This window comes from Lactococcus sp. LG1074 (assembly GCF_017309525.1).
Classification (GTDB): domain Bacteria; phylum Bacillota; class Bacilli; order Lactobacillales; family Streptococcaceae; genus Lactococcus; species Lactococcus petauri.
Genome location: NZ_CP071293.1, coordinates 1 through 57,671 on the forward strand (window position 1 = coordinate 1; position 57,671 = coordinate 57,671).

At 38.5% G+C, this 57,671-nt stretch carries 45 protein-coding genes, 8 tRNA genes and 1 rRNA gene (1 of these 54 running past the window's edge); 35 read left to right on the forward strand and 19 right to left on the reverse strand.

Features of this window, described 5'->3' with window-relative positions; all coding sequences use genetic code 11:
• The 26 genes from dnaA to recO all read left to right on the forward strand — a co-directional run bounded on the left by dnaA (position 1) and on the right by recO (position 25,432).
• On the forward strand, positions 1 to 1,359 hold the full coding sequence (dnaA, locus tag J0J36_RS00005; protein WP_206886730.1) for a chromosomal replication initiator protein DnaA: 1,359 nt from the start codon (positions 1 to 3) through the stop codon (positions 1,357 to 1,359).
• Between the two features lie 163 nt (positions 1,360 to 1,522).
• Positions 1,523 to 2,665: a DNA polymerase III subunit beta gene (dnaN, locus tag J0J36_RS00010; protein WP_153924277.1), complete on the forward strand. Its 1,143-nt coding sequence runs from the start codon at positions 1,523 to 1,525 to the stop codon at positions 2,663 to 2,665.
• Between the two features lie 43 nt (positions 2,666 to 2,708).
• On the forward strand, positions 2,709 to 6,032 hold the full coding sequence (gene rexB / locus J0J36_RS00015; protein WP_153924280.1) for an ATP-dependent nuclease subunit B: 3,324 nt from the start codon (positions 2,709 to 2,711) through the stop codon (positions 6,030 to 6,032).
• Positions 6,025 to 9,588 (forward strand): helicase-exonuclease AddAB subunit AddA, encoded by a 3,564-nt coding sequence (gene addA / locus J0J36_RS00020; RefSeq protein WP_046401206.1) that lies wholly within the window; start codon positions 6,025 to 6,027, stop codon positions 9,586 to 9,588. Before rexB ends, addA begins: the two co-directional genes overlap by 8 nt.
• 1 nt (position 9,589) lies before the next feature.
• Complete coding sequence (locus J0J36_RS00025; protein ID WP_153924282.1) at positions 9,590 to 9,793, forward strand: DUF951 domain-containing protein; 204 nt, start codon at positions 9,590 to 9,592, stop codon at positions 9,791 to 9,793.
• Between the two features lie 115 nt (positions 9,794 to 9,908).
• The gene (gene ychF, locus J0J36_RS00030; RefSeq protein ID WP_153924285.1) at positions 9,909 to 11,024 is read left to right on the forward strand and encodes a redox-regulated ATPase YchF; all 1,116 of its coding nucleotides are present in this window, start codon (positions 9,909 to 9,911) and stop codon (positions 11,022 to 11,024) included.
• A 108-nt stretch (positions 11,025 to 11,132) separates the two neighbouring features.
• Positions 11,133 to 11,705, forward strand: coding sequence for an aminoacyl-tRNA hydrolase (gene pth, locus J0J36_RS00035; RefSeq protein ID WP_019292458.1), 573 nt, complete (start codon positions 11,133 to 11,135; stop codon positions 11,703 to 11,705).
• On the forward strand, positions 11,702 to 15,187 hold the full coding sequence (gene mfd, locus J0J36_RS00040; RefSeq protein WP_153924288.1) for a transcription-repair coupling factor: 3,486 nt from the start codon (positions 11,702 to 11,704) through the stop codon (positions 15,185 to 15,187). The genes pth and mfd overlap by 4 nt, the downstream gene beginning before the upstream one ends.
• A gap of 119 nt (positions 15,188 to 15,306) precedes the next feature.
• Positions 15,307 to 15,579, forward strand: coding sequence for an RNA-binding S4 domain-containing protein (locus J0J36_RS00045; protein ID WP_017370095.1), 273 nt, complete (start codon positions 15,307 to 15,309; stop codon positions 15,577 to 15,579).
• Positions 15,580 to 15,606: 27 nt separating this feature from the next.
• Positions 15,607 to 15,978, forward strand: coding sequence for a septum formation initiator family protein (locus tag J0J36_RS00050; protein ID WP_019292436.1), 372 nt, complete (start codon positions 15,607 to 15,609; stop codon positions 15,976 to 15,978).
• The gene (locus tag J0J36_RS00055; RefSeq protein ID WP_019292435.1) at positions 15,975 to 16,256 is read left to right on the forward strand and encodes a S1 RNA-binding domain-containing protein; all 282 of its coding nucleotides are present in this window, start codon (positions 15,975 to 15,977) and stop codon (positions 16,254 to 16,256) included. Before J0J36_RS00050 ends, J0J36_RS00055 begins: the two co-directional genes overlap by 4 nt.
• Positions 16,253 to 17,689, forward strand: a complete 1,437-nt coding sequence (locus J0J36_RS00060) for a 4-hydroxyphenylacetate 3-hydroxylase N-terminal domain-containing protein (RefSeq protein ID WP_153924291.1) — start codon at positions 16,253 to 16,255, stop codon at positions 17,687 to 17,689. The genes J0J36_RS00055 and J0J36_RS00060 overlap by 4 nt, the downstream gene beginning before the upstream one ends.
• Positions 17,670 to 18,971 (forward strand): serine hydrolase, encoded by a 1,302-nt coding sequence (locus J0J36_RS00065; RefSeq protein WP_019292433.1) that lies wholly within the window; start codon positions 17,670 to 17,672, stop codon positions 18,969 to 18,971. Before J0J36_RS00060 ends, J0J36_RS00065 begins: the two co-directional genes overlap by 20 nt.
• Positions 18,968 to 20,221, forward strand: a complete 1,254-nt coding sequence (tilS, locus tag J0J36_RS00070; protein ID WP_019292432.1) for a tRNA lysidine(34) synthetase TilS — start codon at positions 18,968 to 18,970, stop codon at positions 20,219 to 20,221. Before J0J36_RS00065 ends, tilS begins: the two co-directional genes overlap by 4 nt.
• Positions 20,214 to 20,753, forward strand: a complete 540-nt coding sequence (hpt, locus tag J0J36_RS00075) for a hypoxanthine phosphoribosyltransferase (protein WP_003133579.1) — start codon at positions 20,214 to 20,216, stop codon at positions 20,751 to 20,753. The genes tilS and hpt overlap by 8 nt, the downstream gene beginning before the upstream one ends.
• A 112-nt stretch (positions 20,754 to 20,865) precedes the next feature.
• A complete protein-coding gene (gene ftsH / locus J0J36_RS00080) occupies positions 20,866 to 22,911 on the forward strand; it encodes an ATP-dependent zinc metalloprotease FtsH (protein WP_003133580.1) in 2,046 nt (681 codons plus the stop codon).
• 225 nt (positions 22,912 to 23,136) lie between these two features.
• Positions 23,137 to 23,208: transfer RNA gene (locus J0J36_RS00085), tRNA-Glu, on the forward strand.
• A 5-nt stretch (positions 23,209 to 23,213) separates the two neighbouring features.
• Positions 23,214 to 23,303, forward strand: a tRNA-Ser gene (locus tag J0J36_RS00090).
• A 9-nt stretch (positions 23,304 to 23,312) separates the two neighbouring features.
• Positions 23,313 to 23,386 (forward strand) — tRNA-Met (locus J0J36_RS00095).
• A 22-nt stretch (positions 23,387 to 23,408) separates the two neighbouring features.
• A tRNA-Phe gene (locus J0J36_RS00100) sits at positions 23,409 to 23,481 on the forward strand.
• A gap of 3 nt (positions 23,482 to 23,484) precedes the next feature.
• Positions 23,485 to 23,555, forward strand: a tRNA-Gly gene (locus tag J0J36_RS00105).
• A gap of 39 nt (positions 23,556 to 23,594) precedes the next feature.
• Positions 23,595 to 23,668: transfer RNA gene (locus J0J36_RS00110), tRNA-Ile, on the forward strand.
• Between the two features lie 2 nt (positions 23,669 to 23,670).
• Positions 23,671 to 23,786 (forward strand): 5S ribosomal RNA (gene rrf / locus J0J36_RS00115).
• A 2-nt stretch (positions 23,787 to 23,788) separates the two neighbouring features.
• Positions 23,789 to 23,862, forward strand: a tRNA-Asn gene (locus tag J0J36_RS00120).
• A 552-nt stretch (positions 23,863 to 24,414) separates the two neighbouring features.
• Positions 24,415 to 24,487, forward strand: a tRNA-Lys gene (locus J0J36_RS00125).
• A gap of 186 nt (positions 24,488 to 24,673) precedes the next feature.
• Complete coding sequence (gene recO / locus J0J36_RS00130; RefSeq protein WP_019292795.1) at positions 24,674 to 25,432, forward strand: DNA repair protein RecO; 759 nt, start codon at positions 24,674 to 24,676, stop codon at positions 25,430 to 25,432.
• A 34-nt stretch (positions 25,433 to 25,466) separates the two neighbouring features.
• Here the strand turns inward: recO and lpdA are convergent, their stop codons facing one another.
• The 8 genes from lpdA to trpS form a co-directional block, all read right to left on the reverse strand.
• Positions 25,467 to 26,888, reverse strand: coding sequence for a dihydrolipoyl dehydrogenase (lpdA, locus tag J0J36_RS00135; RefSeq protein ID WP_019292153.1), 1,422 nt, complete (start codon positions 26,886 to 26,888; stop codon positions 25,467 to 25,469).
• Positions 26,889 to 26,911: 23 nt separating this feature from the next.
• Positions 26,912 to 28,483: a 2-oxo acid dehydrogenase subunit E2 gene (locus tag J0J36_RS00140; RefSeq protein WP_019292152.1), complete on the reverse strand. Its 1,572-nt coding sequence runs from the start codon at positions 28,481 to 28,483 to the stop codon at positions 26,912 to 26,914.
• The gene (locus tag J0J36_RS00145; RefSeq protein ID WP_003133589.1) at positions 28,476 to 29,456 is read right to left on the reverse strand and encodes an alpha-ketoacid dehydrogenase subunit beta; all 981 of its coding nucleotides are present in this window, start codon (positions 29,454 to 29,456) and stop codon (positions 28,476 to 28,478) included. Before J0J36_RS00145 ends, J0J36_RS00140 begins: the two co-directional genes overlap by 8 nt.
• Before the next feature lie 2 nt (positions 29,457 to 29,458).
• The gene (locus tag J0J36_RS00150) at positions 29,459 to 30,583 is read right to left on the reverse strand and encodes a thiamine pyrophosphate-dependent dehydrogenase E1 component subunit alpha (RefSeq protein ID WP_153924294.1); all 1,125 of its coding nucleotides are present in this window, start codon (positions 30,581 to 30,583) and stop codon (positions 29,459 to 29,461) included.
• 31 nt (positions 30,584 to 30,614) lie between these two features.
• Positions 30,615 to 31,610 carry a lipoate--protein ligase gene (locus J0J36_RS00155; protein WP_019292151.1) on the reverse strand — a complete coding sequence of 332 codons (996 nt, stop codon included), beginning with the start codon at positions 31,608 to 31,610 and terminating at the stop codon, positions 30,615 to 30,617.
• 204 nt (positions 31,611 to 31,814) lie between these two features.
• Positions 31,815 to 32,585: a glycerophosphodiester phosphodiesterase gene (locus J0J36_RS00160; protein ID WP_019292150.1), complete on the reverse strand. Its 771-nt coding sequence runs from the start codon at positions 32,583 to 32,585 to the stop codon at positions 31,815 to 31,817.
• 11 nt (positions 32,586 to 32,596) lie between these two features.
• A complete protein-coding gene (locus tag J0J36_RS00165; protein WP_019292149.1) occupies positions 32,597 to 33,235 on the reverse strand; it encodes an HD domain-containing protein in 639 nt (212 codons plus the stop codon).
• Between the two features lie 17 nt (positions 33,236 to 33,252).
• Positions 33,253 to 34,284, reverse strand: coding sequence for a tryptophan--tRNA ligase (trpS, locus tag J0J36_RS00170; protein ID WP_019292148.1), 1,032 nt, complete (start codon positions 34,282 to 34,284; stop codon positions 33,253 to 33,255).
• 418 nt (positions 34,285 to 34,702) lie between these two features.
• Between trpS and J0J36_RS00175 the strand changes: the two genes are divergently transcribed.
• Both J0J36_RS00175 and mgtA read left to right on the forward strand, forming a co-directional pair.
• Positions 34,703 to 35,143, forward strand: coding sequence for an OsmC family protein (locus J0J36_RS00175; protein WP_019292147.1), 441 nt, complete (start codon positions 34,703 to 34,705; stop codon positions 35,141 to 35,143).
• A gap of 356 nt (positions 35,144 to 35,499) precedes the next feature.
• The gene (mgtA, locus tag J0J36_RS00180; RefSeq protein ID WP_165719000.1) at positions 35,500 to 38,097 is read left to right on the forward strand and encodes a magnesium-translocating P-type ATPase; all 2,598 of its coding nucleotides are present in this window, start codon (positions 35,500 to 35,502) and stop codon (positions 38,095 to 38,097) included.
• Between the two features lie 35 nt (positions 38,098 to 38,132).
• On the opposite strand, the gene plsX is transcribed toward mgtA, so the two are convergent.
• The 3 genes from plsX to J0J36_RS00195 all read right to left on the reverse strand — a co-directional run bounded on the left by plsX (position 38,133) and on the right by J0J36_RS00195 (position 41,753).
• On the reverse strand, positions 38,133 to 39,125 hold the full coding sequence (plsX, locus tag J0J36_RS00185; RefSeq protein WP_019292103.1) for a phosphate acyltransferase PlsX: 993 nt from the start codon (positions 39,123 to 39,125) through the stop codon (positions 38,133 to 38,135).
• Positions 39,126 to 39,239: 114 nt separating this feature from the next.
• A complete protein-coding gene (locus J0J36_RS00190; protein ID WP_019292104.1) occupies positions 39,240 to 40,049 on the reverse strand; it encodes a Cof-type HAD-IIB family hydrolase in 810 nt (269 codons plus the stop codon).
• A gap of 75 nt (positions 40,050 to 40,124) precedes the next feature.
• Positions 40,125 to 41,753, reverse strand: coding sequence for an ATP-binding cassette domain-containing protein (locus J0J36_RS00195; RefSeq protein ID WP_014024105.1), 1,629 nt, complete (start codon positions 41,751 to 41,753; stop codon positions 40,125 to 40,127).
• Between the two features lie 283 nt (positions 41,754 to 42,036).
• Between J0J36_RS00195 and J0J36_RS00200 the strand changes: the two genes are divergently transcribed.
• Positions 42,037 to 42,522: a YkgJ family cysteine cluster protein gene (locus J0J36_RS00200; protein WP_019292105.1), complete on the forward strand. Its 486-nt coding sequence runs from the start codon at positions 42,037 to 42,039 to the stop codon at positions 42,520 to 42,522.
• Positions 42,523 to 42,540: 18 nt separating this feature from the next.
• Here J0J36_RS00200 and J0J36_RS00205 read toward each other — a convergent pair whose 3' ends face one another.
• The 4 genes from J0J36_RS00205 to J0J36_RS00220 form a co-directional block, all read right to left on the reverse strand.
• On the reverse strand, positions 42,541 to 43,278 hold the full coding sequence (locus J0J36_RS00205) for a MerR family transcriptional regulator (RefSeq protein ID WP_153924300.1): 738 nt from the start codon (positions 43,276 to 43,278) through the stop codon (positions 42,541 to 42,543).
• Between the two features lie 101 nt (positions 43,279 to 43,379).
• Positions 43,380 to 46,076, reverse strand: a complete 2,697-nt coding sequence (locus J0J36_RS00210; RefSeq protein ID WP_153924303.1) for a YhgE/Pip domain-containing protein — start codon at positions 46,074 to 46,076, stop codon at positions 43,380 to 43,382.
• Positions 46,077 to 46,122: 46 nt separating this feature from the next.
• The gene (locus J0J36_RS00215) at positions 46,123 to 46,653 is read right to left on the reverse strand and encodes a TetR/AcrR family transcriptional regulator (protein ID WP_003133604.1); all 531 of its coding nucleotides are present in this window, start codon (positions 46,651 to 46,653) and stop codon (positions 46,123 to 46,125) included.
• Between the two features lie 227 nt (positions 46,654 to 46,880).
• On the reverse strand, positions 46,881 to 47,774 hold the full coding sequence (locus J0J36_RS00220; protein ID WP_153924306.1) for a choloylglycine hydrolase family protein: 894 nt from the start codon (positions 47,772 to 47,774) through the stop codon (positions 46,881 to 46,883).
• A 235-nt stretch (positions 47,775 to 48,009) separates the two neighbouring features.
• Between J0J36_RS00220 and J0J36_RS00225 the strand changes: the two genes are divergently transcribed.
• Positions 48,010 to 49,230, forward strand: a complete 1,221-nt coding sequence (locus J0J36_RS00225; RefSeq protein ID WP_019293224.1) for an MFS transporter — start codon at positions 48,010 to 48,012, stop codon at positions 49,228 to 49,230.
• 140 nt (positions 49,231 to 49,370) lie between these two features.
• Here the strand turns inward: J0J36_RS00225 and rpmG are convergent, their stop codons facing one another.
• Entirely contained in the window at positions 49,371 to 49,520 is a 150-nt protein-coding gene (rpmG, locus tag J0J36_RS00230) for a 50S ribosomal protein L33 (RefSeq protein WP_003135293.1), read from the reverse strand.
• A gap of 30 nt (positions 49,521 to 49,550) precedes the next feature.
• Positions 49,551 to 49,724 (reverse strand): 50S ribosomal protein L32, encoded by a 174-nt coding sequence (rpmF, locus tag J0J36_RS00235; protein ID WP_003135292.1) that lies wholly within the window; start codon positions 49,722 to 49,724, stop codon positions 49,551 to 49,553.
• Positions 49,725 to 50,099: 375 nt separating this feature from the next.
• Here rpmF and J0J36_RS00240 point away from each other — a divergent pair, with 375 nt between their 5' ends.
• A complete protein-coding gene (locus J0J36_RS00240) occupies positions 50,100 to 51,893 on the forward strand; it encodes a heavy metal translocating P-type ATPase (RefSeq protein WP_019291934.1) in 1,794 nt (597 codons plus the stop codon).
• Positions 51,894 to 51,903: 10 nt separating this feature from the next.
• Here the strand turns inward: J0J36_RS00240 and J0J36_RS00245 are convergent, their stop codons facing one another.
• On the reverse strand, positions 51,904 to 53,172 hold the full coding sequence (locus J0J36_RS00245) for a replication-associated recombination protein A (protein WP_017368676.1): 1,269 nt from the start codon (positions 53,170 to 53,172) through the stop codon (positions 51,904 to 51,906).
• Between the two features lie 22 nt (positions 53,173 to 53,194).
• Positions 53,195 to 53,668 (reverse strand): GNAT family N-acetyltransferase, encoded by a 474-nt coding sequence (locus J0J36_RS00250; protein ID WP_019291933.1) that lies wholly within the window; start codon positions 53,666 to 53,668, stop codon positions 53,195 to 53,197.
• A 137-nt stretch (positions 53,669 to 53,805) separates the two neighbouring features.
• Here J0J36_RS00250 and J0J36_RS00255 point away from each other — a divergent pair, with 137 nt between their 5' ends.
• From J0J36_RS00255 to J0J36_RS00270, 4 genes are all read left to right on the forward strand, one after another.
• Positions 53,806 to 54,270, forward strand: coding sequence for a DUF3013 family protein (locus J0J36_RS00255; RefSeq protein ID WP_019291932.1), 465 nt, complete (start codon positions 53,806 to 53,808; stop codon positions 54,268 to 54,270).
• Between the two features lie 24 nt (positions 54,271 to 54,294).
• Positions 54,295 to 55,248, forward strand: a complete 954-nt coding sequence (gene prmA, locus J0J36_RS00260) for a 50S ribosomal protein L11 methyltransferase (protein ID WP_017368679.1) — start codon at positions 54,295 to 54,297, stop codon at positions 55,246 to 55,248.
• Between the two features lie 2 nt (positions 55,249 to 55,250).
• A complete protein-coding gene (locus J0J36_RS00265; RefSeq protein WP_019291931.1) occupies positions 55,251 to 56,006 on the forward strand; it encodes a 16S rRNA (uracil(1498)-N(3))-methyltransferase in 756 nt (251 codons plus the stop codon).
• A gap of 124 nt (positions 56,007 to 56,130) precedes the next feature.
• Positions 56,131 to 57,671 carry the 5' portion of a bifunctional (p)ppGpp synthetase/guanosine-3',5'-bis(diphosphate) 3'-pyrophosphohydrolase gene (locus tag J0J36_RS00270; protein WP_019291930.1) on the forward strand. 685 nt of this gene lie beyond the right edge of the window, so the window shows 1,541 of its 2,226 coding nt (coding positions 1-1,541); the start codon lies at positions 56,131 to 56,133; the stop codon falls past the right edge of the window.

Sequence of the window (57,671 nt, forward strand, 5' to 3'; positions counted from 1 at the left end):
ATGGCTCTCCAAAAAGAAAAAAAAGAATTTTGGACGAGAGTAAAAGAATTAGCGAAAAAAAATATCAAGCCGCAGTCTTATGATTTCTTCATTGAGCCTGCCAAACTGTTAGAAATTGAAAATGATGTAGCAACCATTATCGTGGGTGCGAAGTTTCATAAAGATTTTTGGCGGAGTCAGGAAGGACTAATCAGTACAGCTGGGTTTGAAATTTTTGATCGACCAATTCGTTTCAATTTACTTTCAGAAGAAGAAGTTTCAGAAAAAATTGAACAAGAAACCAATGAACAAGATGGATTTGATGAAGCACCTGCTCTAGCAACTCCGGACTTCACGCGCTTAAATCCAAAGTACATTTTTGATAACTACATCCAAGGTGAAGGTAATAAATGGGCAAAAGCTGCTGCTTTTGCTGTTGCCGATAAACCAGGGGATGTTTATAATCCTCTCTTCATTTATGGAGGTTCTGGACTTGGCAAGACACATTTGATGCATGCGATTGGCAACGAAATCTTGAAAGATAATCCGCATTCTAAGGTTAAATATGTATCTGCAGAAACTTTTGTCAATGACTATGTCAATGCAACACGTAAAGGACAGATGGCAAAATTTGAAGAAACATATCGAAACTTAGATATACTTCTTCTTGATGACGTCCAGTTCTTTAGTGATAAAGAAGGTACCCAAAACGAGTTTTTCAATACTTTTAATACTCTTCATGATCGTGGTGCTCAAATCGTTCTCACTTCGGACCGTATACCACAAGAACTCAATAAACTTGAGGAGCGTTTAGTGACTCGTTTTTCATGGGGATTAACGACAGACATCACAGCACCTGACTATGAAACACGTATGGCCATTCTCCAGACAAAGTCTGAGAGCAGTAATTTAGAATTCCCTCAAGAAACTCTTAGTTATATCGCTGGCCAAATTGACTCAAATGTCCGTGAACTTGAAGGTGCACTTAATCGTGTAGAGTTTGTTGCGAAAACAAACAACCAAACGGTAGTCAATATTGATACCGCCAGTGAAGCTCTGCGTTCTCTTAAAAGTAATACGCAGCAACCTTTGTCAAATTTGACAGTCAAAAAAATACAAGATGAGGTTGCAAAATACTATCATGTGTCAACAGCTGATCTTATTGGGCCTAAACGACCAAAAGAAATTGCATTTCCAAGACAAATTGCAATGTATTTGATTCGTGAATTGTTGGCACTCAGTCTTCCAGCTATTGGCAATGAGTTTGGTGGACGCGATCATACTACTGTCATGTATGCGCACAAGCAAATAACAGAAAAAATGAAAAATGACATCGATGTTCAAAAAGACATTGACGCCATCAAGCGACTGTTTCAATAAAAAGTGACCTGTGGAAAACTTCAAAAGATTTCCTTGAGTTATCCTCTACTTATACACAGTGGAAAACTTATAAAAGTTCATGTTTTCGCGCTTATCCCCATACTCACAAGACCTACTACTATTACTAATATATTTATATAAATAAATAAAGAAAAGGACTATCATGATAAAATTTTCAATTAACAAAGTAGCTTTTCAAAATGCACTAAAAATTACTAAACAAGCGATTGGTTCAAAAGTTACTATTCCTGCTTTAACCAAATTAAAAATTACAGTCAGTGCAGAAGGAATTACACTAACAGGATCCAATGGTCAAATTTCGATTGAGAACTTTTTACCTGCCAGTGATAAAGATGCTGGAATGAATATCTTTGGTACTGGTAGTATCTTATTGGAAGCTTCATTCTTTGAAAGTGTAGTTAGTCAAATGCCAGAACTTACTTTAGAATTTGAAGAATTAGAACAAAAACAAGTACTACTCACTTCTGGAAAGTCAGAAATTACTTTAAAAGGACAGGATGCCGAAATTTATCCACGTATTCAAGAAATTTCACAAGAAAATCCTCTTAAAATTAATGTTGGTTTTTTGAAAGAAATTTTTACAGAAACAGTATTTGCTGTAAGTACGCAAGAAAGTCGTCCTATTTTTACTGGGGTACATTTGGTCTTATCAGATAAGAAAAATCTCAAAGCTGTTGCGACTGACTCACATCGTATGAGCCAACGCTTGCTTGCTCTTGAGAATGACGGTTCTGATTTTGATGTCGTTCTTCCTAGTAAGTCTATCCAAAGTTTCAAAAATGTATTTACTAATGATGAGGAAGATTTGGATATTTCCTTGGCGAATAATCAAATTCTCTTCCGTAATGAGCGTATCAGTTACTACAGTCGTCTAATTGAAGGTACTTACCCTGATACGAATCGTTTAATACCTAATGAAGCTGATTATAGCTTAAATCTCGTCTTTGATGTGGCTGCTTTACGTCGTACAATGGAACGTGCACGTCTCTTATCAAATGCAACAGCAAATGGTACCGTTAAACTTACTGTTTCAGGAGATTCAGTAATTACAACAGCCAATTCACCTGAAGTTGGTAGTGTTCATGAAGAGTTGACTGCAATTGAAAAAATCGGTGAGGATATTGCAATCAGCTTTAACCCACAATATCTGATTGATGCGCTTCGTGTTATAAAAGAACCGGAAGTTCGTATTCGTTTCATTTCAAACGTTCGTCCTTTTACACTTCTTCCTAAAAATGATACAGACAGTTTCGTACAGCTTATTACACCTGTCAGAACAAACTAAAAAATGTTAGAATAGACTTAACGAAAGTGAGGTCTATTTTTTTATGGAAATCATTTATACTGAAATTACACAAGATATAACTCAATTTCTTTTGGAGCGTGCTCAACAGGCATTGAAAGAAGAGAAAAAAGTTTATTATATTGTTCCATCTTCAATATCTTTTGAAAAAGAAAAGGAAATTTTAGAGCGTATTTCATCAGGTGCAGATACAGCCGTTTTTGACCTCTTAGTTACACGTTTTAAGCAACTTCCTTATTATTTTGATCGTAAAGAAAAAAATACAGATGAAAAAGTCGAACTCAGTCAGTCTGGACTGAGTATGCTTTTTCGTAAAGTTTTGAAGTCTTTTTCTAAAGAAGAATTGCCACTCTATTATAGTTTGCAAAGTTCACCAGCTTTTCTTGAAATGTTGGTGAATTTGCGTGCAGAATTAGTTACTGCAAATTTAACCTGTGAAGAATTACCCGAAAGTCCCAAAAATATGGAGTTATCAGCAATTTTAGCACGTTTCGAAGATGAATTAAATCTTTCTTATGCTAATTTTTCAGAGTTTCAACATTTTATACAAAGTATAAATGAGGGCAAATTTAATCAGGTGTTACATGAGGCGGTAATCATTATTGATGGCTATACGCGGTTTACTGCTGAAGAGGAAAGTTTTATTTCTGCCCTTCATTCCGCAGGTTCAGAAATCATCATTGGGACCTATGCTCGTTCATCAGACTATAAGTTGACAGATTTTTCTTTGTCGGTTTACACGAATGCTCTAGAGATGATTCAACGTTTTCGCAATAAGTTTTCTGCTCAAATCTCTTCTGTTTCGAATACAAAACCAGATAAAGTATATGATAAGTTGACACGTTTGATTGAACTGGAAACTAATTTTATTCAAGAAAGAGAAAATATTGAGCTAGAGTCTAAAGATAAAGAACATTTTGAAATCTGGGAAGCAGAAAACCAGATGGCAGAAATCGAAGCCGTTGCTAAAGAAATTCGTCAAAAGATAGCTCAAGGCGCTTTATTTAAAGACTTTACGGTATTGGTTGGTAATGTGGAAGCTTACGCAATACCAGTTCAAGAAATCTTTGATTTGTATGAGATTCCTTTTTTCTATGCTCAGGAAGAAGCAATGAGTCAGCATCCCTTGATAATTTTCTTAGAAAGTCTTTATGCAATAAAAAAGAACAATTACCGTACGAATGATGTGGTCAATCTCCTTAAAAGCAAAGTTTACAGTGGTGTAAACTTTAGCCAAGATGCCTTAGATTACTTTGAATACTATGTGAACAAGTATAAAATTCGAGGCAGAAAGAAATTTGCCACTGCTTTTGAAGAAAGTGAATTTTTAGAATTAGAGCAGGTTGAAACTTTAAGAGAAGAGATGCTTGGTGAATCCTCAGCTCTTCAAAAGTTTTTGACAGGTAGTTCAGAAAAAACGGGAGCCAAGTGGCTTGAACAATTTCAACATTTTATCCAAAATGGCAATGTTCTTGAGAATATGAATCTACTTTATAATCAAGCTGAAGCTGAAGAAAATCATGTCTTGGCAGATAAATACGAACAGGTTTGGAAATTACTGCTTTCTAATTTGAAGGAATTTCAGGCCGTTTTTGCTGAGCAAAAGATGAAAGTGCTCGAATTTCTTGAGTTAATCTTAGCTGGGTTGAAAGGTGCGAAATATCGCCAAATTCCTGCAAATGTTGATGTTGTCAATGTAAAAGACTATGAACTGGTGGAAGCAAGAACCAATAAGTATATCTATGCTATTGGTCTGACAATGGCTAACTTTCCCAAAATCAAGAAAAATTCTAGCTTACTTTCGGATGAAGAACGTGCGATTATTAATCAAAATGTATCTCATGATGATTTTCGTTTTATTGAGCAATTAAATGTGACAAACTCTAGTAAGAATACCTTTACAAGTGTCTCTTTGGTCAATTCAGCAACAGAAAAGCTCGTACTTTCGACACCTCAAATTTATGCGAATGCGCAAGATGATAGCTCGGCATTATTGCAGTTATTTATTGAACATACAAAAGCAGGAGAAAGTGTTAAACGTGAAGTCTCTTCAGTTAATCTTCTGGAAACTGTAACGCATATAGGGAATACACGTTCTCTCATTACAAATATTGGGAAAATTGAACATCTACTTGCTCAAGAGGAAATCGATGGGGTAGAGGATAAACGTAGTTTTTGGTCCAGTTTATTCCGTATTCTTCTTAAAGAAAATCCGGATTTTCAACGTTTGATTTATAATCTTGATCAAGATATAGCCCCTGTATCCTTGGATCCTGAGACTGTAAAAGAAATTTACAAGGATAAAATCCATGCTTCTGTGAGTAGTTTTGAACGTTTTTATAATTGCGAGTACCAGTACTTTTTAGAACAGACCTTAGGATTAGAAAGTTTTGAAAATATAGATTTGAATTCAAAAGTCGTTGGTAATTTCTTTCATGAAGTTTTTGAAAAGCTCCTAGATAATCCTAACTTGACCAGCGAAAATTTCGATGATCACTTGGAAAGTGTTTTACGTGATGTTGACACTTCCTATGCCCGCTATTTCACCCAAGATGCAACAGCACAATTTACATGGACAAATCTTGGAGAAATCGTCAAGGAAACTGCAGTTGTTTTGAAAAAAGGCTTGGAAAATGCTCAGATGAAGACTTTAGCAACCGAGAGTGCTTTTGGTTTACCACAAAGTGAATTGGGTAATTTTTCTATAGACAATATTAATTTACGTGGAAGGATTGATAGAATTGATCAATTTTTTGATGATAGTATTGGTGCTATTGATTATAAATCTAGTCAGCATAAATTTGATCTTGCGTCAGCTTATGATGGAACAAGTTTACAGTTTCTTACTTATTTAGATGTCCTCAAGCAAATGAATGCTGATCAAAAGCTTTGGGGCGCTCTTTACCTGCAGTTAAAAAACGAAAGCATCAACCTTTCTGATGTAGATTATTTAGGAGAAATAGCTGCCTTATTAGCTAAAAAAATGCGCTATGAAGGTCTTATTCTGGAAGAGTATAAGGATAAAGTAAATCAGGAAATTGACGTTGTTAACATTAATCGAAATAATGTCTATAGTCAAGAGGAGTTTGAAGGCCTTATCAAGCTCAACGAAAGTCATTATGCTCGTGCGGGAGAACGACTGCGTGAGGGAGAGATAGCGATTAACCCAGTCATGACTAAAGAAGGTATCGATAAATCTGGTAATGTACACGGATGTCGCTATTGTCCTTTAAAATCAATCTGTCGCTTTGAAGCAAGCAGGCATATGAATGATTATGCCCGTGAAGTCGGTCAAAAAAGTCGCAAAGAGATTCTTGAAGAGTTGAAAGGAGGTCCAGTAAATGACTGAAGTAAAATTGACACCCGAACAGGAAGAAGCAATACATAGCCAAGGACATAATATACTCGTTTCAGCAAGTGCTGGATCAGGAAAGACTTTTGTCATGGCGAACCGGATTGTTGAAAAAATAAAAAATGGCATTGATATTGAGAGCTTGTTTATTTCAACCTTTACTAAAAAAGCGGCAGCAGAATTACGCATGCGTTTAGAAAAAGATCTAAAGAAAGCAAGTTATAAATCTCAAGATAGTATCGAAAAACAAAGGATTAAACTGGCATTACAAAAACTACCTCATGCAGACATTGGTACAATGGATAGCTTTACACAGAAATTGTTACGAGAAAATTTTAATCGTGTAGATATTGATCCAAACTTTAGAATTCTAGCAGATCAGACAGAGAGTGATCTCTTGAAGCAAGAAGTCTTTGATGATCTGGTCGAGCAATATCTTTCAGAACAATCAGAAATCAAAGAGATAGCAAAAATAGATAAAAAGACCTTTGAAAAGCTGGTAAAAAATTTTTCAAGAGATCGGAATATTAAAGGCTTCCAGAGCGTGGTTTACACGGTTTACAACTTTGCTTCAGCAACAGAAAGTCCTGAAAATTGGTTAAAAAATGAATTTCTTAAAGGATTTGATTTTTATCAAAAATTCTCTGATTTACCCGAATCATTTTCACAAGATGTAGTCTTACAACTCGAAACCTTTATTTTAGATTTACAGAAATCTCTGACGGAAAAAAATCTTACGGGGAAAACTTTAGAAAAAGCACAGATCGTAGTGGATAATCAAGAACATCTTCTTTCTAGTTTAGCTCGGAGAGATTATCTTCAATTTACGGAAATTTTTAGATCTCTTGACTTTTCGCGCTGGTCATTAAAGAAAGATGAAATTTTAGCAGAAAGTTTTAAGTCTGTGATAGGAACCAAGACTGCTCCAGGTCTTGTGAGAGATTTTTTAGAAAAAATAAAACATTTGTCAACGATTGAAAAATATCAACCTGAAGCAAAAGTTTTGGCTGAAACCCTTCAAAAATTTGTTCTATATTTTTATAATGTCTATCTGGAGCGAAAACGTTCGGAAAATGCATTTGAATATTCGGATATTGCCCATTTTGCAATTAAAATATTAGAAGAAAATCCAGATGTCGCAACGGCTTATCGTAATAAATATAGTGAAATCATGATTGACGAGTATCAAGATACCAGTCATGTCCAAGAAGCGATGCTACGGTTGCTGAGTAAAAATGGTGACGGCTCTGATAATCTTTTTATGGTTGGTGATATTAAGCAATCGATATATGGTTTTCGTTTGGCCGATCCTAGTCTTTTTCTCAAGAAATACATGGCCTATGCTGATGAAACGAATCCTAATCAACTGATTCGTCTCAAAGAAAATTTTCGTTCACGCGGTGAAGTTCTTTCCTTCACAAATGAGGTATTTAAACATTTGATGGACGAAGAAGTGGGAGAAATGATCTACGGTAAAGAAGAGGAATTGGTCCAAGGGAATCTTATGGACTATCCGGAGAAGTTAGAAGATAACTTTTACCCTGAGCTCCTTCTTTATGAAGAAGATACTTTAGAAGATGAGTCAGAACAAATGAGTGATGGAGAAATAAAAGTTGTTGCTCAACAAATTAAGGAGCTGATAGCATCTGACGAGAACTTAGAATATAAAGATATCGCTCTTTTGGTACGTTCCAAATCTCAAAATAATAAAATTGAAGATATCTTAAAAGCTTACGATATTCCAGTCGTTTTGGATGAGGGGCGCGTTGACTTTTTAAAATCTCTTGAAGTAACCTTAATTTTGGATATCTTGCGTGCTATAGATAATCCGCTCTATGATATTCCTTTAGTGGCGACCTTACGCTCACCAATGTTTAACTTTACAGAGGATGATCTTACAAGGATTAGTTTGAATGCTGGTTCTGATACCCGGTTTTGGCAGAAGTTGCAGCTTAGTGATGGAGAGCTGATAGACAAATCCCTTAAAACAAAGATTGATACCTTTTTGGAGAGGTTTACAGGGTGGCGTAAACTTGTAAATGAAGTCACTATCCATGAACTTCTATGGAAGATTTACACAGAAACTTTTTATCTGGACTATGTTGGAGCGCTACCAAATGGTGAGATGCGTCAAGCCAATCTTCATGCTCTTTCAGTAAGGGCTGAATCCTATGAAAGTTCGGGCTATAAAGGTCTTTTCCGATTCATCAAGATGATTGATAAATTTATGGAACAAAACAACGACCTTGCTTCTGTGAATATTAAGTTGCCACAAAATGCGGTAAGAGTAATGACTTTTCATAAGTCCAAAGGGTTAGAGTTTGATGTTGTCTTTCTCATGAATTTACAAACTAAGTTCAACCAGAAAGATCTAAGAGATTCGGTGATACTTACTCGGGAAAATGGCTTAGGAATGAAATATACTGCTGATTTAAAAAATGAGTCAGCTGTAGAGACCGATTTCCCCTATGCTTTGGTTAAAATGGAAACCTTACCGTATCTCGTCAATAAGGATTTGAAGCGAAATGCAATGCTTTCAGAAGAAATGCGTGTTCTTTATGTCGCCTTTACAAGAGCGAAGAAAAAACTCTATATGGTCGGTAAAATCAAACCAAAAGATCTGGAAAAATATGTGGAAACGAAATTAGAAAAAGGCATTTTACCTCTTAAATATCGTCAAGCTGCGAATGGCTACCAACATTGGTTGTTAGCTCTTCAAAAAGCACATAAGTTACCGATGAATTTTAAAGTAATCAAGGCTGCTGATTTACAAGGAGTTGATAAAAAGTTTACAGTTTATCCTGACTTTAAAAAATTAGCAGAAGACGCGAAAAAATTTGATAAAATAATGGACAGCTTATCCGATGTAAAACAAGCGCGTGCTATATTAGATTATCAATATCCAAAGGTAGCAGCAACGAAGCTTTCAAGCATTCAAACTCCCAGTCAAGTAAAAAAAAGAAGTTATGAAAAGCAATTAGAGTTGGGAAATGTTTTACCATCAAGTGAGTATGAACGTGTAAAACAGTTGGAGATGTTGGATTTTGGTCAACATAAAATTACAGCTGCCGAAATAGGTTCTGCTACCCATAGTTTTATGCAATATGCAGATTTTTCACGACCAAACTTATTCGACTTCCAACAAACCTTGGATCAGATGGACCTTCTGGATGAAGTGAAAAACAAAATTGATTTACCCAAAATTCTGACTTTATTTGACACAGATTTTGGTAAAGTCCTGGTTGATAACGTGGAGCGTACAACCAAGGAAGCACCTTTTTCTATGTTGAAAACAGATGAAGTTGCACAAGAACAATATATTGTTCGAGGAATATGTGATGGCTTTATAAAATTTGAAGATAAGATTATCTTGTTTGACTATAAAACGGATTATTTTCGCAATCAAGCGCAGATTGCAGAAATCAAGAAAAATTATGAAGTTCAGATGGAACTCTATGCAGATGCTTTAAGGAAGGCCTATCATGTCAACCAAGTTGACAAGTATTTGATTTTATTAGGTGGACCTCAAAAAGTCGTCGTAGAAAGGTTGTAAAATGTTAGACTATCAATTAGGATCAATTGTTGAAATGAAGAAACCACATGCTTGTACAATCAAATCAACGGGAAAAAAAGCAAACAGTTGGGAAATAATTCGAATGGGTGCAGATATCAAAATTCGATGTAAGAATTGTGATCATGTCGTTATGATGAACCGTAATGATTTCAATAAAAAAATAAAAAAAGTTGTGACAATGTAGTCACAACTTTTTGTTTGGGCTTTTAAAAACCTTGATAGAATATGCTTTTTTGTCTTTTTTCATGATTTACGGTATAATTGGATGACTATAAAATTTGACGGAGAAATGAATAAATATGGCTTTAACAGCAGGTATTGTCGGCCTTCCTAATGTCGGAAAATCTACTCTTTTTAATGCAATTACAAAAGCGGGTGCTGAAGCAGCAAACTATCCTTTTGCAACCATCGAGCCTAATGTAGGTATGGTTGAAGTTCCCGATGAACGCTTGACTAAAATCACAGAATTAATCAAACCTAAAAAGACTGTTCCTACAACTTTTGAATTTACAGATATTGCAGGTATTGTAAAAGGTGCCTCTAAAGGTGAAGGTTTGGGTAATAAGTTCCTTGCGAATATTCGCGAGGTTGATGCAATCGTACACGTGGTTCGTGCTTTTGATGATGAAAACGTGATGCGCGAAAATAACCGTGAGGATTCTTTTGTTGATCCATTGGCAGATATTGAAACAATTAATTTAGAGTTGATTTTGGCCGATTTAGAATCCGTAAACAAACGCTATGCGCGGGTTGAAAAAGTCGCACGTACGGTTAAGGATAAAGATGCGGTAGCAGAATTCAACGTTTTGTCTAAAATCAAGCCAGTTTTGGAAGATGGAAAATCTGCGCGAACATTAGAATTTGATGAAGAAGATCAAAAAGTTGTCAAACAGCTATTCCTACTTACTACAAAACCTGTCCTGTATGTCGCTAATGTAGGTGAAGATGAAGTAAGTGCACCAGATGACATTGAATATGTGAAACAAATTCGTGAATTTGCAGCGACTGAAAATGCAGAGGTTGTTGTTATTTCAGCACGTGCTGAAGAAGAAATTGCCGAACTTGATGATGAGGACAAAGTAGAGTTTCTTGAAGCACTCGGTTTAGAAGAATCTGGTGTTGATAAATTGACAAAAGCAGCTTATCACTTACTTGGACTTGCCACATATTTTACAGCTGGCGAAAAAGAAGTGCGTGCTTGGACCTTTAAGCGAGGCATGAAAGCTCCTCAATTGGCAGGAGTCATTCATAGTGACTTTGAAAAAGGATTTATTCGTGCTGTAACTATGTCTTATGATGATTTGATGAAATATGGTAGTGAAAAGGCTGTTAAAGAAGCAGGACGTTTACGTGAAGAGGGTAAAGAATATGTGGGACAAGATGGCGATATCATGGAATTCCGCTTTAACGTGTAAGATAATTCCCCAAGCGTTTAAGTCTATGAGCCAAAAAGTTTTACAATAACTAAAAAGAGCTGATTTGTATGAATCAGCCTTTTGCTATTTTTGGGAAAGAGGAGAAAAATGACAAAAATGATTGTAGGGCTAGGAAATCCTGGCGACAAGTATGAGCAAACCAAACATAATATGGGCTTTATGGCTGTTGATTTACTTGCAAAAGACTATGGTGTAAACTTTAGCATGGAAAAAACCTTTATGGCTGAAGTTGCTTCCACTTTCGTTAATGGTGAAAAAGTTTTTCTAGTAAAACCGCAAACCTTCATGAATGAATCAGGACGTGCCATCCAACCTTTGTTGACTTACTATAATCTGGATCCAGCAGATTTGACGGTTATTGTTGACGATATGGACTCGGCTGTTGGACGCGTGAGACTGCGTCAAAAAGGTTCTTCAGGTGGTCAACGCGGAATAAAATCAACAATCACTCATCTAGGAACAGAGCAGTTCAACCGAGTAAAAATTGGGATTGGACGTCCAGAACATGGAAAAACAGTAGTTGCACATGTCTTATCTAAATTTGATAAAGAAAATGTAGAAATTGCACAGGACGGCATAAACAAGGCTGTAGAGGCAGTTAAATTCTATATTGAATCAAATGATTTTTCACAAGCAATGAATAAATTTAACGGACAATGAAGATAAACGAATTTTTTGATCAAAACCACGATTTACAATCATGGCAGAGAAGTTTTGCAAAAGCAGAGCGTACGCTTTTAACCGGTCTATCTGGAACTGCTCAGGCGATGGTTATGGCTAATGCTTATGAGAATAATCCGGATAAGTACGTGATTGTCACTGATAATCAATACCACGCAAACGAACTTTATGATGAACTGACTAATCTTGTTGAAGATGAGAAGGTTTACCAATTTTTTTCAGATGACAATGTCTATGCTGAATTTGCAATAGCAAGTAAAGACCGGACAGCCTATCGTCTTGAAGCTCTAAATTTCCTGCTTGATACACAGCAAAAAGGATTTTTGGTCGTTCCTTTTATGGCTTTACGTTCGCTCTTGCCTCACCCTGATAATTTTCAAGAAAACTACCTTCTCCTGACTCAAGGTGATGAATTTGAGATGACAAGTCTACTCGAAATATTAGCCAGCGCCGGTTATGAGAAGACACAGCGTGTGATGGTACCTGGAGAGTTTTCACAACGTGGCGATATCGTGGATATTTATCCACTCGATGCAGCTCAACCTTTAAGACTGGAATTTTTTGGCGACGAAGTAGATACGATTCGTGCATTTGATAGTGAGACACAACGCTCGCACGAAAATATGGATCAAGTAGAAATATATCCGGCGAGCGATTTTATTTTAATGCCTTGGGAATTTGAGCAAGGTGTAAAAAAATTAAGTGCTCAGCTACAAAATGTAACCGATCCTACAGCTCAATCTTATTTTGAAGAAGTGATTGCAGCAGCGGAAAATCATTACTATCATAAAGAGTTACGCAAGTTTGCAGAATATTTTTACGAAAAGCCAGCCTCTCTTTTGAATTATTTTCCGAAAAATATTCAAATCTTTATTGATGATTTTCAAAAAATTAACGAAGCCAATAATAAAACAGAACAAGAACTTGCAGAATTTATTGTTTCGGAAAAAAGTATGGGACGCTCTTTTGAAGGACAAACCTATCTTTTAGATGTTATTTCTAAGTTACGTTCTCACAAACCGGCAAGTTTTTTCTCGAATTTTCAAAAAGGCTTAGGTAATATAAAGTTTGATGCTTTATATAATTTTAATCAACATTCGATGCAGCAGTTCTTTGGGCAAATGGAACTCTTTTACACCGAAGTTGACAGGTTTGTAAAGCAGGGTTTTACAGTTGTTTTGGCTGTGTCTTCTGAGAAACTACGTTCGGAGCTCCAGAAACTAGATTTAGAGCTTCAAATGGTGTCCATTGATGAAATCCAAAAAGGAAAAATAAACCTTTTGAAATTAAATCTTAACAATGGTTTTAATTTTATTGATGAGAAACTTGTTGTTATTACTGAGTCAGAAATTTTTGGTAAAGCAAGAAAGAAAAAAACACGGCGTTTAAATATCACTAATGCAGAACGTCTAAAAGATTACAACGAACTCGAAGTTGGTGATTACGTTGTACATAAAAATCACGGGATAGGGAAATACTTAGGTATTCAAACCATTGAAGTATCAGGAATGCATCGTGATTACTTGACGATTCAATATCAAAATGGTGATACGATATCAGTTCCAGTAGACCATCTGAATCTATTAAGTAAATACTCTGATGCAGAGGGAAAAACTCCCAAGATAAATAAGCTTAATGATGGCCGTTGGCGTAAAACGATGTCGTCTGTAAGTAAACAAGTCGAAGATATTTCTGAGGACCTGATCAAACTGTATTCGGCAAGACAAGCTTTAAAAGGTCATGCTTTTTCTGTGGATGATGTTAACCAGGAAGAATTTGACAATGGATTTGCTTACCCAGAAACTGCAGACCAGTTGCGCTCAATTAGTGAAATCAAAAAGGATATGGAACTTGAGCGACCGATGGATCGACTATTAGTGGGAGATGTTGGCTTTGGGAAAACAGAGGTTGCAATGCGTGCAGCCTTTAAAGCAATTAATGACAGTAAACAGGTCGCCGTTTTAGTACCAACCACTGTTTTAGCGGAACAACACTATAATAACTTTATGGAACGCTTTGTAAACTTTGGTGTAAACATTGCTGTTTTGAGTCGTTTCCAAACCAAGGCTCAACAAACGGCGATTTTGGATAAGTTAAAGAAAGGACGCGTGGACTTAATCATTGGTACCCATCGTCTTTTATCCAAGGATGTCGAATTTCTTGACTTGGGCTTAATGATTATTGATGAGGAACAGCGCTTCGGTGTCAAACACAAGGAACGTTTGAAAGAATTAAAAACACAGGTTGATGTTTTGACACTTACCGCAACACCTATACCGAGAACCTTGCATATGTCAATGTTAGGTATTCGTGATTTATCAGTCATTGAAACGCCACCAACAAACCGTTATCCTGTCCAAACATATGTAATGGAAACAAATTATGGAGTTGTACGTGATGCGGTACTTCGGGAGATTTCGCGTGGTGGGCAGGTTTACTACGTTCATAACCGAGTAGACAGTATTGAGCAAAAAGTTTCCCAACTGGAAGAGTTGATACCTGAGGCAAGAATTGGCTATATTCATGGACAGATGACAGAAATTCAATTAGAAAATACCTTGATGGATTTTATAAATAATGAATATGATGTCTTAGTGGCAACGACGATTATTGAAACAGGGGTTGATATTCCAAATGCCAATACGCTCTTTATTGAAAATGCCGATATGATGGGATTATCGCAACTGTATCAATTAAGGGGGCGCGTGGGCCGAAGCAGTCGAGTTGCTTATGCTTACTTTATGTATAAACCAGAAAAAATCTTATCTGAAGTTTCAGAAAAGCGTTTAGAAGCAATCAAGGGCTTTACAGAACTTGGCTCAGGTTTCAAAATTGCAATGCGTGATCTTTCAATTCGAGGCGCAGGAAATTTGCTGGGAGCAGAACAATCTGGCTTTATTGATTCGGTTGGTTTTGAACTTTACTCGCAATTGCTTGAAGAAGCAGTCCATAAACGCATGGGTGGCGATAAGATTAAGACGAAGACCAATGCGGAAATTATGCTTGGCTTAGATGCTTTTATTCCAAGTTATTATATCGGTGATGAAAGACAAAAAATTGAGATTTATAAGCGTATTCGCCAAGTGGATACTCGAAAAAACTATGAAGAACTACAAGATGAGATGATGGACCGTTTTGGAGAGTATCCGGATGAGGTTGCCTACTTGTTAGAAATTGGGTTATTGAAAACATTTGCGGATAATGCTCTCGTTGAAAAAATCGAAAAAAATAAATTTGAAGTTGTGCTAACAATGGCTAAATCAGCCAATACGATGTACGATCCACAAGAGTATTTTGAAGCTTTGTCTGAAACAAACTTAAAAGCAAGTGTGGGTGAGAAGCTAGGAAAAATGACTTTTCGTTTTAAAATTGAAAATCGAAAAGATGTCGTCCTTCTACGTGAAATCATGAATTTTACTGAAAAACTTTCAGAATTAAGAGATAAGCACGAAAAAGAATAATGTTTCATATGAAACATTATTCTTTTTTTAGAAAACTCTTTATTTAAAAGCCTTTAACGACTCTAAAAATAATTTCAAGTGATTTTTCAAAAGGCTTGAAGTGTGTTATAATAACCACTATGAGATTAGATAAATTTTTAAAGGTTTCTCGTCTGATAAAACGTCGCCCTGTAGCTAAAGAAGTTGCTGATAAGGGACGAATTAAGATCAATGGGAAAATAGCGAAATCTTCAAGTGATGTTAAATTTGATGATGTCATTGAAATTCGCTTTGGAAACAAGATTGTAGAAGTAAGTGTTCTAGAACTTAAAGAATTCACGCGTAAAGAGGATGCAGAAAAAATGTATAAAATTTTGAGTGAAACACGGATTACTGCAGATACTGAACTATAATTCAGCTATAAATTTTTCGGAGGAAAAATGGACAAACAAATTATTCATTTGAAAAATGATTATACGAATGCTAAACAAACAGAAAGAAACTCCCAACCTCTACCTCGACGGAAACATCTAGGTATTATTTTGATTGGAGCAATGTTGCTTTTTAGCTTAGCAACTATCAGTGTGGTACAGTCTTATCAAAATTTGCAAAAACAAATTGCAATGGAGGCTCAAGCTGCACAGAAAAATGCAGCATTGGACCACGATTTAGCCCTTAAAAGTTCAGATATCAGTAAACTCAAAGATCCAACCTTTTTAGCAAAATATGCGCGTGCTAAATTAGATGATTCCCAAGCAAATGAGAAAGTTTTTAGCATTCCAGAACTTGTCAATGGTGGGATAGAGCCGTGATTGGAAAAATAAAATCAATCAGTAAATTTGGACTTTTTGTCCTTTTTTCTGATTCAAAAACAGGTCTTTTACGGTGGTCGAATATACCTAAAAGACAGATAAAATTTAAAGCAGGCGATCTTATTGAAGTGGAAGTTTTGAAGGAACGTGAAGATGGAAAAATAGAACTATCTTTTATCGAAAAAGATTTTAAAGAAACTTTTGGGAGTTTTTTGGAAGAAACTGAAGATCGGCTGAGAGATTTAAGCACAAAAAACGGGAACCTTAAAAGATTATGACGACAAAAGATGGAAACTTGAATGACGGACGTGCTGTATATTATCAAGGAAAACGCATTGAAGATTTTACAGCAGAACCAGTTTTTGCACGGACTTTAAAATATATTCAACGTTATTACGAGTTGCAAAACGAAAAAGCAGGGCATATGTATGATGAAAAGGGTATTCAGCGTCCTACAATGTTTCTTCCACCTAAAAGTATTGAGGATTTGGCCAAAAAACGTAAGATTTATGAGGATGTGGCGCGTGAAAGCTTTGGGATGCTAGGACGTACACCTGATTTTATTGATACGGGCATTGCTGTTCTTGATTATTATGCTGATATTCTAGGAGCAGATCAACGCACGAATTATGCACTAAATGCTAAAAAATGGGGAGAAGGTGTTAAGGAGAAAGACTTATTCGTTTCCCATGCAATTCAGAATCCTCAAGTGGATCGTTCGAAAAATTTGAATACCTTGCTTGAAGAAGGGCAAGAATTTGCAGCAGTTTGGATCAAAGAAGAGCGTCCAGATGGTGTGCTTGTTCGGGGTGCCAAACAGGTTAATACTTTGGCGCCTTTAGCTGATGAATTAATGGTCTTTAACTTGCCGGGGCTCTCAGCTGAAGATAAAAAGTTTGCTCTGGCTTTTTCTGTTCCCTTAGCTACTGAAGGTATGAAGATTGTCTGTCGTAAATCCACAATGCGAGAGGAATTTTCTCTCAAAGATTATCCCCTTTCGGGATCTTTTGACGAGATGGATGCGTTTATCATTTTTGATGATGTCTTTATCCCAAACGAACGTCTTTTTGTTTGTGGTGATGTTGCCTTGTCGAATGCATTCTTTGAAGGTTCAGGTTTTTTTGTACATACGGCACATCAAGATGAAGTTCGCGGCTATGTGAAGTTAGAATTTGTAACAGGCTTAGCTGTACGCTTAGCAGAAAAATTAGGCTTGACTGAGTTTTTGCGTGTGCAAGAGATTTTAGGAACTTTAACAGTAAATTTGGAAATAATTAAATCCAGTATTCTGGCGAGTGAATATACTGCGCAGATAGAAAATGAAGTCTTAAAACCAAATATGCAAGTTTTACTTGCCGTTCGTGCGAGTTTAACAAAGTATTATGATGAAGCTCTTCGGGCCATTGCTGAATTTGCTAGTGGCTCAATTGTTGGCGTGCCAGATTTTCGAGAATTTGAAAATTCCGAAATAGCTGACCTTTTGAAAGCAAGTATGACTAGTCCATTGCTTCAGGCAGAGGATTGTGCACTTCTGCTTAATTTAGCTTGGGATATTACTGGCGAATCTTTTGGCCAACGCCAAAGAACTTATGAATTTCTGCACGGTGGTAATCCAATGTGGATTAAGAATATGCACTGGAAAACCGCAGACTTAAGTAAAGCATACGATATGATTGATAAGGTTTTAGAAAATGCAAAAACTGAAGAATGAAATGAATATAGCTGTTTGGTTGGTAATGATTATAATGCTCATGCCAGCCTTTTTTATCTTGCCGCAGAAGAATCAAAATGTAAGCATTGATTCCAAAGTAAAAAGCTTAACACAAAGTAAGGAAAATTACTATACAAGCATACCTTCTCGTGCCGTGACGCTTACTCAAGTAATAGCCTACAAAGATGCATCCATGACACAAAAAATCGGGGAAATTCCGAGGCAGAAACAGCTTGAAATTATAAATTTAAAAGAAAATATGTTTGAATTGGCCAATCATACTTTTGTCAAAGCAGATCCGAAAATGATAGGTTCAGATGTTTTACTGAAGAAAGAAGAGCAAAAGATAAGTGTTTATACAGCAAAGACAGCTGAAGTTTATTATAGTCCGTTTACGACTTATGACAAGGAAGTTTACACAAAACTTTCAGGTGGTCAAAAACTGCTTACCAATCAAGTTGCCACAACTCATTGGGGCACTTATTATGAGGTTAGCTTTAATGGGGGACAAACAGGATGGATTAGCAAGGAAAACTTGAAGTTTGAAGACCCTAAGATGGTTCAGGCTCAAGAGATGTTGAAGCAAAAGTATGACGATTCAAAGTATTCTATTTATGTTAAACAACTGGACAACTCATTTACAATAGGTGTCAACCAAAAGCAAAAGATGTATGCAGCGAGTTTATCGAAGCTTCCGATATTGTATTGGACACAAAAGCGCTTAAATGAAGGTCAAGCAACCTTAAGCGACAAATTGCTATATAATACTGCAATTAATACATTTAAAGGTTCATTTGAAGCTGGAGGAACAGGAACACTACCAGTTATAGCTGATAATAAAGGCTACTCCTTATCAGAAGTTATCGATCGGACAGCAAAAAACTCGGATAATGTGGGAAGCAATCTTTTAGCCTACTATGAAACGGGACAATTTTCTCCAGCTTTTCGAAATGAGATTACAAAAATCGCAGGGGAAGCTTGGGATCCGGTTGAGCGAGAAGCCTCAGCTGAAATGACCGGAAGAGTGCTCGAAGCTCTGTATAATGAAGGAGGTTACTCCTTCAATGCTCTATTTGATACACAATTTGACGATGTAAAAATACAGGCAGGTTTACCTAAAAATGTTCGTGTTGCTCATAAAATTGGTGCTGCTGATGCTTACAATCATGATGCAGCTATTGTTTTTACAAATCAACCTTATATCTTGGTGGTAGAAACAAAAGGTGGTAGTGACAAGATCATTTCTCAAATTTCCAAGGATGTCTATGAGGTACTCAAATGAATAGATTTCTAAAACTGGTTCAACAAAAGGAATTCTTTAAAGAGCACAGACGCGTTTTAGTTGCCTTATCTGGTGGGAAAGATTCAATGACTCTTTTCAATTGGCTTTATACTTATCGCAAAGAACTTGAGGTTGAGTTGTTTACAGCACATGTAAACTATGGTTTACGCGATGTTGCAGATTGGGAAGAAGAACAACTGAAGCAAAAAATGACGGAGCTCCAGATTGAATTGGAAGTTGCTCATTATGATTCTGATGAGAAATTCAGTGAAGAAGCAGGAAGAAACATGCGTTATGAGTTTTTTCGTCAAGTTATGGCAGATAAAAACTGTACTGCTTTGGTCACAGCGCATCACAAAGGCGACCAAGTTGAAACAGTCCTCATGCGCGAAATTACAGGACGACGTTTACGCCATTTGACCGGAATTCCTGAACGTCAGGCCTTTGGTACCGGTGAATTAATTCGTCCTTTACTCACTTTTAGTAAAGCAGATTTTGATGCGGAGGAATATTTTGAGGATGTAACAAATGCAGGAACGGATTATTTGCGCAATCGTGTACGTAATCAATATATACCAGCACTTACACAGGAAAATCCACAGTTTTCTGAGGCAATTGTAAGTATGTCGCAAGAAATTACCTTGGCTTTTTCAGTAATCAAAGATAAGATAGCAGAGTTAGAAATTATCAAGGACGAAATCAATCTCAAACTTTTTCTCAGACAATCGAGGGCTTTGCAACATTTTATCCTTCAAGAATATCTAGAAAAATTCCCTGACCTGCAGGTTTCCAAAGCAAAATTTTCAGAACTTTTATGGATTATTGAGCGTCCGCAGCAATATCGTTCGGAATTATCTAGCGCCTATTTTTTTGTGAAAAATGACCAGTATTTCATGATTGTTCCGAATCAACCTTTCCCTAAAAAAGAAATCGAAATAAGGGAGAATGATCCCAAAGATGCTAGTTTCATGCGTGTTGATCTTCCAATGGAAGGTGAAATTGAAATAAGGAAGCGTCAGCCAGGGGATTATATTTTGATAAATGGGCATCATAAAAAATTGCGGAAATTTTTTATTGAACAACATGTTCCATTAGAAAAGCGCGAAAATCTTTTAATTTTAGTTGAGAAAGATATCTATGCTATCACTGATTTAACTGTTTCAGATTTGAGTAAAGCCCTTAAAAATGATAAAATGAAAAGGACGCTGTGGGTCAAACCCACTATAAGAGAGGATATTGATAATGCTTGAAAAAGACATAAAAAAAGTACTCATTTCAGAAGAAGAAATCCAGAGTAAAACGATTGAACTTGGAAAAATTCTTGCTGATGAATATAAAGACAAAAATCCATTGCTTCTAGGCATTTTACGTGGCTCAGTTCCCTTCCTTGCGGAATTAGTTAAACGCATGGATATCCAATTGGAAATGGATTTCATGACCGTTTCAAGCTATCATGGCGGAACAGAGTCTTCAGGTGAAGTAAAGTTGCTTCTTGACGTGGCTACTCCTGTAACTGGACGAGAAATTATTATTGTTGAAGATATCATCGATACTGGCCGTACTTTGAAATATCTGAAAGAGCTTCTCGAACACCGTGGGGCGACCGTTAAAATCGTAACACTTTTGGATAAACCAGAAGGACGTGTTGTGGAAATTGATGCAGATTATACTGGCTTTACAATTCCAAATGAATTCGTTGTCGGTTTCGGACTTGATTTTGATAACCACTACCGTAACCTCCCTTATGTCGGTGTATTAAAAGAAGAAGTTTATAACAAATAAAAAAACTCATACCAAAGTATGAAAAATGCTCATGATAGGGCTTACTAATAGCAAAAGATACGTAAGTATGCTATAACTAAGAGATAAAAAAATAAAAGGCAAAGAAGAAAATATGAACAATCCAAATCCTAACAACAATAAAAACGGAGGCTTTATTAAAAGTACTCTAGGTTGGGTCTTGCTTGTAATCGTCATCGTTTTCGGTATTAATGCTTTCTTTAGTGGCAATCAATCTAACGTTGATAAAATCAGCTACTCTACATTGATGAGTGACATTAAAGACGGTAATATTAAATCACTGAAAATGCAGCCTAGTGATAGTCTGTTTACAGTTTCTGGCGAATACAAGGATCCCAAACCTGTAGAAGGTAATAACAACCTTCCATTTTTACCAGGCAACAATTCTAAAGTAACGAATTTCCAATCGCTTATTATCCCTACAGATAGTGTGATTAAAGGTGTCCAAACAGCAGCAGAAGAAAAAGGAATCCAAGTGAGTGTTGTTCCAGCTTCAACAAGCGGTATGTGGATCCAAATTCTTTCATACATCTTACCAATGCTTCTCATGGTCGGCTTCTTCTGGCTAATGATGGGCGGAATGGGCTCACGTGGTGGCGGCGGTGCCGGCAATCCAATGAGCTTTGGTAAATCTAGAGCGAAGCAACAAGACGCTAAAACTTCAAAAGTTCGCTTTGCAGACGTTGCAGGATCAGAAGAAGAAAAACAAGAACTTGTCGAAGTTGTTGATTTCCTCAAAAATCCTAAAAAATACCATGATCTTGGTGCACGTATCCCTGCGGGTGTTCTTTTAGAGGGCCCTCCAGGTACAGGTAAAACTTTGCTTGCAAAAGCTGTTGCCGGTGAAGCTGGCGTTCCTTTCTATTCTATTTCTGGTTCTGATTTTGTCGAAATGTTTGTCGGTGTCGGTGCCAGCCGTGTACGTGACCTTTTTGAAAACGCGAAGAAGACAGCACCATCAATCATCTTTATTGATGAAATTGATGCTGTCGGTCGTCAACGTGGCGCTGGTCTTGGCGGTGGTAATGATGAACGTGAACAAACACTTAACCAACTCTTGGTTGAGATGGATGGTTTCCAAGACAATGATAACTCTGTTATTGTTATCGCAGCGACAAACCGCTCAGACGTTCTCGATCCAGCTTTGCTACGTCCAGGTCGTTTTGACCGTAAAGTACTTGTTGGCGCCCCTGATGTTAAAGGTCGTGAAGCTGTACTTCGTGTGCATGCGAAAAACAAACCCCTTGATTCAAGTGTTGACCTTAAAGTTGTTGCACAACAAACCCCAGGTTTTGTTGGAGCCGATCTTGAAAATGTCCTTAATGAAGCTGCTCTCGTGGCCGCACGTCGTGATAAAAAAGTTATCGATGCTTCAGATATTGATGAAGCACAAGACCGTGTTATTGCAGGACCAGCTAAGAAGGACAAGAAAATCTCTGAACGTGAACGTGAAATGGTGGCTTACCATGAAGCAGGGCACACAATCGTTGGTTTGGTCCTTTCAAATGCTAATACTGTCCATAAAGTTACGATCGTTCCACGTGGCCGCGCCGGTGGTTATATGATTGCTCTTCCTAAGGAAGATCAATTCCTTCTTTCAAAAGAAGATATGCAAGAAAACCTTGCAGGTCTTATGGGTGGCCGTGCAGCTGAGCAAATTATCTTTAATGCTATCACGACAGGCGCTTCAAATGACTTTGAACAAGCTACGCGTATCGCTCGTGGTATGGTGACACAATACGGTATGTCAGAAAGACTGGGCACAATCAGTTACGAAGGCAGTCAAGCTGTATTTATTGGACGTGATTACGGACAAACAAAAACTTACTCAGAAGCTACAGCACAAGCTATTGATGAAGAAATCCGTGCAATTACGAAAGAAGCTTACGATAAAGCTGTTGAGATTATCGAAGCTCACCGTGAACAACATAAAGCTATTGCGCTTGCCCTTCTTAAATACGAAACATTGGATGCTAAACAAATCATGTCTCTTTATAAGACAGGTAAAATGCCGGATGATGTTATCGAACACGAAAATGAGCCTGTAGAAGCAAAATCATTCGAGGAAGTCCTTGAAGATGCAAATAAAGCTCAAGAAGAAGCAGCTAATGAAAATAAAGAAGATAAAACAGTCGAATAAGACTGTTTTTTTCTAAACTCGAATATTTATAATCTAAATATTCGAGTTTTTCTTTGACAAAAAATAAAAATATGGTATACTAATATAGTTGTCACTCAACAAGTTCTATCTAAACACGAATTAAAAAGAAATTATTTTGGAAAAACTACAGTTTATTCTTGACATATTTCTAAATTAGTGTATAATAGAAAAGTACTGTTCGAGAGGACAGCGCAATAATAAGATGGTCCGTTGGTCAAGGGGTTAAGACACCGCCTTTTCACGGCGGTAACACGGGTTCGAATCCCGTACGGACTATTTTTGGAGGATTACCCAAGTCCGGCTGAAGGGAACGGTCTTGAAAACCGTCAGGCGGGTAAAACCGTGCGTGGGTTCGAATCCCACATCCTCCTTTTTATTATCGCGGGATGGAGCAGCTAGGTAGCTCGTCGGGCTCATAACCCGAAGGTCGTAGGTTCAAATCCTGCTCCCGCAATTAATTGTTGAATTACATTTTTGGCTCGGTAGCTCAGTTGGTAGAGCAATGGATTGAAGCTCCATGTGTCGGCGGTTCGATTCCGTCTCGCGCCATTTGCGGGTGTAGTTTAGTGGTAAAACCTCAGCCTTCCAAGCTGATGTTGTGAGTTCGATTCTCATCACCCGCTTTGTTTTTTATAAAAGTATGAAAAACATTTCAAATATGAGGGAGCATAGCTCAGTTGGTTAGAGCACTGTGTTGATAACGCAGGGGTCCGAGGTTCAAATCCTCGTGTTCCCATATTTGGTATTCATTGCATAGGAGATACACCTGTTCCCATGTCGAACACAGAAGTTAAGTCCTATAACGCCGGAAGTAGTTGGGGGTTGCCCCCTGTGAGATAAGGTAGATGCCAAGTATTGCGGATTAGCTCAGTTGGTAGTAGCGCATGACTGTTAATCATGATGTCGTCAGTTCGAGTCTGACATCCGCAGTCCCAAGACAATCTAAGGGTTGTCTTTTTTTATTTTATATACTACTGATGAAACCGCTAACTCTTTTACTTGAAAAAGACCTCGGAACATGTTAGTATATGTATATAGAAAAGCACTGGAATGTGCGAGTTTACTCAAATTTTTGACCGACTATATTTGTATTGCATAGGGGTTCAAGAGACATTCGATAGCGTTAAGACTCTGAATAAAGTAAGAGCAGCTGATCTGAAGCGAGAACACCCACCTGGCTTCTTGGCGGGTTCAATACTGGAGTAAGCATACGGCATTCAATCAGTGTTTTTTTTGTGTATTTATAAATTTTTTTTACAAATAAAGTCATTCTCTTAGTATCTTTAGTTATTAACTCAAAAGGCTATAAAATGCCATTGTGAGCTTTCTTAACCTGTTTCACATATCTCTTTTACTAGGGTCTGCAAAAGACGCTAAAAGAGCTCATATGGAGCCTTGAAGGATGGGAGAAATAAATACAAAAATTCTTGCAATTTTTACTGAAAGTGCTATACTAATAAAGTAAGTTATTACATGTGAATAGCCTCCTTAGCTCAGTTGGTAGAGCAGTAGACTCTTAATCTATGGGTCGCAGGTTCGAGCCCTGCAGGGGGCACTATAAAATAAACAGTCTCATCTTTAAGAAGAGACTGTTTTTTATATCGAATTAAGATGATAAAAGACGTTGAAGCTATTTTCATAGTAGTAATGTTATCTTGCTTATCTGAGTAACAGCCTTAGCTGTAGGTGCAATAGGATAAGTCTCTTGACAAAGATAGACCTCTGGCTTTACAATATAAGAATGAAGAGTGTTGAAACCCGTGGGCTTGTCCTGTATACTAAAAATTATCGTGAAAAGGATAAGTTGGTCAAGATTTTTACTGAGTCTTTTGGCAAGCGTATGTTTTTTGTTAAAAATTTTGCACGTTCTAAATATGCCAGCAGTTTACAAAACTTTACAGCTGCAAGTTTGATGGGAACAATCAATGATGAAGGTTTTTCCTTTCTTGATGATGTAAGTGAAGCCGTAACTTATAAGCGTATCAGTGAGGATATTTTCCTTAATGCTCATGCTTCTTACATTATTAGTCTAGCTGATGCAGCAATTCCGGATAACCAATATGATTCTTCTCTTTATGCTTTCGTGATTAAGTGTATGGACTTGTTGGATCAAGGTTTTGATAAAGAAATCATTACCAATATTTTTGAAATCCAAGTTTTAAGTCGTTTTGGAGTTGCTCTAAATTGTACGGAATGTGCTTTTTGCCATAGTAAGCAAGGTCCTTTTGATTATTCCTATAAATTCAACGCTTGCCTTTGCAAAAATCATTTTGATGAGGATATGCGTCGCTTACATCTGGATCCAAACGTTCTTTATTTGGTTAATCTCTTTCAGGAAATATCTTTAGATCAACTCGAGAAAATATCTGTTAAAAGAGAGATGAAAGAAAAGATACGTTTATTTATTGATGGTATCTACGATGAGTATGTGGGTATTCATTTGAAATCTAAAAAGTTTTTAGATGGAATGAAAGATTGGGCCGACATTATGAAAGAATAAAAAAAGCATTCAGATGAATGCTTTTTTTATTCTTTTAAACGTGGATAGGTAATCCATCAGCAATTTCAGCTGTATCCATGATAGCTTCACCAAGTGTTGGGTGAGGTTGGATAGTTAAGGAAATATCTTTTGAAGTCAAACCGTTTTCGATTGCAAGAGCAAGACCTGAAATCAAGTCAGAAGCTCCAGGACCAACGATTTGTGCACCAATAACGGCACCTTCTTTGTTCTCTGTAATTAAACGAATGAAACCTGTCGTATCGTCCATTGAGATAGCACGTCCGTTAGCTGCAAATGGGAATTTGCTGATTTTAACTTGATCCATACGATCTTTTACAGATTCAGGTGTTTCACCTACAGTAGCCAACTCTGTTGTTGTATAAGCAACAGCAGGAAGAGCGATATGCAAGTCCACAGCGTCTTCTCCGCCCGCAATGGCAGCCGCCGCAATCTTCGCTTGGAATGATGCTTTGTGTGCGAGCATTGGTCCAGGAACAACGTCACCAATAGCATAGATGTGTGGTACAGAAGTTTGGAATGAGTCATCGACTTCGATGAGGCCACGATCTGTAAGCTTAACGTCAGTGTTGTTAAGACCTAACATGTCAGTATTTGGACGACGACCTACGGATACGAGTAAGTAGTCACCCGTAACAGTTTGTTCTTTACCATCTACTTCGAAAGTTAAAGTAACATCTGTATCTGTTTGAGTCGCAGATTTTGCCATAGCAGAAGTGAAGATTTCTGAACCAGCAGTTTTTACACGGTTAGCAATGATGTCTGACATTTCTTTGTCAAAACCATTCAAGATGTGATCTAATCCTTCAACAATAGTAATTTTAGAACCTAACATACGGTAGGCGCCACCAAGTTCAGAACCGATAACACCACCACCAACGATGATCAAATGTTTAGGGATTTCCTTCAGATTAAGGGCACCTGTTGAATCAATAATGCGTCCGCCGTAAGGGAAACTTGGGATTTCAATTGGACGTGAACCTGTAGCAATAATTGCATTTTGGAAGTTCAACAATTGGAAGCCGTCTTCTTGCTCCACGTTAATTGTTTCATTATCGATGAATTCAGCTGTTCCTTTAATCAACTCAATTTTATGCTTTTTCAGGAGCATTGCGATACCGCCAGTGAGTTGCTTCACAACTTTTTCATCTTTCCATGATTGAGCAGCGGCCCAATCAAGATTTACTTCACCGTTAGAAAGTCCAAAGGGACTTTTGCCTGCTTCTTGTTTAAGAGCGTCTTGATAGTGGTGTCCCACGTTAATCAAGGCTTTTGAAGGGATACAACCAATATTAAGGCAGACCCCACCTACGTTATCTTTTTCGATAACAACAACTTTTTTACCAAGTTCAGCCGCACGAATCGCCGCAACGTAACCGCCAGGGCCTGATCCGATGACAACTGTATCTACTTCAGTGGCTTGTGCACCAACAACCATAATTATTCTTTCCTCTTTTCTTCTTAAACTTCCATGAGCATGTAAGCTGGATCAGCTAAAAGACTCTTAAGATAGTTCAATGAACCTTGTCCGAGCATACCATCGATGAGACGGTGGTCATAACTTACAGAAAGCTTCATGTTTTGACCAACAGCTAATTCACCTTCAGCGTTAACGATTGGTTCTTTAACGATTGAACCAAGGCCAAGGATCATAACGTCAGAACCATTGATGATTGGTGTAAACCAAGTGCCGCGAGCAGAACCAATATTTGAAATTGTGATTGTTGAACCGCGCATTTGGTCTGGTTTGATAGAACCAGTACGTACAGCTTCAGCAAGTTCAGAAATTTCTTTAGCAATAGTAAAGATTGATTTCTTATCTGCATTTTTAATCACAGGTACATAAAGTCCGCTTGGCGCATTTACGGCGATACCAATGTTTACATCATTATGGTAAACAATATCCGTACCGTCGATAGATGCGTTAATTTCTGGGAATTTCTTAGCTGTAGCAGCCAAGGCTTTAGTCACGTAAGCAAGGTAAGTAAGTTTAACATCTTGTTTAGCCGCAATTTCTTTGTATTCTTTACGGTGAGCAACAAGTTTAGAAACTTCCACTTGGTCAAAGTTAGTAACCGCTGGAATATTTGCATTTTGTGTGCTCATCGCGTTTGAGATGGCTTTACGTGTTGGCGTCATTGGCTCACGACGATCACCTTCAGCTGCTTGTACAGGAGCTGGAGCTGGTTTAGGAGCAGCAGGTTTAGCTGCATCAGCCTTAGGAGCTGGCTTAGCTTCCGCAGGAGCAGCTGCGCCAGAAGCAAAGGCTTTGACATCTGCCAAGGTTGTGTGTCCATGACGACCTGTAGATTGAACTTGAGTCAAATCAATACCGTGTTCACGCGCATAGTGACGTACAGATGGCATCGCAAGAACGCGACCGTCTGCAGTAGTACGTGTTGTAGCACCACCTTCAGTTTTAGGAGCAGAAGGTGCTGTATCGGCAGCTGCTGTTGTAGCAGCTTTAGGAGCTGGAGTAGCGGCAGCTGTAGAACCATTACCATTGTATTCGATAAGTGGAGCGCCGACTTCAACAGTTGTTCCAGCCTCAACAAAGAGTTTTGTAACTTTACCAGAGTAAGGAGACAAGATCTCTTGCATCAATTTGTCGTTTTGTACTTCAGCAACAGGATCATCTTCTTTGACGTCGTCTCCGACTTTTACAAGCCAGTTGGCGATATCGCCTTCGTGCATACCTTCACCGATATCAGGCATAGTGAAGATTTGAGCATCACCTGAAGGAGCTTCAGAAGCAGCAGCGGGAGATGCTTCAGTAGTACCAGCTTCACCTGAGCCATCTCCATCATATTCGATAAGTGGAGCGCCAACTTCAACAGTTGTTCCAGCTTCAACGAAAAGTTTTGTTACAGTACCAGAGTAAGGAGACAAAATTTCTTGCATCAATTTGTCATTTTGTACTTCGGCTACTGGATCGTCTTCTTTAACGACATCTCCGACTTTTACAAGCCAGTTGGCGATATCGCCTTCGTGCATGCCTTCGCCGATATCAGGCATTTTAAAAATTTCAGTCATAATCTACTACCTCTTTCACTTTTTTCACAATATCGTCAGCTTTAATTGCCCAGTCATTTTCGGCTTGAGCAAATGGGAAGATAGAATCTGGCCCCGCTACACGGCCGATAGGTGCTTTAAGTGACAGAACGAAACGTTCTGAAATTTCCGCCATAACGTTAGCAGCAATACCAGCTGTACGTTGAGCTTCTTGAACGACAACAACACGTCCAGTTTTTTCAACTGTTTCACCGATTGATTTGATGTCAAGTGGTGAAACAGTACGCAAATCAAGAACTTCAGCGCTAACACCTTCTTTTTCGAGTTGTTCAGCAGCCTTGATAGCCAAAGGAACTGTACCACCATAAGCGATAATTGAAACGTCTGAACCTTCTTTAGCAACCACTGCTTGGTCTAAAGGTGTTGTGTAATAACCTTCTGGAACTTCACCCTTAACAGAACGATAAAGGTGTAAGTTTTCAAGGTACATTACAGGGTCATTATTTTCAATGGCTGCCAAAAGGAGACCTTTAGCATCAGCCGGATTTGAAGGCATAACAACACGAAGACCAGGAATTTGAGCAAAGAGCCCTTCAATAGAATCGGCATGCATTTCAGGTGTTTTTGTACCGATACCATAAGGTGTACGGATAACAATTGGGTTATGACGTGTGTTATTAAAACGGTAACGTGTACGAGACATTTGTCCAGCAATTGAGTCAAAAACTTCATACACAAATGTGCCAAATTGGATTTCCATAACAGGGCGGAAGCCTTGAGTTGAAAGACCAATTGCTAAACCACCAATACCAGATTCAGCTAAAGGTGTGTTGAAGACGCGGTCTTCTCCGTGTTTGGCTTGGAGTCCGTCGGTTGCACGGAATACCCCACCATTTTGTCCAACGTCTTCACCGAAGATCAATGTGTTTTCGTCACGTTCAAGCGCCAAGTCAAGCGCTTCTGTGATTGCTGCAATATAAGTTTTTACTGCCATGTTTACTTGCCCTCACTTTCAAATTTTGCAATTTGTTCTGCCATCACTTGGCTAGGTACTTCAAGTGTGTTTTTCAAGAAGCTTGAGATTTTTTGTTTTTCAACATTATTTGCTTTCTTGATGTCTGCATCGATATGAGCATCAAGTTCTGCGATATAAGCTTCTTCTTGAGCATCATCCCAGATACCTTTTTCAGTCAAGTAAGTACGCATACGGAGTAATGGCTCTTTTGCCCACCAAGCATCAAGTCCTTCTTGGCTACGGTAACGAAGTGGATCATCACCAGCTGTTGAATGTGGCTCCAAACGGTTAGTAAGAGCTTCAATAACTACCGGTCCATTACCAGCAACAGCCCAAGCACGAGCTTCTTTAGCTGCTAAATACATAGCGATTGCATCGTTACCGTCTACAACGATAGAAGGCGCACCAGCTGCCCAACCTTTAGCAGCCAAGTGAGGTGCTGCTGTTTGGAGTTCACGTGGTGTTGAGATTGCATAACCATTATTTTGGATAAAAGCAACAAGAGGAGCTTTGTAAGCAGAAGCAAAGTTGATACCTTCATAAGTATCACCTTGAGATGAACCACCATCACCTGTGTAAACAAAGGCAACTGCATCTTTTTTACGTTTTTTAAGGCCCAAAGCAACACCAGCAGCTTCAACATATTGAGCACCAATGATGATTTGTGGGAACCAAGATTTTACTTCCGCACCTTCGTCTGTTGTATATTCGTTACCGAGTTGGTGACCACGAGACCAGAGGAGCCCCTTCCAAATTGGCCAACCTTTTGCGTAAATTTGTGGTAAGTCACGATAACCTGGAAAAAGCCAGTCTTCGTCAGTGAATGCAAAAGCAGAAGCCATTTGAGAAGCTTCTTGACCTGCAGTTGGTCCAAAGAATCCCATACGACCTTGCTTAGCAAGCTTCATGCAGCGGATGTCAATTTGACGACTAAGAAGCATGTTTTTAAAGAGTTCTACTAAATCTTGATCTGAAAGATCGGCACGTTTAAGGCCTTCTTCGTCAACGATTTTTCCATTTTCGTCTAAGATTTGAAGCGTTGGAAATGCGCTATCTTGTAATTCTAATTGTTCTTTGAAATCGAGGATTTTTGTGCTGTTTGACATAAATATCTCACTTTCTTCTTCATTCTTGTTTTTAAACTAATTCATCAGCTCTAAAAAGCTGTGAAAGTTCGTTGTTTTCAATTGTTCCAAAATACTGACCTGCTTTGTTTTTCTCTAAAACTTCATAGACAGCATCTGGATTAAATGGAAGACCGATAAAATCTTGTTTGATATCACGCCAGTCACGGACACCAAGGAAATCCCCCAAGAAATTAATATCAGTAATCAGACCATTATCAACGTCAACTTGGATATCAATTGATCCACCAGTAAATTTGGCATGGTTGTTGAAACTGAATTTAGGGCTTTCACCATAATTCCAATCCCAAGTTGAAAATTGTTCATCACGTGCAACCTTTATACCAGCCAGCTGTTCATCGCTCAGAATATATTCACCATCTTTACCTTGGTCCGTCAAATAGTATTTGAGGGCATCGATAAAAGTATCTAAGTTTAAGTCAGGGGCAAAGTCTTTAATGTTCCCGACACGTGCGCGAACAGATTTAGCAGCCTTAGAGACAAACTTTTCGTCAGAGACATTCAGTGAGCGGATCATCGCCTCCACATCAGTATCCCAAAGTAAAGTACCGTGGTGCATAAGGTAACCACCAGCGTAACGTTGAGCGTTCCCCGAAACTTTTTTCCCCGAAATTTCTAAATCATTTCTTCCAGTAATTTCGGCTTCAATACCAAGGGAGCGAAGTGCATCATACATGGGTTTCACGAATTGATGAAAGTTGACCTGGGCTGAACTGGCTACGGGAACAAAAAATGTAAAACAAATATTTCCCTCATCATGATAGACAGCACCACCACCAGATACGCGACGTACAACTTGTACATCATGTTGATCAATATAATCTTGGTTTATCTCAGCAAAAGTATTTTGGTTACGTCCAACGATAACAGCGCGCTTATTTTGCCAAAGGGAAAATACGGGTTCGTCTGCTTTCAGATTGTTTAATAACCAAGAATCCATCGCAATGTTAGTATAGGCATCCTGCCCGAGATAATTGATATATTGCATAGATTCTCCTTCCATTAAAAATATATGTCAAATGTCTTTGACATTGAACACATATAGTTTCATTATATCCCTTGTGAAATAGAATGTAAAGAAAAATGACTCCGCTATCATAATTGAATATTATGCTATTTCTTTGAAAAATTTGTGAAGTTATGAATGTAAAAAAAACATGCATTGGCATGTTTTTTATGAGTTCAATAATTTTTATAAATCTTGCCTGATGTGTCGTGCTTTTTCAGGAAAATCTGTAAAAATTCCTGCTATATTATGCTGAAAGGCATAGCGCATGTCCGTTTCCGAATCAATCCCCCAGAGCCGGATTGGCCGATGATCAGAAGCTAGAAGTTCGGGGTACTTTAAAACATACTTTTTTTTCAAATGAAGACTGGACATAAAGTTCTCTACTTTATTTAGGCTTACCTTCTGTAATTTTTTACCTGCAAGGTAGGCTATTTCATCTTTTACACCGAGATCCTGAAGCCGCTGAAGTGTATTGACATTAAAAGAAGAATAGATGATTGTAAATGGAAGAGTTTGTTGAGCAACCAACTCCAATACTTTTTCTTCGATATCTGGGTAGTCAATAATGTCGGTCTTAAACTCAATGTTTAAGAAGCCTGTAAAGTTCTCTTTTGTCAGCAGATTTATAACTTCCTGTAATGTAGGAATACGTTCTCCCCTGAAACGGCTATCAAACCAAGAGCCAGCATCTAATTGTTTAAGTTCTGCCAGTCTTAAGTCACGGACACGTCCTTTTCCAGAGGTTGTCCGATTGACTTTTTCGTCATGAATGACGACTAATTGATTATCCTTAGACAGATGGACATCGAGTTCAATACCGTCTGATTTGACACGAAGAGCTTCTTGGAAGGCGGCTAACGTATTCTCAGGTCGGTTACATTTTGAGCCACGGTGAGCAAAAATAAGACAAGTATTCTGATTTTTCATATAAGAATCATTTTTCTCTAAGTCCATATCTTTTCCTTCTAAATATTGTATTCATCTTCGATAGCCGTGACAAAATCATGCATAATTTTATCTCTTTTCTCAGCTAATTTTTTAGCATGTGCTGTGTTTAGTAAATTTTTGAGCAAAAAGAGCTTTTCGTAAAAATGATTGAGCGTTGTGCCTTGGTTTTGGTGGTAAGTATGCTTATTCTCAAACTTTTCGGGTAATATTTGTGGGGCGTAAAAGGTGCGACCTTTGGCCCAGCCATACTCTAAAGTCCGCACAATGCCCCAAGCGCCCATCGCATCAAGACGGTCGGCATCTTGGACGATTTGACCATTGATGTCGAGTTCTTTTTTCTCCAAAAGGTTAGTAGAATAACTCATATTGTCAATGATGTAAAAGATTTTATCCTGCTTCTCTTTGGAAAAATCTAAGGAAGTTAAGAAGGCTGCAAGGTCCTGTTTGTGTTTGTCAACATTGGCACAGAGCTTTTCATCATAGATATCGTGCAGGTAAGCCGCAGCAATAACTAAATCCGAATCTGCAAGGGGCTCAGTAGCAAGAATTTGCTTTGCGAGCTTGACAACGCGACTGACGTGATCAAAGCCATGTCCATCATTGTTATTCTCATGGATTTTCTTGGCAAATGCGGCAATTTTTTCTTGAGTTGTCATAAGTTCTTGCCTTCTTTTTATTTAGCATCAAAGTAGTTAATACCCATCGCTGATTTTACTTCAGATAAGGTATTTGCAGCAACAGCGCGTGCTTTTTCAGAGCCCGCTTGAAGCATATCATAAACAGCGCCCATGTCTTTAGCGAATTCGATGCGGCGTTCACGAATTGGAGAGAGTTCACGGTCGAGAATATCCAATAGATAGCGTTTAGTTTTTACATCTCCTAAGCCCCCAGCTTGATAATGCTCTTTCATCTCAGCAATAGTAGTAGCATCTTCCTCACGTCCAAAAACATCAAGATAATGGAAGACCATATTGCCCTCAATTTTACCTGGATCCTCAACCTTGATGTGGTCGGGATCTGTGTACATGCTCATCACTTTCTTTTTGAGCGTATCCATATCATCAGCCAGATAGATGCCGTTACCAAGTGATTTAGACATTTTTGCATTCCCATCAAGCCCAGGAAGACGTCCTGCCGCTTCATTTTCTGGATAAAGTCCTTCAGGTTCAACTAAAACGTCACAGTTATATGCATTATTGAAAGAACGGGCGATTTCGCGACATTGTTCAATCATTGGTTTCTGGTCATTTCCTACAGGAACCAGATTGGCTTTAAAGGCTGTAATATCTGCGGCTTGAGCGATAGGATAAACTAAGAAGCCAGCAGGAATAGATTCACCAAAGGCTTTTTGAGCAATTTCTGTTTTAACTGTAGGATTACGTTCAAGTCGTGCTAGAGAGACTAAATTCATATAATACATTGAAAGTTCTGCCAATTCAGGAATTTGGGACTGGATAAAAATGGTTGATTTTTCTGGATCGAGGCCAGCAGCCAAATAATCTAAAGCCACGTCTCCAACAGATTGGATAATTTTTTCTGGTTCTTTAGCATGATCGGTGAGTGCTTGTTGGTCGGCAAGGAAAACAAACATGTTGTATTTTCCTGTGTTTTGTAGAAGCACACGATTTTTAAGTGAGCCAACATAATGTCCGATATGGAGTTTGCCCGTAGGGCGATCGCCAGTTAAGATTGTAGGTTTATTCATGATAGTTCTCTCCTTCTTGATGTACAAATTTTTATAACAAAAAAACCCGTAAAGCATTGTAAAAATACTTTACGGGCGTTAACACGCGGTACCACCGTAATTCGAAATTCCTTAAGAATTTCCTCTAGCTCGTCCTAGGAACGAGTGCTTTTTTAACGGGAGCAGCCGTGATTTATATTGCTTAAAATCATTTTTTGTTATTATCAGCCCATTCACTTTTCTGAAAACATTGACTTGCACAACCGTCAACTTCCTAAAGAATTCTTTGAAAAGCTACTCTTCTGATAGTACAAATTCTACATTTATTTTCAAATAATGTCAAATAAGTCTGAGCCCAATCTCTTGAAAAGGCTATAATAAAATCCTATACTGAGAATATAGGAAAACTAACTATTTATAACATAAAAAGGAGAAAAATATGGCAAATGTATCCACAGCATCAGCACAATGGCAAGGAGATTTAGAAAATGGTTCAGGTACCATCAGTCTAGATTCTTCACAAGTATTTACTGATACACCTTATAATTTTGAAGCGCGCGCAGAGCATTCGGCATCAATAACAACCCCAGAGGAACTTTTGGGTGCAGCACATGCTGCTTGTTTTAGCATGGCATTCTCATTGCTTTTAAGCGAAAAAGGTTACAAGGTCAATAATATATATACCCAAGCAGATGTTACCTTTGCGGTAACAGCCGATGGTCCTGCGATTACAAAAATCCATCTGAAAAACCAATCTAAAATTGCTGGAATTTCTGATGATGAATTCCAAAAGTTAGCAAAAGAAATCGAAGCAACATGTCCGGTTTCTAAAGCTTTAGCATCAGTTCCTATTGAACTTGATGCTGAATTAGTGATTTAAACTACAGTTATTAACATGTGGAAAGGTGCCTCCATATCTTTCCACATGTTTTTTTTGTACAAAAATAAAGTTGTAAACATGTGCATAACCTTTCGAGTAAGACAAGAGGAGTTGTCAAGAATGTGTCAACTAAGTTTACATGTGGTTCATCTGGTTTTGGTTACAAATATAACACTAAGAAGTGAAGTGTGTTCATGTATGTATAATAAATTACTTTATAATTTCGATTAAGTATCTTCATAGGACTTTCCTATAATTTGTAGTAGAATAAAGAGAGGAATTTCGCAAACCACACCATAATAAAAGAAAAGTAGGCCTTCAAAGGTTTACGCCCTAGAAATGAGGGAGGTGCAAGTATGCAAAAAACGAAAACAAACAAAAACGATGTGCTAAAAGAGTTGGCACAGTTGAATCGTGACGAGCTTTTTGAACGTTTAAACACGAGTTTTACGGGTTTGAACGCTGAACAGGCTGAGGAACGCTTAGACGAATACGGACCGAATGTGGTTGCAAGTCAGCAACCCATTCCCTGGTATATTATTCTGCTCCATGCTTTTAAAAATCCATTTGTTTTTGTTCTTGCTTTTTTGGCAGTTGTTTCCGCATTGACAGGAGATATGGAGGGCGCACTTTACATGTTGCTCATGGTTACCGTATCTGCTGGTGTTAGTTTTGTACAGGAATACAAGTCACAAAAAGCTTCAATCGCTTTACATGAGATGATTGAAAATACCACAAATGTTAAACGTGGAGCGGAAAATTTTGAAATCCCAATGGACGAAGTTGTTCCAGGAGATATCATTCAACTTCAAACGGGAGATATGATACCAGCAGATGCTATTCTACTCTCACACCGAGATCTCTTTATCAATCAAGCCTCTTTAACCGGTGAATCTTTCCCAGTCGAGAAGCGTTTGCCGGAGGATTTAGATGAAGATGAGCAAATTGATTGGGAAGTTACGTCAGCACTTGATGCTCCAAATGTTCTCTTTATGGGAACAGATGTCTTATCAGGAAATGGTGAGATTTTAATCGTTAAAACTGGTGCTTCTACCATGTTCGGTGATATTGCCAGTAAAGCCACAGCAACAAAGGTTGAATCCGCTTTTGATAAAGGATTGAGCCGTGTAAGTCGCCTTCTATTGACTTTAGTTGCGATTATGTTCCCAGTTGTTTTGGTTTTGAACTGGGTAACAAAAGGCGATTTTGAAACATCATTCTTCTTTGCCATCGCTGTAGCTGTCGGTCTTACACCTGAAATGCTGCCCATGATTGTCAATGCGAACTTGGCTAAAGGTGCAGTGGCTCTCAGTAAAGAAAAAGTCATTGTAAAAAATCTATCTGCTATCCAGAATCTAGGTTCGATGGATATACTTTGTACAGATAAGACAGGCACAATTACAGAAGACCGTGTCGTTATGGTTGAATATGTAAATTCTCGTGGCAATAAGGCAGATGAAGTATTAAATTCCGCTTTTATCAATTCTAACTTCCAAACCGGTTGGAAAAATCTGATGGACGTTGCTGTCATTGACTATTTCAAAAAATTGGGCCGTGAATTGCCTGATGAAAATATTACAAAAGTAGATGAGATTCCTTTTGATTTCTCACGTCGTCTTTTATCTGTCGTTGTAAAAACCGATAATAAAAACTTGATGGTCACAAAAGGTGCCGTTGAGGAGATGCAAGCCATCTGTACACATGTAATGGAAGACGGGAAACGTGTTGAAATTACGGAAGAACGTTTAGCAGAGATGAAAGAAGTCAACCGTGAAATGAATATGCAAGGCATGCGTGTCTTAACTATTGCTGAACGAATCATTTCAGATGATGAACTAGAAGACTTTGACTCTGATAGCGAGCGTGATATGACACTTGTCGGATTTATCGGTTTCCTGGATCCGGCTAAAGAATCTGCTGCTAAAGCAATCAATAGTTTACAAAATCACGGTGTAACTGTAAAAGTGTTGACAGGTGATAATGCCATTGTAGCGCAAAAAGTTTGTGAAGATGTTGGAATTCCGGTTGATCGTTATTGTATCGGAAGTGAAATTGATCTTATGGATGATGAAGAACTGTTCAATACAGCTATGGAAGTACACCTTTTTGCAAAATTAAATCCGATGCAAAAGGCACGAATTATTGAACTTATTCGTAAGGTTCACACGGTTGGTTTTATGGGAGACGGAATAAATGACGCCCCAAGTTTACGTGCGGCAGATATCGGGATTTCAGTTGACACTGCAGCCGATATTACTAAAGACGCCTCAAATATCATTCTGCTCGAGAAAAGTTTACAGGTCTTGGAAACGGGTGTCACTGAAGGACGTAAAGTCTTTACAAACATGATGAAGTATATTCGTATCACTTTATCCTCAAACTTTGGGAATGTCTTTTCAGTCTTGGTGGCTAGCGCCTTTTTACCTTTCTTGCCAATGCTCAGTTTACAAATTTTAACTTTGAATCTGATTTATGACATGAGTCAACTTTCAATCCCTTGGGATAATGTTGACGAAGAAGACATTGCGCGTCCAGTGAAATGGCAAACTAAAGGTCTTGCCCGTTTTGCATTTATTGTTGGACCCGTGTCTTCTATCTTTGACATCATCACTTTCCTTGTATTGTGGTATGTCTTTGGCTTCAATACAGTTGCCCATGCTAACCTTTTCCAAGCAGGTTGGTTTGCAGTCAGCTTAGGTACACAAGCTTTGGCTTTCCATATCTTGCGTACCAAAAAAGTCCCCTTCTTGCAAAGTCGTCCTTCATTGCCAGTCATTCTTTCCACAATTGGCGCATTTGTCGTTGGCTTTACATTGATTTTAAGTTCATATGGATCAATTATTGACTTAGCACACTTGCCTGTTCAATTCTTCTTCTACTGGGGTCTAATTATCCTTGCTTATCTCTTATTGTTACAGTTTGTCAAAAATGTGTACTACAAGAAATATAACTAATAAAAAAGCTTTACCATAATGGTAAAGCTTTTTTATTAGTTTTTGTCTTCGAAATGTTTCACTAGTTGGCCAGTAACATCCGTTTCTAGCATCCGATGGATTTGACGAATCGTTGAAACAATGGCCTCAGGGCTAGAATTACCGTGAGCCTTGATAACAGGTGCTTTGACACCTACTAAAGCTGCACCACCCGCGCTATCGGTACTCATCGTGTCTTTGAGTTTACTGAGTTCTTTTTTCACAAGAGCACCACCGATTTTAGTGGTGAATCCTCCATTCATGATGCCGTTTTTGATTTGACGCATCAGAACACTTGCAGTCCCTTCGATAGCTTTAAGCACAGCGTTTCCCGTGAAACCATCAGCGACAACGACATCAGCTGCTCCAGTCAAGATGTCACGCGATTCAATATTACCAATAAAATTAATATCTTCAATATTTGAGAGTAAAGCATGCGTTTCTTTAATCATCGTTGAACCTTTTGATTCTTCAGATCCGTTGGAGAGAAGTGCTACACGAGGATTTTTAACACCACGTACATTGGCCGCATAGTAGCTTCCTAAAATAGCGAAGTCAGCCAGATGTTCAGGTTTATTTTCAGCGTTAGCACCTAAATCTAACATATCGAAGCCTGTACCATCTGCAGTAGGAAGTGTACTCATAAGAGCTGGCCGGTCGATCTGTTTGATGCGACCGACAATAAATAAGCCAGCAGCAAGCAGAGCACCAGTGTTTCCCGCAGAAAGAACAGCATCAGCTTCACCATCTTTGACTGCTTTAACCGCACGGACGAGAGAGCTATCTTTTTTCTTGCGGATAGCTTTTACTGGCTCATCGTGGAAGTCGATAAGTTCAGTTGTTGCGATGATTTTTACGTTTTTTTCATCCTCTAAATGTGCTTTAATTGCTTCAGGTTTTCCGTAGAGCTGAAACTCAATATTTGGAAATTCTTTTTTTGCTAAATTAATTCCTTTAACGATTGACTCGGGTGCAAAGTCGCCACCCATAGCATCAATTGCGATTCTCATAGTGTATCCTCCGATAATTTCTCTGTTCAATTATAACGAAAATCTTTTGTTTTAGCCAATATGATTGAGGCTGAAAACAGTCAAAAAAGTATGAGGCAAGGCTCATACTCTTGATTAATGTGCCAAAATGGCTTCGAGCTCAGTTAAGACTGCTGCGTCGCGATTGTGACCGATAACCTTATCGGAAATTTTCAAAACCTCCGGAATAGCATTCTCAACGGCTACAGCGGTACCTGCTAATTCCAGCATTTCTAAGTCATTGCTTTGATCACCAAAAGCTGTAAGTGACTCCGGACTTGATTGGAGGTGTGTGAGCAAGTGTGAGAGGCCTGTAGCCTTGCTGATTCCAGCTGACATGATGTCAATAGAGCGGAAGCCGGTCGTTGTTGCACGAATATCGGTCATTTGTGCATTTATCCAGTCTTCACATTCGCGGATTTGTTCTGGTGGAAACTCCACACAGACTTTTAAGATTTCATCTTCAATATCATGGACTGATTGTACCAATTTTAAATCAGAATAATAGAGATTGGCAAATTCGACAAATTGTGGATCGGCTGTTTGAAGTGCATAAGCACCGTTGAGTCCTGAAAAGAGAACAACATCACGATGCATGTGTGGATTTTGACGTACAAGTTCAACGAGTTTGCTGGCCTTATCTTGACCTAAGATACTGCTGTAGAGAATCTCGCCTTGGTATTTAACCAAGGCGCCATTTTCCGCACAGAAAGCGACTTGGTCTTGGAACTCGTCAAAAAGTTCTTCTAAAGCCAAGAGTTGACGTCCGCTTGCTGCACAAAAAAGATAATTTCTTTTTTTAAATTCTTTTAAAATATCACGTAGACGACTTTTATCGTAGGCACGGTTTTCGTCGAGAAAAGTGCCATCCATATCTGTCGCAAATATTTTCAATTGATTACTCATCTTGTCCCCTTATTAAAAATACTCCGCTTCAAGATAGTCTTGGCGGAGCAACAATTTATTCTTTTAAAGTTGATCTTAATCTTCAGACCAAAGTTCTTTCACTTTAGCTTGGACTTCGTCATTAGCCAAGAAGTCATCATAAGTTTCTCCAATACGATCAATGACACCGTTCTTAGAAATAACAACGATATGATTTGCTAACGTATTGATAAATTCATGGTCATGTGAAGCAAAGATAATGCTGCCTTTGAATTTTTTCAGTCCGTCATTAAGTGCAGAAATTGACTCCAAGTCCAAGTGATTAGTTGGATCATCAAGAACTAAAACATTTGCACGTTGCAACATCATTTTAGAAAGCATAACACGAACTTTTTCTCCCCCTGAAAGGACAGAAACAGACTTGAGAGATTCTTCGCCTTTGAAGAGCATACGTCCCAAGAAACCACGGAGGTAAGTATTGTCATCCTCTTCTTTAGTTAAGACAAATTGGCGGAGCCAATCCAAGATAGATTCGTCTGTCGCAAAGTCACGGCTGTTATCTTTTGGAAGATAAGAACGTGATGAAGTAACACCCCATTTAATTTCACCTGTGTATTCGATATCGCCCATCAAGGCACGAATCAAAGCAGTTGTTTGGATATCATTTTGACCGATAAAGGCAGTTTTGTCACCAGGGGCTAAGATAAAGCTGATGTTGTCAATGACTTTTTCACCGTCGATTTCGACGGACAAATTATCTACACGGAGTAAGTCATTCCCGATTTCGCGTTCTTGATCAAAACCGATGAAAGGATATTTACGAGAAGAAGGTACAAAGCTTTCCACTTCGATTTTATCCAACATTTTCTTACGTGATGTGGCTTGTTTTGATTTAGAAGCATTGGCCGAGAAGCGGGCGATGAAATCTTGCAGCTCTTTGATTTTTTCTTCAGCCTTACGATTTGCATCTCCTTGTAGACGAAGGGCAAGCTCGGAAGATTCTTTCCAAAAATCGTAGTTACCAGGATAAAGTTTGATTTTGCCGTAATCCAGGTCAGCCATATAAGTACAAACATTATTGAGGAAGTGACGGTCATGGGATACAACGATAACGGTGTTTTCAAAGTTGATAAGGAAGTCTTCAAGCCAGTTGATCGCTTGAATATCCAAACCATTAGTTGGTTCGTCCAAGAGAAGAACGTCGGGTTTACCGAAAAGAGCGCGTGCCAGAAGGACCTTAACGTGTTCGCCAGAAGTCAGATTTGCCATGAGATCATAATGTTGCTCAGTCTTAATGCCTAAGCTTTGAAGCAGTTGAGCTGCTTCGGCTTCGGCTTCGTAACCGCCCATTTCACCAAACTCCGCTTCGAGTTCAGCAGCACGCATTCCATCTTCATCCGAAAAGTCTTCTTTCATGTAGATGGCATTTTTTTCTTGTGCGATGGCATAGAGCTTTTCATTACCCATCATAACAACATCAAGCGGTGTTTGATCTTCATAGTCATAGTGATTTTGACGGAGGACAGACATACGCTCGTTTGGTCCCATTGAAACGTGACCAGTTGTGGGTTGGATTTCACCATCCAAGATTTTTAAAAAAGTTGATTTACCGGCACCATTGGCACCGATTAAACCATAGCAGTTTCCTGCCGTAAACTTGATGTTAACGTCATCAAAAAGCTTGCGGTCAGAAAATTGTAATGAAACATCAGAAACTGTAAGCATGGATATATTTTTCTCCTAGAGTATATTGATTTATAAAAGTTAACTTTTATAAAGGTTATCGCCCTATTCTATCATATTTTAAGTCTTTTTGAAACAGCATAATTTGGGATAAAGTGCACTTTTAGTTTTATTTCAGTGTGGCTTTAGCCTAGCTTAAGTCGTGTCCATTATAATATCTTTATTCCAATAAAATTTTTCATAAAACCTACTCCTAAATGCAGAAAATGTCTGAGTGAACTCAGGCATTTTTTGTTTTTTTTGATTATGATATAATGATGAAGAAATGGATATAGAACATTATAAAGATTTGGCTCTGCAAAAAAAGAAGGAGCATAAGAAATTTTTGGGCAACTTAAAAAAGAAAGCACCCAAAAACCTAGATTACATTGTAAAAGAAACACATGATGAAGTTTTTGCTGAAATCGATTGTACGGCTTGTGCTAACTGCTGTAAGAGCTTAGGTCCGCTTTTTACAGAAGCTGACATTACCCGTATTTCGAAGTATCTGCGCATGAAGGCGGCCGATTTTGAAGCCCAATATTTACGCATAGACGAGGATGGTGACAAGGTTTTTCAAACGATGCCTTGTCCCTTTCTTGGAAGTGATAATCTTTGCAGTATTTACGAGGTTCGTCCTAAGGCCTGCCGTGAATTTCCCCATACAGATCGAAAAAAGATTTATCAAATCAATAATCTGACCTTGAAAAACACAGTGACCTGTCCAGCGGCTTATCTTTTTGTAGAAAAACTGCGGAAAAAAATAGAATAAAAAAGCCTTTGGGCTTTTTTATTTGTAGTAATTTTTTATTGCTTCTAAGAAATACTCTGGAAGTTGTGCGTGTTTTTGGTTGTAATTGCTACGGAAGCGAGGATCCTCAACATACATTTGCCCTAAGCCAATATGTGCTTCCGGAGCGATAGTTTCTTCGGGCCAAAAGAGTTCCAGGATTTCTTTATGGAGGGTAATAGCTTGTTTAGCGAGATTATCATCATTGTTTTCATAAGCTTCTTCCAACATTTGAATCATTTTTTCGTGGGATTTTTGCCAATGTTTGATTTTGGCTTGATCGGCTTGGGCATATTTTTGATATGACTTATCGACGCGCTCACTGCCCCATTTTAGACGGATTTCAGCGCCATATTTATCTTCGTTTTCTTTCAGTTGCGTACTCTTGAGAAGTTCAAATTCTTGTTCATTCATGTGGTAATCTCCTTTTTCTAATTTGTATGACAGATGTTCAATCAATTTTTCAAGGTGCTTGAGTTGATCATTTAAGCGCATCAAATGTTGGCTTAAAGTTTTCTTTTCATCTTGATCTTGTGAGAGGATATTTTTGATTTGATCAAGCGGCAACTCCAACTTTCTTAAGCTCATGATATAAAAAATTTGGGCAATATCTTGTTCAGAATATAAACGGTAATCGTTTTGATCTCTCGCTGGGGCCAGAAGTCCAACAGACTCCCAATGGCGCAAAGTTTTGGAGGTTAGACCTGTTATTTTCGTGATAGCTTTAATATTTTGCATAACGCTCCTTTCATTGATACTAATATTATATATCTTGACCTTAGGTCAAGGTCAAGGGAAATATAAAAAAACTCATAAAAATATGAGTTTTTTTATATTGATTAGTGGAAGAGATGGCTCCGTTGGGTCATTTCTGAGATCTTTTTAGAGGTTTTTTCGAGATGTGGGAAGAATATAAGCCCAGCGACTAAAAAGACAATAGAAACGGCTACGAGGATGATGATGGCAAGCCAAGCGTTTGGCCAATAAATACCACCAGCAGATTCTCGTAAGAGGTTGACCGCATGGGTAAACGGCAAGTAAGGGTTAATCGCTTGGAAGAATTTACCAGAGACTTGAATAGGATAGTTCCCGCCCCCACCGGAAATAGAGAGGACCAAGATAATAATGGCAATCCCTTTCCCGATATTTCCAAACAAAGCTACTAGAACATAAACCATGATCATAAAGGTTATAGCAATCAGTAAGGCAAATAAGACACTATAAACAGGATTACGTACGTCTACACCAAGGCCAAAATAGTTCCCAAGGGTAACGATAAGCGCTTGTCCTAGTCCCATCACGATGAAAGTAAGCATACGTGCTGAGAATTGTTCACGTTTAGAGTAAAGCAGTTTATCTTTGCCTTCTAAGTGGAAGCCAGTGACAGCGACACTAGAGAAGAGGACAGCGCCAACCCACAAACAAAGGGCAGTATAGAACGGTGTGCTGGCTGAACCGTTATTTGCGATTGGATAGACTGCATTTTCTTGGACCTCAACAGGTTGTGTCAGGAAGTCACTTTCTTTCGTTGCATCAAGTTTTAGTAGTTTTACAATTTCACCTAAATCAACTTCTTTCTCACCTTTACGAATAGCATCAGCGGCTTTACGAATTCCTGTTTTGATTCCTGGCCAGTCATTGACGATAAGGTCATTTGCTTGGTTCAAGGCTTTTTCAAGATCAGGCATTTTTTGGTTGACTGTACCTAAAGTTTCTGTCAAATCTTTACGAATACCTGGGTAATCATTTTTGACAAAATCAGCGGCTTTATCAAGTTTTTGCTCCACAACTGGCAGTTCATTTTGATAAAGTGAAGCACCTTTATTAATTGCGTTGACAATAGTGTTCATATTGCCGTTAAGCATAATGTTGGCATCGTGAACTTCTTGCTTAATCGCAGGCATTTCTTTTTGATACTTTTCAAGCAAGGTAATCGCATTAGAAACCGTCTTACTTGTTGAGCTGAGCAAGGATTCAAAATCAATAGCTTGGGCTTTTGTTAGGAGACCTTGGGCATTTTTGATGGTATCGATAAGTTGGGTGAGGACGTTTTGCACTTTTGCGGTTATATCTTGAACATCTATTTGGCTAACAAGTCCAGAAATGTTATTAGCGAGTTCTTCAACATCATTTAGAGCTTTATTAATATCTGGAAGTATGTCAGATTGAACAGCCGCTTTCAAAGTGTCTAGCTGCCCATCAAGTTTTGTGAGTTCTTCAGAGAAGGATTTGAGTTGTGTAATCACTCCGTCAAGGTTGTTGTTTCCTGTACTTGTTTGCATATCTTCCAGAAATTTAATCAGATATTTAACAGTATTTTGCTGTTGTTTGACATTATCTTGGAAGTTTTGAATTACAGCAATCTTTTCCTCAGTTGTAAGAGTTTTATCTCCTATGACTGCCTTTATTGATTTGATAAATGAAGATGTCGAATCAGCAAAGGTTTGAAGTGATTTAAGAGTGATGTCTACACTACTTGTAATACTTGGCAAAGCATTTTGAAGTTGCGTTGCACCGTCCAAAGTAGTAGAAGCTAGCTCATTGGCTTGGTTGCCAAGTTTGCGGATGTCTGGCAAGGCAGTTTGGACTTGTTGAATAATAGTCAAGCCTTGTTTGGCTTCTTGGATACCCTCATTCATGGTTTGCTCAACAGAGGCAAAGTCATTGTCAATCATTGCGATCTGTTTACCAGCATTTTGAATTTCAGGGATTTTTTCTTGCAAGGTCATAATAATTGCAAGCTGATTTTTCACAGTTGGCATGCTGTCGTCCAATTGGACCACTTTCTGACCAAGTGCATCAACCTCAGGCAAATAGTCAATAAACTCATTTGCCTTAGCGAGCTTCGCTTTCAAATCAGGCATTTTGCCATGTAAATCAACGACTTGTTGAGTATATTGGTCAATTGTATCTAAATTATCGTTAGTAGATAAGATAGTGTTTTTAATTTTCTGGATGCTGACCATGTTTTTATCAATGTCATATCCGATATCATTAAAAGTTTTAAGCAATGTGCTACTTGCCGTTTTAATAAATTCTTCGGAAATTTGACTTTGTAATGAAGACGCACCTTTCGAAGTAATTTTTGGGGCAATAGCATTTATTTTTTCATTGATGGAATAAACGATTTTAGGCTTCTGGATATCCCCTGTGGTGAAGCTAAGCAAATTTTTAGAGAAATCCGCTGGCAGATAGATACCTGCGTAGTACTTACCAGATTTGACACCCTTATCCAACTCTTGTTTAGAGTCAACGAACTTCCAACCGAGTTGTTTATTTTCTTTAAGATTTTTCAGGACTTCATCACCGATATTAATCGATTTGTCTTGGAATTTCTCTGTTCGGTCATCACTATAAACCGCTATTGGGAGCTGTGAAGTATTCGCATAAGGATCCCAAAGGGCTTTAATATTAAACCAAGCATATAAGGATGGAATAAACATCAAAGCAATCACTAAAAAGATTGCTATTGGATTTTTAAAGATACGCTTCCAATCCAGAATAAATAGTTTCCCAGTATTTTTTATATGTTTCACATATTCTCCTCTTTTAGTAAATCTAAGGCAGTTTTAATTTTTGTTATCAGCTAATCAGAGCCATCAACAGTTCTGAAATTTGTTCTGGTGTTTCTTTCCGTTTACGCCGAATCCAAGCTTGAGTTAAACCGAAAATGGCATTAGCATAATAAGTTGTGGTGTAGATACTTTCCAACTTGTCCAGTTTTTCACGCTTAGGGTTTTGTGGCAGGATTGAACGTGCCAAAATATTTTTCAGTTGGGCTTGCATGAACTGATGGATTTCTTTACTGCCATTTTCTGAAAATAAAGCAGCATAAATCTCGTTGTTATCAAGGAACTCATAAGTTTCTAACATGGTTTTATGAAGATCGCCATTATTTTTTTCAAAGACATACTCGATCGTATTAAACAAGGTTTTTTGGTATTGGTCAATCATATCATACTTGTCTTGGTAATGCGTATAAAAGCCGCTTCGGCTGATTTTAGCAACCTTCACAAGCTCAGTTGTTGTGATATGATCGAACGATTTTTCCTGTAAAAGTTGTGTTATTGCGTCGCGAAGTTTTGATTTCGTACGTTCTTTTCTATTTTCCATAAATCCTCCTCTATTACTAAAATATAAAAGAACAACGTGTCTATAATTAGCAAAGATTATCATTACAACCCTTATTGAGTTTACGATATGCAATTATAGCACAAAATGGACGGAGCGTCTATAATTTTGCGTTAAAATTTTGATTTTTTTTAAGAAAGGGATTTCATTTAAAGAATATTATTACTATAGAAGAAAAAGAGCAAAAAACCGCTTGAGGCGGTTTTAAACTAATCAGGAAATGGATAACTTATGATGGAAAGAGAATCATAAGTTTGAAAATATAAAGTACGGCTATTCAAATCTACCACACTGCGATAAACAGTATAAGTATCTGAACGTCCATCAGACTTGGGCACAGTGACAGCATTTAAAATGTGCCAAATTTCACTGATATTCTGTTGTTCATCAGCAGGCAGAATTGCACGTTCTTTAAGAATTGTGGCACGGATGAAGCGCGAGGTTGGGGTAAACCCTCCTGGAAAAACAGGCTTCCCACTGAAATCCCCAGTTGAAATACGGTTAGGTGCTAAGGGTTGAGTAGTTAGATCCATATAATCTTGTAACTTGAGGATTTCACGTTCAAATTTAGGAGCATTTGTGACCACACCGATTGTATTTTCGATAATCTCAAAACTGCCATTGCGCGGTTCAATATTAATCATACGACCTGTTGGATCGACAGCGGAGAAGTGCAAATCACTCCGGCCAAATTTATAATGCGAAAAGGTGTCGCTCATGAGTTGGACACTTTCAAGTTGGTTTATCAAATCGGCTACTGAACGACAGTTTCCTAAAGCCCAAGTGACAAATTCAAAAGGCGCGAGCTGTAATTTATCCTCATGAGCATATTCAGCGTATTCTGAGTGGTTAGAAAAAGTAAGTTTTTGGACAGAAAGTCCAAAATCATTAACGCCATCTGAGATATCCGCATGCAAATCCGGAATATTTCGTCCTACTCCTAATATAGTATAAACATTGGAGATATTCCTGTTATTATAGACACTTTTCCACTGGTAATTTTGTGGTAGAACGAGAGCTTCGGGGATAAAACTATGCCAATCCATTGTTCTTGCGAAGACGATGCTTTCATCAGCAGCTTGCATTTTTATACTTGTACACATATTTCTATTCTAGCAAAAAAAATTTCCTAGCTTCGGATAAATGTCTTATTGACGGGCTAGGAAATATAGTTCTTCGTGTTTTCTTAGAATAAAGATAAATTATAGCAAAAGCCGAACATTTGATGATTTAGTTTCGTGTAAGGTTGGCTGAGCCTTGAATCACAATTTTTAAAGTGATAAACTGTCTAAAAGCAAATAAAGTCAGGCAGAGATCTGGCATTTGGAGGAATTAAATATGAGAACACACACATCGGCACATCCCAAGGCTGTGAGCGCCTATCAAGTCAAAGTAGGAACCTTGGTTTCTGCTGGATTTGGTTTAGAAAACATGGATATCATGTTTCTTTCATTCGCACTATCGTCAATTATTGGCGAATTTGGTCTAACAACGACCGAAGCGGGAGCAATTTCTACAGTAACTAACTTGGGGATGTTGCTGGGCGGAATTCTTTTTGGGATTCTGGCCGATAAATTTGGACGTGTAAAAATGTTATCCCTTTCGATTCTCATTTTTGGTCTCGCAACGGGCGCGATTTATTTCTCACACAGTGTTACCTCGCTTTATATCTTACGTTTTATCGCAGGAATTGGTGGCGGTGGTGAATATGGGGTCGGAATGACTATTCTCGCTGAGAATTTCAGTAAGAAAAAGCTGGGTCGAACTTCTTCGATTGTTGCCGTTGCGGGACAAGTTGGCGCGATGTGTGCAGCAATTTTGTCAATGAATATCTTACCCACTTATGGTTGGCGTTTCTTGTTCTTGTTTGGACTTGTGCCAGTAGTTTTGACAGTCTTTATTCAAAAGCACCTGAAGGAAAGTGATTCTTTCAAAGCCATAAAAACTGAAAATAAGGGAAAAATTTCCGACTTGTTTAAAACACGCCAATTGACACACCAAACACTTGTTCTGATGTGGATGGCGATCGTTCAAATCGCTGGTTACTTTGGTCTGATGAACTGGCTCCCAACAATTATGCAGAAAAAACTGAACTTAACAGTCGCTGGTTCATCATCATGGATGATTGCGACCATTATCGGTATGTCTTTAGGTATGCTGACTTTTGGGCAAATTTTGGATAAACTTGGTCCGAAAGTAGCTTTTGGTCTCTTCCTTATCGCATCATCCTTGGCTGTTTATGTCTTGACCATTCCAACAACACTCGCATCACTAACTTTAGTTGGTGCCGTCGTTGGTTACTTTTCAAATGGTATGTTTACAGGATATGGGGCCGTAGTTTCTCGTCTATATCCGCCAGAAGTACGTGCGACAGCAAATAATGTGATTATGAATACGGGGCGCTGTATTGGAGGTTTTTCTTCAATAGTTATTGGCTTTATCTTGGCACATTACTCTATCATGACTGTTATGCTCTTCATCTCCGTGCTCTATATTTTAAGTTTCTTGGCTATGATGACGGTGAAGAATTTACGTGCAGGTGTTTACTGGTCGCTTTAATCTTAAATAATAAAAAATAGGAAAAGCTTTCCCACATGATGTTGGGAAGTTTTTTGTTTGTGAAGCTAGGTAAATAGTACCTTTTTAGTTTCAAGGAGGAGTATTCTCGAGAAACAAAAAACCGCCACAGCGGTTTAATATTATTTAACTTCTTTAAAAATAACGTGTTTACGAAGTTTTGGAGAGTATTTTTTCAATTCCAAACGGTCTGGGTTGTTACGTTTGTTCTTTTGAGTAAGGTAAAGACGTTCACCAGATTCTTTGTGTTCAAGTGTAATATTTACGCGCATAACTGTTCCTTTCTGACTTTTTTACTGTTTTTATTTAGCGTCTTTTACTTGGCGGCCTTTGTAGTAGCCTTTAAGTGAAACACGGTGTGAGTGACGGTAGTCACCAGTAGTTTCGTCAAAAGTAACAGTTGGAGCTGTCATTTTGTAGTGTGTACGACGTTTGTTTTTCTTAGATTTAGAAGTGTGACGTGCAGGTACTGCCATGGTTTGATTCCTCCGTAGATTTTTTCGTTTTGGATAAGCCCAAAAACGTACTTTACTATAATACACTAATCTTTTTCAAAAAGCAAGCTTTGTAAAGTATTTTTACTTGACGTTTTTTTTAAGGTGGCTATTGGGTGAAAAAGTTCTATAGATAAAATGACAAAGACTTTTGACAGCTGTCTGGTTGGGAATATTCCCTGTTTTTTGCTAATATATAGTTAAGAATGTTGTAACTTATAAAATAAAAGCTCAGTTCTTCGGAATCAAAGTGCGACAAGGATTATTTTTCTATCCCGAGCAAATCAGTGTTCGATGAAAACTATTTTGAGTCAAACAGGGCAAAGTTTCAGGAAATTTATTTTATAAGGAGAAAACATGAAAAACTGGCAAAAACTTGTTTTAGTATTTTTCATAGCAGCTGCGTCTCTTTTGGCTCAGTTTGCTTTTAATGCACCTTTGATAGCACGATTTATCATCACTATTGCAGGTGGTATTTTAGCACTGTCAATGTTTATTGAGATGGTTAAAACACTGCGTAAAGGAAATTATGGTGTTGACTTACTCGCAATTACTGCGATCATTGCGACACTATTGGTAGGAGAATATTGGGCCTCATTAATCATTATTTTAATGTTGGTTGGAGGTGAAACGCTTGAGGATTACGCAGCGGGACGTGCCAATCGTGAATTGTCTGCCCTGTTGCAGAAAACACCAGATATTGCCCATGTCATGCAAGAGGGTAAAGTCGTCGACATGGACTTAGATGATGTTGAGATAGGGGCACATCTCTTGATTAAGCCTATGGAAGTTGTGCCTATCGATGGGGTTCTCCTTTCAGAAGCAGCTATTCTGGATGAATCCTCTGTCACGGGTGAAACTAAACCGAATGAGTTACAACAAGGGGATGAAATTCTTTCAGGTGCAATTAATGGCAGCTCCAGTATCGAAATCCGCACAAGTGTTGCAGCAAGTGAATCCCAATTTCAAAAAATCGTTGCTCTTGTTCGTGAAGCAGAAGCAACGCCGGCAAATTTTGTACGTTTAGCAGATCGTTACGCTGTGCCATTTACGATTATGGCCTACATCATTGCAGCTGTTGCTTACTTTATCTCTGGTGACCCTGTCCGTATTGCAGAAGTATTGGTGGTCGCAAGTCCATGTCCTTTGATTTTGGCTGCGCCCATTGCTTTTGTCTCAGGAATGAGTCGTTCCTCAAAAAATGGTTTTTTAATTAAAAATGGAACCATCATTGAGAAACTTGCAACAGCCAAGGCAATTTTCTTTGATAAAACGGGAACAATTACCGATGGTAAAATCGAAGTAGATGCCATTGTTCCAGCAGAAGGAATATCGCAAGAAGAGTTACTCAATATTGTTTACACCATCGAAAAATCTTCCACTCACATCTTGGCCAAGGCTGTTTCAAGCTATGCAGAGTCACATAATGTCCAAAGTCTTGCTTTAGAAAGCCTCAGTGAGGTTGCAGGATTAGGTGTGACAGGGCAAATCAATGGTCAATTAATTAAAATCGGGCGTGCAAGTTTTGTGGGCGCACCAGAGGGGTTAGATTTTGAAACAGCTTTTTATGTGTCACGTGATGGCCAATATATCGGTGCAGTAACCTTCTCAGATACTTTACGTGCCAATGCTCCCGCTGTGATTAAAGATTTACGTCAAGCAGGTTTTGAGAGCATTACGATGCTGACAGGGGATAATGCTCGTGTTGCCGATAAAATTGCAGCACAAGTAGGGATTACCGAGGTTTACAGTAGTATGTTACCAGAAGAAAAGCTTGCCAAAATCCAAGCTTCAACTATTCATCCAACGATTATGGTTGGTGACGGTGTCAATGATGCCCCAGCTTTAACGCTTGCGGATGTTGGTATTTCTATTGGGACTGGGAACAATACTGTTGCTAGTGAAGCGGCTGATATTGTACTTTTGAAAAATGATTTGTCCTCTGTAACAAAAGCAGTTCATATTAGTCGTGATACATTAACCATTGCGAAACAATCGGTTTTGATTGGGATTATCATTTGTGTTATCTTGATGTTAATTGCTGCTACAGGGCTTATTCCGGCAATTATCGGTGCTCTTTTCCAAGAGGTTATCGATGTTGTTTCGATTCTTTATGCTTTAAGAGCCTTGAAGGGATATAAGAATAAGTAATAAAAAATCGTCAGTTTTGACGATTTTTCTTTTGGTTTTCGATCCATTTCTTACGTTCATTTAAGGCCCATTCGTATTTGCCCATCTTATCAGGGTGGAAGTAATCTGCTTTTCGCAGTTTATCGGGAAGATAATCCTGCTTCACCCAATGTTCTGGGAAATTATGTGGGTACTTATAACCCTCGCTCCGCCCAAGATCCTTAGCTCCCGCATAGTGCCCATCTTGCAAGTGCGCAGGAATGGGAAGATTTCCGTATTTTCCTAAGTCTCCTATTGCCGCATCCAGAGCCATATAAGCGGCATTGGACTTAGGGGAGAGGGCAAGGTCAATAACGATATTTGCTAGCGGTATCCTTGCCTCAGGAAACCCTAATTTTTCTGCAGCTTGTAAACCTAACATTGTATGAACAGCGGCTTCTGGATTGGCAAGACCGATGTCTTCATAAGCCATTACTGTCAATCTTCGTGCCAGACTTTGAAGGTCTCCACCTTCAATTAGGCGTGCGGCATAGTGTAAACTTGCGTTTACATCAGATCCGCGGATTGATTTTTGTAAGGCGCTAAGCAGGTCATAATGAGCATCGCCATCTTTATCAAAACTTAGTGCTTTACGTTGAAGTGAGTTTTCCATATCTTCCAGGGTTACATGATGGTTTTCGGAAGATAAGACGGCAAGTTCCAAAGCATTGTAAACCGCGCGTAAATCACCGTTGGTTGAGTGCGTGAGGAAGTAAAGAGCATCATCGTCAAGAGTAACAGGGAAGTTAAAGCCTCGTTCCGTATCTTCAAGGGCAAGGTTTACAGCATTCTGTAAATCATCACTTTCTAGAGGCTTTAACTCAAAAATCTGCACACGACTACGGATGGCAGGCACAACACTAAAATAAGGGTTTTCCGTAGTAGCGCCAATTAAGATAATTTGACCATTTTCTAACAGAGGCAGGAGAAAATCTTGCTTAGGTTTATCCAGACGATGAATCTCATCTAAGAGAAGGACCAGTTGTCCAGAAAATTCCGCCTCAGCGGCAATTTCTTGCAGTTTTTTCTTGCTGTCTGTTGTCGCATTAAAACTACGGAAAGCGGCATTCATCGTGCCAGCAATAGCAGAGGCAATGGAAGTTTTACCAATTCCCGGAGGACCGTAAAGAATCATGGAAGTCAAAAGTTTTGTTTCGACCATCCGGCGAATGATTTTTTTAGGGCCAACAAGATGAGATTGCCCAATAATCTCGTCAATATTACGCGGTCGCATTCGGCGAGCTAAATTTTGATGTGTCATATAAAGCGGTTCTCCTTACTACCTAGAGATAATAGGCGTAAATTAAGCTGTCAACATAGAGACCATCAATGAAATACTCTTTTTTGAGTCGCCCTTCAAGTTGAAATCCTAGACGCTCGTAGAGAGCTAATGCTGTAGGGTTGCTTGACATTGCATTGATGGTAATCTTTTCATATTTTTCGGTACGTGCTTCGTGGATAAGATGTTGGATAAGCTGAGTCGCAACACCTTTTCCTCTTGCTTCTTTTACAGTCATTACACCGAAAGTAATTACATGTGAACCAAATTCAGACTTATTACGGGGACCGTAATCTAAAACACCCAAAATAACACCCTCTTCTTCCGCAAGAAGATAACGTGTTCCCTTCAATATTTTCTTCATTATTTTTTCAGCAGAGCTGTTGATGACAAAGGGTGTGGATTTTAAAGTCCAGTTTTGATTTTCGATTTTAGCCACATAAGCGAAATCATGGGGTTCGATAGGTCTGATTTTCATATATTTCTCTCTAGAGATAATTTTTATTTCTGTTATAATTATAACAGAAAAGTATTACGACGTTTAAACTCCCAATTGCTATTTTAATTCGAAGCATTGGAGAGGAAATTGCTTGTAACAGAAAAAAGAGGTAGAAAATGGCAAAGTACGGTTTTTTAGATATTTTAGATGAAGAATTGAGCAAGAATTTCAGTTATGATTTTGAGATAAATTGGGATAAAAGAAATTTCGCTGTCGAAGTCAGCTTCCTTTTGGAAGCTGCAAATCCAGAAGGCGTTGTTCTTTCGGATGCAGATGGTGTCGAGTCAGAAGAAAATGTACTTTATGAAGATGCCGTGATTTTTTATAATCCGAACAAGTCGAAGTTTTCAGAAGAAGAATATTTAGCAGGTGTGGCGTATTCAGATAAGGGATTATCTCGTGAATATATTGCTTACTTTGTTGAGTTCTTACAAGAAACAGCGGATGAAGGTTTAGATGCTTTGATAGATTTCTTAAATTCCGATGAAGAAGAATTTATGCTTGAATTTGATAAAGAAAAATTTGAAAAAGGTTTGGAAAATCTTGAGGAGACAACTTTTTTCAAGTATCCTCGTTATTAATATAAGGAAGAGAATAGCAATAATATGAATAATTGGAACAGTATCACCGTACGCATCATTCGTGCAGCAGAAGAAGCAATCAGTAATATTTTAGTTGAAGCAGGATCAGCAGGGGTTGAAATTAACGACAGTGCAGATTATCTTAATCACAAGGACCTTTTCGGAGAAGTGCTTCCTCAGGTAGAACAGTCAGAAATGGTGGAAGTGACTGCTTATTATCCGGAAAATATGCCAATTACTGAGCTCAAGTCAGATATTGAACAAAAGATAAATGCTTTAGCAGGAAGCTTTGACGTGACCAACGTTGAAGTACGTACAAATAATCTTGCAGAACAAGATTGGGCAGATGCTTGGAAAAAGTATTTTGAACCAGCTCGCATTACTCATGATTTGACGATTGTCCCAAGTTGGACAGATTATACTCCACAATCTTCAGCGGAGAAGCTGATTCGCCTTGATCCAGGGATGGCTTTTGGTACAGGAACGCACCCAACAACAAAAATGAGTCTTTATGCTCTAGAACAAATAATTCGCGGTGGCGAAACGGTCTTGGATGTAGGTACAGGTTCTGGTGTGCTCTCTGTAGCTAGCGCTTATCTTGGCGCAAGTGAAATTCATGCCTATGATATTGATGAAGTTGCTGTGCGTGTAGCACGTGAAAACATTGAGCTTAACCCAAATACGGATAAAATTTCAATCTCAGCCAATAATTTATTGGAGGGTATCGAGCAACAAGCAGAAGTTATCGTAGCAAATATTTTGGCGGATATTCTTGTACTTATGACTGACGACGCTTTCCGTCTCGTCAAAGATGAAGGTTATTTGATTATGAGTGGTATCATCGCTGATAAAGCAGATAAAGTTATTGCATCCGCAGAAAATGCTGGTTTCTTCCTTGAAACGCGTATGACTCAAGGCGAATGGAACTGTGTGATTTTCAAAAAGACAGAAAACCGTGAAGGGGTAATTGGCGGTTAAGTATGGCAAATCAATATTTTGTGTTCAAAAAGCAACCAGAAATTGGTGAAGACTTTACTATTGACGATAAGGCAGCTGTTCATCACATTTTTACAGTCATGAGGACGAGTGTGGGGGAGAAGATACAGCTAGTTTTTGAAGAGGGGAAAGTGGGTCTTGCCGAAGTTGTTTCTAGCGAGCTATGTACGGTACGTTTATTAGAGGTACTGGATGTGCAAACGGAACTTCCAGTTCACATTACTGTAGCGCTTGGTTTCCCTAAAGGCGATAAATTAGAATTTATCAGTGAGAAGGCAACGGAACTTGGCGCAAGTGCAATCTGGGCTGCCCCCTTCAAATGGTCTGTGGCCAAATGGGACAGCAAAAAGCTTGCCAAAAAGAAGGAAAAATTAGATAAAATTGTATTGGGTGCTGCAGAACAATCTCGCCGTCAAATATTGCCAGAAATCTGTTTTTTTGAAAAGCTGTCTGAACTGGTTGCTACATTTTCTCAATTTGACCAAGTTTTAATTGCTTATGAAGAATCTGCTAAAGCAGGGGAGCAAGCGAGGTTGGCTCAAAATATGACGAGTTTAAAACCAGGCCAAAAAGTTTTGCTGCTTTTTGGACCAGAAGGTGGTATTGCACCGGAAGAGATTGCGCTATTTGAACAAGCAGGTGCAGAGATTGTCGGGCTCGGACCGCGTATTATGCGTGCTGAGACAGCACCGCTCTACGCCTTGTCGGCCTTTTCAACTTACTTTGATTTGTTGAAATAAACCGAACAAAGAGATAAAAACTCGCGCTTTAAGGACTAAAAGCGTAAATTTATAGGCAGAAATGTGTTAGAATAGTAAAAATATATCAAGGAGGAAAGTGGAGCTACTTCACAGGAAATAAAACATGCCCTCAGAACCAAATCTTACCGGAGATCAAGTGGTTAAACTTGCCTCCGCATACATGAATGAAAAAGATATCTTGCTGGTGCGTAAAGCTTTACAGTGTGCATCAATAGCTCACGCTGAACAGTATCGTGCAAGCGGAGAACCTTACATTATCCATCCTATCCAAGTGGCGGGAATTTTATCTAAACTACAGCTTGATGCAGCAACTGTATCGGCAGGCTTTTTGCATGATGTTGTTGAAGACACTAACTTTATACAGTCAGACTTGGTGGAACTTTTTGGTGAAGAGATTGCGAATATTGTTGATGGAGTAACGAAGCTTGGTAAGGTAGAATACAAATCGCATGAAGAACAACTTGCGGAAAATCACCGTAAGATGTTGATGGCCATGAGCAAGGATATTCGAGTTATCTTGGTCAAACTTGCCGACCGTCTTCATAATATGCGCACTCTCAAAAATCTCCGACCAGACAAACAAAAACGTATTTCAAGTGAGACTATGGCGATTTATGCGCCGCTTGCACACCGCTTGGGTATTGGAAGCATTAAATGGGAACTTGAAGATCTCTCTTTCCGTTATCTTAATGAAACAGAGTTCTATCGTATCCGTGGCTTAATGAACGAAAAACGTGCAGCGCGTGAAAATTTAGTTGAAGAAGTGATTGAGAAGCTAAATGAGCGTATGAAAGATGCACAAGTTGACGCTGAAATCTATGGGCGACCAAAGCATATCTATTCTATTTATCGTAAAATGCACGATAAGAAAAAGCGTTTTGATGAAATTTATGACCTTATTGCCATTCGCTGTTTGACAAACTCGACAAGCGACGTTTACACGACACTAGGGTATATCCATGATTTATGGAAGCCGATGCCTGGGCGTTTCAAGGACTATATTGCTAACCCTAAAGCTAATGGTTACCAGTCTGTTCACACCACGGTTTACGGTCCTAAGGGGCCGATGGAATTCCAAATCAGAACCCATGAGATGCATCAGATTGCTGAGTACGGGGTCGCAGCACACTGGGCTTACAAGCAAGGGCGTAAAGCTAAAGTTGACGTTCATGAGATTTCGGAAACACTAAACTGGATTAACGAATTGGTGGAACTTCAAGAACAATCAGGTGACTCCGCAGAGGAATTTGTTAAAGCAGTTCAGGAAGATATTCTTGGTGACAAAATTTATGTGTTTACACCAACAGGAGCAGTTCAGGAATTGCCAGCTGGCTCCGGTCCTATTGACTTTGCATATGCTATCCATACGCAAGTGGGGGATCATGCAACAGGTGCGAAGATTAACGAGCGAATGCAACCGCTGAATTATGTTCTGAAAACAGGTGATAAAGTAGAAATTATTACTTCCAAAACGTCATTTGGACCAAGTCGTGATTGGATTAAACTCGTTAAGACCAATAAAGCCCGTAACAAGATTAAGCAATTTTTCAAGAGTCAAGATAAGGAACTCTCTATCCACAAAGGCCGTGAAATGCTGCAAACGGAACTTGCAGAGAATGGTTTTACACCGAACCAATATTTGGA

Excerpts from the sequence above, each read along its gene's own strand:
- dnaA (WP_206886730.1), top strand. The coding sequence starts at position 1 with ATGGCTCTCCAAAAAGAAAAAAAAGAATTTTGGACGAGAGTAAAAGAA.
- dnaN (WP_153924277.1), top strand. The coding sequence starts at position 1,523 with ATGATAAAATTTTCAATTAACAAAGTAGCTTTTCAAAATGCACTAAAA.
- rexB (WP_153924280.1), top strand. The coding sequence starts at position 2,709 with ATGGAAATCATTTATACTGAAATTACACAAGATATAACTCAATTTCTT.
- addA (WP_046401206.1), top strand. The coding sequence starts at position 6,025 with ATGACTGAAGTAAAATTGACACCCGAACAGGAAGAAGCAATACATAGC.
- J0J36_RS00025 (WP_153924282.1), top strand. The coding sequence starts at position 9,590 with ATGTTAGACTATCAATTAGGATCAATTGTTGAAATGAAGAAACCACAT.
- ychF (WP_153924285.1), top strand. The coding sequence starts at position 9,909 with ATGGCTTTAACAGCAGGTATTGTCGGCCTTCCTAATGTCGGAAAATCT.
- pth (WP_019292458.1), top strand. The coding sequence starts at position 11,133 with ATGACAAAAATGATTGTAGGGCTAGGAAATCCTGGCGACAAGTATGAG.
- mfd (WP_153924288.1), top strand. The coding sequence starts at position 11,702 with ATGAAGATAAACGAATTTTTTGATCAAAACCACGATTTACAATCATGG.
- J0J36_RS00045 (WP_017370095.1), top strand. The coding sequence starts at position 15,307 with ATGAGATTAGATAAATTTTTAAAGGTTTCTCGTCTGATAAAACGTCGC.
- J0J36_RS00050 (WP_019292436.1), top strand. The coding sequence starts at position 15,607 with ATGGACAAACAAATTATTCATTTGAAAAATGATTATACGAATGCTAAA.
- J0J36_RS00060 (WP_153924291.1), top strand. The coding sequence starts at position 16,253 with ATGACGACAAAAGATGGAAACTTGAATGACGGACGTGCTGTATATTAT.
- J0J36_RS00065 (WP_019292433.1), top strand. The coding sequence starts at position 17,670 with ATGCAAAAACTGAAGAATGAAATGAATATAGCTGTTTGGTTGGTAATG.
- tilS (WP_019292432.1), top strand. The coding sequence starts at position 18,968 with ATGAATAGATTTCTAAAACTGGTTCAACAAAAGGAATTCTTTAAAGAG.
- hpt (WP_003133579.1), top strand. The coding sequence starts at position 20,214 with ATGCTTGAAAAAGACATAAAAAAAGTACTCATTTCAGAAGAAGAAATC.
- ftsH (WP_003133580.1), top strand. The coding sequence starts at position 20,866 with ATGAACAATCCAAATCCTAACAACAATAAAAACGGAGGCTTTATTAAA.
- recO (WP_019292795.1), top strand. The coding sequence starts at position 24,674 with ATGAAGAGTGTTGAAACCCGTGGGCTTGTCCTGTATACTAAAAATTAT.
- lpdA (WP_019292153.1), bottom strand. The coding sequence starts at position 26,888 with ATGGTTGTTGGTGCACAAGCCACTGAAGTAGATACAGTTGTCATCGGA.
- J0J36_RS00140 (WP_019292152.1), bottom strand. The coding sequence starts at position 28,483 with ATGACTGAAATTTTTAAAATGCCTGATATCGGCGAAGGCATGCACGAA.
- J0J36_RS00145 (WP_003133589.1), bottom strand. The coding sequence starts at position 29,456 with ATGGCAGTAAAAACTTATATTGCAGCAATCACAGAAGCGCTTGACTTG.
- J0J36_RS00150 (WP_153924294.1), bottom strand. The coding sequence starts at position 30,583 with ATGTCAAACAGCACAAAAATCCTCGATTTCAAAGAACAATTAGAATTA.
- J0J36_RS00155 (WP_019292151.1), bottom strand. The coding sequence starts at position 31,610 with ATGCAATATATCAATTATCTCGGGCAGGATGCCTATACTAACATTGCG.
- J0J36_RS00160 (WP_019292150.1), bottom strand. The coding sequence starts at position 32,585 with ATGGACTTAGAGAAAAATGATTCTTATATGAAAAATCAGAATACTTGT.
- J0J36_RS00165 (WP_019292149.1), bottom strand. The coding sequence starts at position 33,235 with ATGACAACTCAAGAAAAAATTGCCGCATTTGCCAAGAAAATCCATGAG.
- trpS (WP_019292148.1), bottom strand. The coding sequence starts at position 34,284 with ATGAATAAACCTACAATCTTAACTGGCGATCGCCCTACGGGCAAACTC.
- J0J36_RS00175 (WP_019292147.1), top strand. The coding sequence starts at position 34,703 with ATGGCAAATGTATCCACAGCATCAGCACAATGGCAAGGAGATTTAGAA.
- mgtA (WP_165719000.1), top strand. The coding sequence starts at position 35,500 with ATGCAAAAAACGAAAACAAACAAAAACGATGTGCTAAAAGAGTTGGCA.
- plsX (WP_019292103.1), bottom strand. The coding sequence starts at position 39,125 with ATGAGAATCGCAATTGATGCTATGGGTGGCGACTTTGCACCCGAGTCA.
- J0J36_RS00190 (WP_019292104.1), bottom strand. The coding sequence starts at position 40,049 with ATGAGTAATCAATTGAAAATATTTGCGACAGATATGGATGGCACTTTT.
- J0J36_RS00195 (WP_014024105.1), bottom strand. The coding sequence starts at position 41,753 with ATGCTTACAGTTTCTGATGTTTCATTACAATTTTCTGACCGCAAGCTT.
- J0J36_RS00200 (WP_019292105.1), top strand. The coding sequence starts at position 42,037 with ATGGATATAGAACATTATAAAGATTTGGCTCTGCAAAAAAAGAAGGAG.
- J0J36_RS00205 (WP_153924300.1), bottom strand. The coding sequence starts at position 43,278 with ATGCAAAATATTAAAGCTATCACGAAAATAACAGGTCTAACCTCCAAA.
- J0J36_RS00215 (WP_003133604.1), bottom strand. The coding sequence starts at position 46,653 with ATGGAAAATAGAAAAGAACGTACGAAATCAAAACTTCGCGACGCAATA.
- J0J36_RS00220 (WP_153924306.1), bottom strand. The coding sequence starts at position 47,774 with ATGTGTACAAGTATAAAAATGCAAGCTGCTGATGAAAGCATCGTCTTC.
- J0J36_RS00225 (WP_019293224.1), top strand. The coding sequence starts at position 48,010 with ATGAGAACACACACATCGGCACATCCCAAGGCTGTGAGCGCCTATCAA.
- rpmG (WP_003135293.1), bottom strand. The coding sequence starts at position 49,520 with ATGCGCGTAAATATTACACTTGAACACAAAGAATCTGGTGAACGTCTT.
- rpmF (WP_003135292.1), bottom strand. The coding sequence starts at position 49,724 with ATGGCAGTACCTGCACGTCACACTTCTAAATCTAAGAAAAACAAACGT.
- J0J36_RS00240 (WP_019291934.1), top strand. The coding sequence starts at position 50,100 with ATGAAAAACTGGCAAAAACTTGTTTTAGTATTTTTCATAGCAGCTGCG.
- J0J36_RS00245 (WP_017368676.1), bottom strand. The coding sequence starts at position 53,172 with ATGACACATCAAAATTTAGCTCGCCGAATGCGACCGCGTAATATTGAC.
- J0J36_RS00250 (WP_019291933.1), bottom strand. The coding sequence starts at position 53,668 with ATGAAAATCAGACCTATCGAACCCCATGATTTCGCTTATGTGGCTAAA.
- J0J36_RS00255 (WP_019291932.1), top strand. The coding sequence starts at position 53,806 with ATGGCAAAGTACGGTTTTTTAGATATTTTAGATGAAGAATTGAGCAAG.
- prmA (WP_017368679.1), top strand. The coding sequence starts at position 54,295 with ATGAATAATTGGAACAGTATCACCGTACGCATCATTCGTGCAGCAGAA.
- J0J36_RS00265 (WP_019291931.1), top strand. The coding sequence starts at position 55,251 with ATGGCAAATCAATATTTTGTGTTCAAAAAGCAACCAGAAATTGGTGAA.